This window comes from Dickeya fangzhongdai (assembly GCF_002812485.1).
Taxonomy (GTDB): Bacteria; Pseudomonadota; Gammaproteobacteria; order Enterobacterales; family Enterobacteriaceae; genus Dickeya; species Dickeya fangzhongdai.
The window spans coordinates 1,381,205-1,438,471 of sequence record NZ_CP025003.1 but is presented as its reverse complement, the minus strand read 5'-3'; the positions used below and the strand labels follow the sequence as shown (position 1 = coordinate 1,438,471).

Here is a 57,267-nt window from a genome sequence, read left to right as displayed (position 1 = left end):
ACGTCAGGATATTCGCCGTATTTTGCTGACTCGTCCGGCGGTGGAAGCCGGTGAAAAACTGGGCTTCCTGCCGGGCGACCTGAGCCAGAAGGTAGACCCGTACCTGCGCCCGCTGTATGACGCGCTGTTTGAAATGCTGGGTTTCGAGCGGGTGGAAAAGCTTATCGAGCGTAACGTGATTGAAGTCGCGCCGCTGGCCTACATGCGCGGCCGCACGCTGAACGACGCCTTCATCATTCTGGATGAAAGCCAGAACACCACCATCGAGCAGATGAAGATGTTCCTGACTCGTATCGGGTTTAACTCGAAGGCGGTCATCACCGGCGACGTCACCCAGATCGACCTGCCGCGCAATCAAAAATCCGGTTTGCGTCATGCCATCGAGGTGCTGTCGGAAGTCGAGGAAATCAGTTTCAACTTCTTCCACAGCGAAGACGTGGTACGTCACCCGGTGGTCGCCCGCATCGTCAACGCTTATGAGGCATGGGAAACCGCCGATCAGAAACGCCGGGACGAACTGGCGGAGCAACGCAAACGCGAAGCGCAGGCCGCCGCGCAGGAGCAGAAATGAGTCAGGTTATTCTCGATTTGCAAATCGCCAGCGAAAATATCAACGGGCTGCCGTCGGAAGCCGACTTTCAGCGCTGGCTGGAAGCGGTGTTGCCGCAATTTCAGGAGGTGGCGGAAGTCACCATCCGGGTGGTGGACGAAGAGGAAAGCCATCACCTGAACCTGACTTATCGCGGCAAAGACAAACCGACCAACGTGCTGTCGTTCCCGTTCGAAGCGCCGCCGGAAGTGGAGCTGCCGCTGCTGGGCGACCTCATCATCTGCCGGCAGGTGGTCGAGCAGGAGGCGGTCGAACAGGGGAAAAGCGCGGATGAACATTGGGCGCACATGGTTGTCCATGGCAGCCTGCATCTGTTAGGTTATGATCATATCGAAGACAGTGAAGCCGAAGAAATGGAAGCACTGGAAACGGAAATCATGCAAAGTATGGGTTATGCCGACCCGTATCTGGCAGAAAAAGAAGATTTTACTGACAAGCCTTAAATCCGATATTTTAAGGATCAGACGCCAGCGGCGATACGCCACCGACGACATTCACCGCTGGTCATCATTTCTTAACAAGAGTGATATTAACTGACGCCATGAGCGACGACCATTCTCCCAATAGCGATACCCCCAGTCCCAAAAAGGGATTTTTCTCTCTTTTTCTCAATCAGATTTTCCACGGCGAATCCAAAGATCACGATGATCTGTTGGCATTAATCCGTGATTCGGAACAAATTGATCCGGAAATCCGCGACATGCTGGAAGGGGTGATGGATATCGCCGAACAGCGGGTGCGCGACATCATGATCCCGCGTTCGCAGATGATTACCCTCAAGCATAACCAGACGCTGGAAGAGTGCCTGGACGTGATCATCGAATCGGCCCACTCCCGCTTCCCGGTCATCAGCGAAGACAAGGACCATATCGAAGGCATCCTGATGGCCAAGGACCTGCTGCCGTTCATGCGCAGCAACTCCGAACCGTTCAGCATGGATAAAGTGCTGCGGCCTGCCGTCGTGGTGCCGGAAAGCAAGCGGGTGGACCGCATGCTCAACGAATTCCGTTCCCTGCGCTACCACATGGCGATCGTCATCGATGAATTTGGCGGCGTCTCCGGGCTGGTGACGATTGAAGACATTCTGGAACTGATCGTCGGCGAAATCGAAGACGAATACGATGACGAAGAAGACCGCGACATCCGCCAACTGAATCGCCAGACTTACACCGTGCGCGCGCTTACGCCGATCGAAGACTTCAACGAGACATTCTCCACCCGATTCAGCGACGAGGAAGTGGATACCATCGGCGGTCTGGTGATGCAATCGTTCGGTCACCTGCCAGCACGCGGGGAAACCATCGACATCGACGGTTACCTGTTCAAAGTTGCCATGGCCGACAGCCGCCGTATTATTCAGGTTCATGTCAGAATTCCTGACGACGTTCCGCAACCGCAACTGGAAGATTAATTCATTCATGGCAGTCGCTTCATTATTGCAACGCCAGCAGGTTCGCCTCCTGCTGGCGCTTTTATTCGGTGCCTGCGGCACACTGGCGTTCTCTCCTTATGATTTCTGGCCAGCCGCCATTATTTCGTTGATGGGGCTACAGGGTCTGACGCTGAACCGCCGGGCTCGTCAGGCGGCGGCGATCGGTTTCAGTTGGGGATTCGGTCTGTTCGGCATCGGCATCCATTGGGTCTACTACAGCATCGCCGATTTTGGCGGCATGCCCGGTCCGGTGAATGTCGGTCTGGTGGTGCTGCTGGCGCTCTATCTGTCGCTCTATCCGATGCTGTTCGCCGGGCTGCTTGCACGCCTGTGGCCGCAGACGAGCGTATGGCGCGTAGCACTGGCGGCGCCGGCGCTGTGGCAGGTCACCGAACTGCTGCGCGGTTGGGTGCTGACCGGCTTTCCCTGGCTGCAGTTCGGCTACAGCCAGCTTGATGGCCCGTTGAAAGGTATTGCGCCGATCGCAGGGGTCGATACCCTCACCTTCCTGTTGATGATTATCAGCGGGCTGCTGGTACTGGGGCTGACGCTGCGACGCTGGCAGCCAGCGCTGGTTGCCGCTGCGCTGTTGGTGTTGCCGTGGCCGTTGCGCTCGCTTGAGTGGTACAAACTGCAGCCGGAGCGCGCGGTCAACGTGGCGATGGTACAAGGCAACATTCCTCAGGCCTTGAAGTGGGACCCGAACGAACTGCTCAACACGCTGAGAGTCTATTTCGATAACACGTTGCCGGCGATGGACAAGGCGCCACTGGTGATTTGGCCGGAATCCGCCATTCCGGATATCGAAATCCGCCAGCAGGACTATCTGACGCAACTGGACGCCATCCTGCGCGAGCATCACAGCAGCCTGATCACCGGCATTGTCGATGCGCGCCGGGAAAACAATCGTACCGATTTCTACAACAGCATCATCGTGCTGGGCGATCAGCAGCCCTATCGTTACCCGACCACCAACCGCTACAACAAACATCATCTGGTGCCGTTTGGCGAGTTCGTGCCGCTGGAAACCCTGCTGCGCCCGCTGGCGCCGTTCTTCGATCTGCCGATGTCTGCGTTCAGCCGCGGCGGCTACCTGCAGCCGCAGCTGGTCGTTAACGGCTACCGCCTCACCGCCACCATCTGTTATGAGGTCATTCTGGGGCAACAAGTGCGCGACAATTTCCGCGCCGACACCGATATGCTGCTGACCATTTCCAACGATGCCTGGTTCGGCAACTCCATTGGTCCCTGGCAGCATTTCCAGATGGCCCGGATGCGAGCGCTGGAACTGGGCCGCCCGCTGCTGCGTTCCACCAACAACGGCGTAACGGCCGTCATCGCGCCCGACGGCAGCGTCAGCGCCAGTCTTCCGCAGTTCACCCGCGACGTACTGGAAACCCGCGTAACGCCGGCAACCGGCATCACGCCTTACGCCCGCTTCGGCTCCTGGCCGTTGTGGCTGCTGGAAGCCTTGCTGGGTCTTGCCGCGCTGGTTTATCGCTTCCGTTCCCGCTGATTTCCCTATTCGCCTTCTCACAACAAGACATGTCCGGACATGTCTTGTTTCATTTCTGGCACACAACTTGCTACTCATTGATATGAAACGTCTGACGTTGCACGTTTGCGGGCCATCCTGCTCTGCGATAGCACAATACCAGGGCACGATCTGCACCAAATTAGTGCCATAAGTTTTTTATTGCAGCACTTTGGTGCGGAGCGCCTCGCAAAAAGCAAACATTCTCGTTTCATTATGTTTACAATCCGCTATTTTTAAACATGACAGCGTTTTATTCGCTCTTTAGCGGTGCACAACATGTGGCCGGTAATAGCCCAGCAGAATTTGCACCACCACAACAGCAAAGGAGTTAGAGCATGCAATTGCGTAAACTGGCACTGTCGTTAATGCTGATCAGCACAACAGCAACTATGGCTTATGCAGAAGAACAGCCGGCTTCGGCCCAAAAAGAAAACGCACCAATCCCCACGCTGAAAAAAGTCAAAGACAGTGGTGTTATCGTTATTGGTCACCGCGAATCTTCCGTGCCGTTTTCCTACTACGACAACCAGCAAAAAGTCGTAGGCTATTCACAGGCTTACTCCGACAAGATTGTTGAAGCCGTCAAAAAGGCGATCGATGCGCCCAATCTGCAGGTGAAGCTGCTACCCATCACCTCCCAGAACCGTATTCCGCTGCTGCAGAACGGTACTTTCGACCTGGAGTGCGGCTCCACCACCAACAACCTGGAACGCCAGCAGCAGGCTGCCTTCTCCAATACCATTTTCGTGATCGGTACGCGTCTGCTGACCAAAAAAGACTCCGGCATCAAGGATTTCACCGATCTGAGCGGTAAAGCGGTGGTCGTTACTTCCGGCACTACATCTGAAGTGCTGCTGAACAAAATGAATGAAGAGAAGAAACTGAACCTGCGCATCATCAGCGCCAAGGATCACGGTGACTCCTTCCGCACCTTGGAGAGCGGCCGCGCGGTGGCCTTCATGATGGACGACGCGCTGCTGGCAGGCGAACGCGCCAAAGCCAAAAATCCGGACGAATGGGTCATTGTCGGTACGCCGCAGTCTCACGAAGCCTACGGTTGCATGCTGCGTAAGAACGACCCTGAATTCAAAAAACTGGTGGACGCCACCATTGCTCAGGTACAAACCTCCGGCGAAGCCGCCAAATGGTACGAGCACTGGTTCACCCAACCGATCCCGCCCAAAAATCTTAACCTGAACTATGTCCTGTCCGACGACATGAAGGCACTGTTTAAGGCACCGAACGATAAGGCGTTGTAACCGTATTAATAATGACAATAAAGGGCAGTAATTCTGCCTTTCGATTGCTGATTCGTGGCAAGACAGACAGGCGCAGGGCGGTCGTTCCCCATCCTGCGAATCCACAAGCCACTCATCAATCTTCGGGGTAGCGAACGCTACCCTTTTTTTACCGGAGTTTGTTATGTCAATAGATTGGAACTGGGGCATTTTCCTGCAATCCGCTCCGTTCGGAAATACGACCTATTTGGGGTGGATTATTTCCGGCCTGCAGGTCACCGTATCGCTTTCTTTGTGCGCCTGGGTCATCGCCTTCCTGCTGGGCTCACTACTGGGTATTCTGCGGACCGTTCCCAACCGTCTGCTGGCCGGTATCGGCACCTGTTATGTGGAGCTGTTTCGCAACGTGCCGCTGATTGTCCAGTTCTTCAGTTGGTATCTGGTTGTGCCGGAGTTACTGCCAGCCAAAATCGGCATGTGGTTTAAGGCCGAATTGGACCCCAATATCCAGTTCTTCCTGTCCTCCATGTTTTGTCTGGGCATGTTCACCGCCGCCCGCGTGTGCGAACAGGTGCGGGCAGGCATTCAGTCGCTGCCGCGTGGTCAGAAGGCCGCCGGTCTGGCGATCGGCCTGACGCTCCCCCAGACCTACCGTTATGTCTTGCTGCCCAACGCCTACCGGGTGGTAGTGCCGCCGCTGACCTCGGAAATGCTCAATCTGGTGAAAAACTCCGCCATCGCCTCCACCATCGGTCTGGTGGACATGGCGGCGCAGGCCGGCAAGCTGCTGGATTACTCCGCTCACGCCTATGAGTCCTTCAGCGCGATCACGCTGGCCTATATCGGCATCAACGCCATCATCATGCTGATCATGCAGATTGTGGAGCGCAAAACCCGTCTGCCGGGCAATCTGGGGAGCAAATAAATGTACAACTTTGACTGGAGTTCGATTCCGCCCAGCCTGCCTTATCTGATCAAGGGGATGGGCGTCACGCTGGAAATCACCCTGACCGCGGTCGTGGTGGGGATTGTCTGGGGTACCGTGCTGGCGGTGATGCGCCTGTCGCCCATCAAGCCCATCAGTTGGTTTGCGAAACTGTACGTCAACCTGTTCCGCTCGGTACCGCTGGTGATGGTGCTGCTGTGGTTCTACCTGATCGTGCCGAGCTTATTACAAAATGTGCTTGGCCTTTCTCCGAAAACCGATATTCGGCTGGTATCAGCTATGGTAGCCTTCTCGCTGTTTGAGGCGGCCTATTATTCCGAGATTATCCGCGCCGGCATCCAGAGTATTTCCCGCGGGCAGGCCTCCGCCGCGCTGGCGCTGGGGATGACCCACTGGCAATCCATGCGGCTGGTGATTCTGCCTCAGGCGTTCCGGGCCATGATTCCCTTGCTGCTGACTCAAGGTATCGTGCTGTTTCAGGATACCTCGCTGGTGTATGTGCTCAGTCTGGCGGACTTCTTCCGTACCGCATCCACCATCGGCGAACGTGACGGTACTCAGGTGGAAATGATCCTGTTCGCCGGGTTTGTGTACTTTGTTATCAGCCTCTCGGCGTCGATACTGGTCAATTATTTGAAGAGAAGGACGGTTTGATGATTTTCCTGAAAAATGTTTCTAAATGGTATGGTCAATTTCAGGTGCTGACCGACTGCTCCACCGAAGTGAAAAAAGGTGAAGTAGTGGTGGTTTGCGGACCTTCCGGCTCCGGGAAATCGACCTTAATCAAAACCGTTAACGGCCTGGAGCCGATCCAGCAAGGTCAGATCGAAGTTAACGGCACCACTGTCAATGACAAACGCACCAATCTGGCGCAATTGCGCTCCAAAGTCGGCATGGTGTTCCAGCATTTTGAGCTGTTCCCCCACTTGTCCATCGTCGACAACCTGACGCTGGCGCAGGTCAAGGTACTCAAGCGCGACAAAGAAGCCGCCCGCGAGAAAGGACTGAAGCTGCTGGCGCGCGTCGGCCTGTCGGCGCATGCCAACAAGTTCCCCGGGCAGTTATCCGGTGGTCAGCAACAGCGTGTGGCTATCGCCCGCGCCCTGTGTATGGACCCGGTGGCGATGCTGTTCGACGAACCGACCTCGGCGCTCGACCCGGAAATGATCAATGAAGTGCTGGACGTAATGGTGGAGCTGGCGCAAGAAGGCATGACCATGATGGTGGTGACCCACGAGATGGGGTTCGCCCGCAAGGTGGCGCACCGCGTCATCTTCATGGATGAAGGCAAGATCATTGAAGATACCCGCAAAGAGGACTTCTTCAGTAATCCGCAGTCTGACCGCGCTAAAGACTTTCTGGCGAAAATCCTGCATTAATCCGCAGCCTGTCGCCATATCGCAAGGGTGCTTCGGCACCCTTGTTTTTTTGTCTATAGAAAACCCCCAGCTAGGCTGGGGGTTCCGTAAAGCTTCCAGCTTTGAGCCAGTTATCAAAACCCCTTTTGATTTGTTAAAACACCTTGCGGTCTGGCAACTGCAAAAGTTCAACAAGAAATCAAAAGGGGGTCCCAATGGGGGACGAAAAGAGCTTAGCGCACACCCGATGGAACTGTAAATATCACATAGTTTTTGCGCCAAAATACCGAAGACAGGCGTTCTACGGAGAGAAACGCCTGGCGATAGGCAGCATTTTAAGAAAGCTGTGTGAGTGGAAAAACGTACGTATTCTGGAAGCGGAATGCTGCGCAGATCATATCCATATGCTTGTGGAAATCCCGCCCAAAATGAGCGTATCCGGCTTTATGGGATATCTGAAAGGGAAAAGCAGTCTGATGCTTTATGAGCAGTTTGGAGATCTGAAATTCAAATACAGGAACAGGGAGTTCTGGTGCCGGGGATATTACGTAGATACGGTAGGGAAGAACACGGCGAAGATACAGGAATACATAAAGCACCAGCTTGAAGAGGATAAAATGGGAGAGCAGTTGTCGATCCCTTATCCGGGTAGCCCGTTTACGGGCCGTAAGTAACGAAGTTTGATGCAAATGTCAGATCGTATGCGCCTGTTAGGGCGCGGCTGGTAACAGAGCCTTATAGGCGCATCTGAAAAACCTCCGGCTATGCCGGAGGATATTTATTTCCACACGCTCCCGGTCAGGGCGAAAACGGCTGGCGATGGAACTGGTCATGCCCGCATTTCGGGCACAGCGGCAAGACTTCCGGGGTATAAAAAGCAATGTGGTGATGGCACTGTTCGCACACCAGATTGCCCAGCCCTACCACCTCGCCGCTATGATATACGCCGTGGTGGCTGACATCCTTGAACACTTCGCGCCATTCCAGTTGCGTCTTGTCGGTGATATCCGCCAGGTTCTGCCACAGGCTTTCACGAATCACGCGCACGAATACACTGTCGGCAAAGGCATTCTGGCTCTCCTCGTAACTGAGGGAGAAGGCTTCCAGATCACGCTGGAGCGCCAGTATTACCTGTTCAATCTCCTTTTGCGTCAGTTCATTGGTTTCCTGTAACTGGCGCCGGGCATCCGACATCAGCTTATCCATGTCCCGCTCGCCGCGGCTTAACCACTCGGTAACGGCGGACATCAACTCCCGGTAATACTGAACCACTTTGCTCATCGTGACTCCTTAGCGTGAAAGCGCTTATCGACGGGCCTGCACAGCCTAGTGTAGATGATTTTTCCGACACTACCGGGAGCCGCTTCCCAATCCGCGGGTTTAACCTCCGTCTTCGCTACCGGCGCCGCATAAATCGGCCCCGGACCGCCTCAAGCGGTTGTTGAGCCAGTCGCTTATCAGCTATGCTATGCGGATCTTTTGAAATGAAACAGAACATGCTACCGAGGTAGCGATTTTCACTAAGGACCACTGGCAGCCATGCAAGAGCAATACCGCCCAGAAGATATCGAAGCGCACGTCCAGCTTCACTGGCAAGAGAAACAGACTTTCAAAGTGACCGAAGAACCCGGCAAGGAAAAATACTATTGCCTTTCCATGCTGCCTTATCCTTCTGGCCGTCTACACATGGGTCATGTCCGCAACTACACCATCGGCGACGTGATCTCCCGCTATCAGCGTATGCTGGGCAAAAACGTTCTGCAGCCGATCGGCTGGGACGCCTTTGGCCTGCCGGCGGAAGGCGCGGCGGTGAAAAACAATACCGCGCCGGCGCCCTGGACCTACGCCAATATCGAATACATGAAAAACCAGCTGAAATTGCTGGGCTTCGGTTACGACTGGGATCGCGAAGTGGCGACCTGCAAACCGGATTACTACCGCTGGGAACAGTGGTTCTTCACCAAACTGTATGAGAAAGGCCTGGTTTACAAAAAAACCTCAGCGGTGAACTGGTGCCCGAACGACCTGACCGTGCTGGCCAACGAGCAGGTGATCGACGGATGCTGCTGGCGTTGCGACACCAAGGTGGAACGCAAGGAAATCCCGCAGTGGTTCATCAAAATCACCGCTTACGCCGACGAACTGCTCAACGATCTGGATACGCTGGAAAGCTGGCCTGAGCAGGTCAAAACCATGCAGCGCAACTGGATCGGCCGTTCCGAAGGGGTAGAAATCACCTTCCGGATCGCTGACGGCGACGACACCCTGACCGTTTACACTACCCGCCCGGACACCTTCATGGGCGTGACCTATGTCGCCGTGGCGGCTGGTCACCCACTGGCGCTGAAAGCGGCGGAAAACAACCCGGCGCTGCAGGACTTTATCGCCGAATGCCGCAACACCAAAGTGGCGGAAGCCGACATGGCGACCATGGAGAAAAAAGGCGTCGCTACCGGTCTGTTCGCCATCCACCCGCTGACCGGCGAAAACGTGCCGGTGTGGGCCGCCAACTTCGTGCTGATGGAATACGGCACCGGCGCCGTCATGGCGGTACCGGGCCACGACCAGCGCGACTGGGAATTCGCCCACAAATATAGCCTGCCGGTGAAACCGGTTATTCTGATGGCAGACGGCAGCGAGCCGGATCTGTCCGCTCAGGCGCAAACTGAAAAAGGCCGCCTGTTCAACTCCGGCGAATTCGACGGACTGGACTTTGACGCCGCCTTTAACGCCATTGCCGACAAACTGGTGTCGCAGGGCGTCGGTCAGCGTAAAGTCAATTACCGTCTGCGCGATTGGGGTGTGTCCCGTCAGCGCTACTGGGGCGCGCCGATCCCGATGGTGACGCTGGAAGACGGCACCGTAATCCCAACGCCGGAAGACCAACTGCCGGTAGTGCTGCCGGAAGACGTGGTAATGGACGGCATCACCAGCCCGATCAAGGCCGATCCCGAGTGGGCCAAAACCACGGTCAACGGCCAGCCGGCGCTGCGTGAAACCGATACCTTCGATACCTTCATGGAGTCGTCCTGGTATTACGCGCGTTACACCTGCCCGCAGTACGATCAGGGCATGCTGGATCCGGCTGCCGCCAACTACTGGCTGCCGGTAGACCAGTATGTCGGCGGTATAGAACACGCCATCATGCACCTGATGTACTTCCGTTTCTTCCACAAACTGATGCGCGACGCCGGTCTGGTGAACTCCAACGAACCGGCTAAACGTCTGCTGTGTCAGGGCATGGTTCTGGCCGACGCCTTCTACTATGTCGGCAACAACGGCGAGCGTATCTGGGTATCGCCGAGCGACGCGACGCTGGAGCGCGACGACAAAGGGCGCATCACCAAAGCGTTCGATAAAGAAGGCCGCGAGCTGGTTTACGCCGGCATGAGCAAAATGTCGAAATCGAAAAACAACGGTATCGACCCGCAGGTCATGGTGGAACGCTACGGCGCCGACACCGTACGTCTGTTCATGATGTTCGCCTCCCCGGCGGAAATGACGCTGGAGTGGCAGGAATCCGGCGTGGAAGGGGCTAACCGCTTCCTGAAACGCGTGTGGAAACAGGTTTACGACCACACCGGGAAAGGCGCTACTCAACAGTTGGATGTGGCTGCGTTGACGGAAGACCACAAAGCGCTGCGCCGCGACCTGCACAAAACCATCGCCAAAGTGACGGATGATATTGGCCGTCGTCAGACCTTCAACACCGCCATCGCGGCGATCATGGAGCTGATGAACAAGCTGGCCAAAGCGCCGCAGGAGTCGGAACAGGACCGCGCGCTGACGCAGGAAACGCTGCTGGCGGTAGTGCGGATGCTCTACCCATTCACTCCGCACGCCTGCTTCGTACTGTGGCGCGAGCTGAAAGGCGAAGGCGACATCGATCAGGCGCCGTGGCCGGTAGCGGACGAACAGGCGATGGTGGAAGACTCTCGTCTGGTCGTGGTACAGGTCAACGGTAAAGTTCGCGGCAAAATCACCGTAGCGGCCGATGCCACCGAGCAACAGGTTCGCGATCGGGCGGCACAGGAGCCGCTGGTAGCCAAATATCTGGATGGCGTGACCGTTCGCAAGGTGATTTTCGTTCCAGGCAAACTGCTTAACCTGGTTGTGGGTTAAGGCAAGGAGGTACTGTGCGACACCCGTTTTTAACGCTGGTGCTGGGGCTGGTGGTCTTGATGACCGCCGGCTGCGGCTTTCATCTGCGCGGCACCACTCAGATGCCGGAGCAGTTGCATAATCTGATTCTGGACAGTGGCGATCCCTACGGCCCGATGACACGGGCCATCCGTGAACAGTTGCGTCTCAACAACGTCAACATCATGGAAAATACCGAACGTAAGGATCTGCCGTCCTTCCGTTTTATGGGAGACCATCTGACCCGCAACACCGTATCTATTTTCCAGGATGGGAAAACAGCAGAGTACCAGCTGGTTCTGGAAGTAAAAACACAGGTGCTGATCCCGGGTGATGACATCTATCCGCTCAACGTGACGATTTTCCGCTCCTTCTTCGATAACCCGCTTGCTGCGCTGGCCAAAGACGCAGAGCAGGATATCGTACTGCGTGAAATGCGTGAGCAGGCGGCCCAACAGTTGGTACGAAAACTACTGACGATCAAAGGAAGCCAGAACGCGAAAATCAATCAGAAGGCGCAGGCCGCTACATCCGCACCGGCGCACCCATGATTCGGATCTATCCCGAACAACTGACCGCGCAGCTCCATGAGGGGCTGCGCGGCTGTTATCTGCTGTTCGGCAACGAACCCCTATTGCTGCAGGAGAGTCAGGATCAAATCCGGACCATCGCCCGTCAGCAAGATTTTCTGGAACACTTCAGTTTCACACTGGATAACAACACCGACTGGGACGCTATTTTTTCCACCTGTCAGGCGCTCAGCCTGTTTGCATCCCGCCAGACCCTGCTGCTGATTTTGCCCGACGCCGGTCCCGGCGCCCCCATCAGCGAGCAACTGGTCAAGCTTTCCACCCTGTTGCATCCCGACATTCTGTTGATGGTACGGGGCAGCAAGCTCACCAAAGCGCAGGAAAACAGCGCCTGGTTCAAAGCGTTGTCGCAACAGGGCGTGTATGTCCCTTGCATGACGCCTGAACAGGAACAACTCCCCCGCTGGGTGGCGCATCGCGCTAAAAACATGAAGCTGGAACTGGATGACGCCGCCAGCCAGTTGATTTGCTATTGCTATGAAGGAAATCTGCTGGCGTTGGTGCAAGCGCTGGAGCGACTGTCGCTGCTGTATCCGGACGGTAAGCTGACGCTGCCGCGGGTCGAACAGGCGGTCAACGATGCCGCGCATTTCACGCCGTTCCACTGGCTGGATGCGCTGCTGGGCGGCAAAAGCAAACGCGCGTGGCACATTTTGCAGCAGTTACGGCTGGAAGAGTGTGAGCCGGTTATCCTGCTGCGCACCGTGCAGCGGGAATTGCTGTTGCTGCTACAGTTAAAACGACGCATGGCGACCACGCCGCTGCGCACGCTGCTTGATCAGCACAAGGTGTGGCAAAACCGACGTCCGCTGTTGACGCAGGCATTGCAACGTCTGTCGCTGACGCAATTACAGCAGGCGATTACCCTGCTGAGCAGGCTGGAGATCACCCTGAAACAGAATTACGGGCAACCGGTCTGGGCGGAACTGGAAACGCTGTCGATGATTCTGTGCGGTAAAGCGCTGCCCGACGGCCTGCTTGAGGTATAGCAATTTGTCGACATTCCCGGTCACCCAGCCCCTGACCGCCTACTTTGGCGGTACGTTTGACCCGATTCACTATGGGCATTTGCGCCCGGTCGCCGCGCTGGCGCAGGAAATTGGTCTGCAACGCGTTATTCTGTTGCCCAACAACGTCCCGCCGCACCGCGAGCAGCCGGAAGCCAACGCCGGCCAGCGCAAGAGCATGGTTGAGCTAGCGGTACGCGATAACCCGCTGTTTCAGATCGACGATCGTGAACTGCAGCGCGCCACGCCGTCCTATACCATTGAGACGCTGGAAGCATTACGCGCCGAGAAAGGCGCCGGCGCGCCGCTGGCGTTCATTATCGGGCAAGACTCGCTGTTGACGCTGCATCGCTGGCATCGCTGGCAGGAAATTCTGGATTATTGTCATCTGCTGGTCTGCGCCCGCCCCGGTTACCGCCAGCAGTTGGATACCGCCGAGCTGGAAGCTTGGCTGGGCGCGCACCAGACTTACGATGTCGACCAGTTGCACCGCCGCTGTCACGGGCTGATTTACCTCGCCCATACCCCGCTTCTGCCGATTTCCGCCACCGACATCCGTCATCGCCGACAACAAGGCCTCGACTGCCATGATCTGCTGCCCGAAAGTGTGCTGAAGTATATTGACACACACGGACTCTATCGATAGTCATGCGTTGATACCACTCATTATAAGGCCGTGATATACTCCGCCGCTGGTTTCGGCTACAGGAAAACCACCTGCCGTCGCGGTGAAACGGCTATTTCACTGACGCCAGGCCAGCCCGCATAACCGGCAGATTAACCACTCATTAAAGGGGGAACCTTTGCAAGGCCAAGCACTCCAAGATTTCGTTATTGATAAACTTGACGATTTGAAAGGTCAGGATATTGTTGCCCTCAATGTAAAAGGGAAATCCAGTATCACTGACTGCATGATTATTTGTACCGGCACCTCCAGCCGTCATGTCACCTCCATCGCCGATCACGTTGTGCAGGAATCCCGCGCCGCCGGGCTGATGCCGCTAGGCGTTGAAGGGGAAAACGACGCCGACTGGGTCGTGGTCGATCTCGGCGACGTGATCGTCCATGTGATGCAGGAAGAGAGCCGCCACCTGTACGAACTGGAAAAACTCTGGGGCTGATATGAAGCTGCAACTGGTCGCCGTTGGCACCAAAATGCCCGACTGGGTGCAGACCGGCTTTACCGATTACCTCCGCCGTTTTCCCAAAGACATGCCGTTTGAACTGGTGGAGATTCCGGCGGGTAAGCGCGGCAAGAACGCCGATATCAAACGGATTCTGGAACGGGAAGGCGAACTGATGCTGGGCGCCGTAGGCAAAGGCAACCGCATCGTAACGCTGGATATTCCCGGTTCGCGTTGGGAAACGCCGCAGCTGGCGCAGCAACTGGAGCGCTGGAAACAGGACGGTCGCGATATCAGCCTGCTGATTGGCGGCCCTGAAGGGCTGGCGCCGCAGTGCAAAGCCGCGGCGGAGCAAAGCTGGTCGCTGTCGCCGCTGACGCTGCCGCATCCGCTGGTGCGCGTGCTGGTGGCGGAGAGTCTGTACCGGGCCTGGAGTATTACCACCAATCATCCTTACCATCGGGAGTAAGGCGAACGATGAACCCTGTGAAGTAGCAATCGCTGGATGAATATAGAACGTAAACCCTTTCGTGACTATACGGCTGAGGCAGCCCTGTTCGTACGCCGGGCGCTGGTCGCGTTCCTGGGCATTTTGCTGCTGAGCGGTATTCTGGTCGCCAATCTATACCACCTGCAGGTTTTACGTTTTGACGATTATCGTACCCGTTCGAATGAAAACCGCATCAAGCTGGTGCCGATTGCCCCGAGCCGCGGCATCATCTATGACCGCAACGGCACCCCGCTGGCGCTCAACCGCACGATTTACCAGCTGGAGCTGATTCCCGAAAAGGTCAACAATCTGGAAGAGACGCTGCAGGCGCTCAAATCGATCATTGACCTGACCGATGAAGACATCGATAACTTCAGAAAAGAGCGTAAACGTTCGCGTCGCTTCACGTCCATACCGGTCAAAACCGGATTGAATGAAGTGCAGGTAGCGAGCTTCGCCGTCAATCAGTACCGTTTTCCCGGCGTAGAAGTCAAAGGCTACCAGCGCCGCTACTACCCGTACGGTGCCGCGCTGACCCACGTCATTGGCTACGTCTCTAAAATCAACGATAAAGATCTGGAAAGACTGGACCAGGAAGGCAAGCTGGCGGACTACGCGGCGACCCATGATATCGGCAAGCTCGGTATTGAACGCTATTACGAAGATGTGCTGCACGGCAAACCGGGCTACGAGGAAGTGGAAGTCAATAACCGCGGCCGCGTGATTCGCCAGTTGCACGAACAACCGCCGCAAGCCGGCAAAGATATCTACCTGACGCTGGACCTTAATCTCCAGCTCTATATTGAGAAACTGCTGACCGGCAGCCGCGCCGCCGTGGTAGTCACCGATCCACGGGATGCGGGTATTCTGGCCATGGTATCCAATCCCAGTTACGACCCGAACCCATTCGTCGACGGCATTTCAGGCAAAGCCTATCGGGAACTACTCAACGATCAGAATCGGCCGCTGATTAACCGCGCGACACAAGGCGTATACCCACCCGCCTCTACTGTCAAACCCTACATCGCGGTATCCGCGCTGAGTGCTGGAGTTATCACTCCTTATACCTCGCTGTTTGACCCCGGCTGGTGGCAGTTGCCCGGCTCGGAAAAACGCTTCCGCGACTGGAAAAAATGGGGACACGGCCGCCTGAATCTCACCAAATCGCTGGAAGAATCCGCCGATACCTTCTTCTATCAGGTCGCCTATGACATGGGTATCGACCGCCTGTCTGAGTGGATGGGCAAATTCGGTTACGGTCATCTCACCGGTGTCGATCTGTCTGAAGAACGGGCCGGGATCATGCCGACCCGAGACTGGAAGATGAAACGCTACAAGAAACCCTGGTATCAGGGGGATACTATCCCGGTCGGCATCGGCCAGGGCTACTGGACCGCCACGCCGATCCAGATGATCAAAGCGCTGACCACGCTGATTAACGACGGCCAGGTCAAAACGCCACATCTGCTTAGCAGTACGCAGGAAAACAATACTCAGGTGCCTTACCGCCAGCCGGAGCACCAGCAGATCGGCGATATCCGCTCCGGTTACTGGGAAATAGCCAAAGACGGCATGTACGGCGTCGCCAACCGCCAGAACGGCACCGCCCACAAATTCTTTGCCGACGCGCCGTATAAGATTGCGGCCAAGTCAGGGACGGCACAGGTATTCGGCCTGAAGGAAAACGAAACCTATAACGCCAACCGGATTGCCGAACGGCTGCGCGACCACAAACTGATGGTTGCTTTCGCCCCTTACAGCAACCCGAAAGTCGCCATGTCCATCATTCTGGAAAACGGCGGCGCCGGGCCAGCCGTCGGGACTATCGTGCGTCAAATCCTCGACCATATTATGTTGGGCGACAACAATACCAACCTGCCGGACGCGCCGCCGTCGCCGCCGGGCAGTGAAACCGAGTAGAGGCACCATGACAGACAGTCAACAAAAAGGCTCAATCTGGACCAAAATGCACATTGATCTGCCTTTCCTTCTGTGTGTAATGGCGTTACTGGGCTATAGCATGTTCGTCATGTGGAGCGCCAGCGGGCAGGACACAGGCATGATGGAGCGCAAAATTGCCCAATGCGTGCTGGGGTTAGTCGTCATGATCGGCATGGCGCAAATCCCGCCGCGGGTCTATGAGGGTTGGGCCCCGTATCTGTACATTTTCTGTTTTATCCTGCTGGTCATGGTGGATGTATTCGGCCAGATCAGTAAAGGCGCGCAACGCTGGCTCGATTTAGGCGTGGTGCGCTTCCAGCCGTCGGAAATCGCCAAAATCGCGGTGCCGCTGATGGTGGCCCGCTATATCAACCGCGATATGTGCCCGCCGTCGTTGAAAAATACCGCCATCGCGCTGGCGCTGACGTTCGCCCCCACCCTGCTGGTGGCCGCCCAGCCAGACCTTGGCACCGCCATCCTGATTTGCGCTTCCGGCCTGTTCGTGCTGTTCCTCGCCGGCATGAGCTGGCGGCTGATCGCTATTGCCGCCATTTTGCTGGCGGCGTTCATTCCCGTACTGTGGTTTTTCCTGATGCATGATTACCAGCGCGACAGGGTAATGATGCTGCTGGACCCGGAAACCGATCCGCTCGGCGCCGGTTATCATATTATCCAGTCGAAAATCGCCATCGGTTCCGGCGGACTGGCCGGCAAAGGCTGGCTGCAGGGTACCCAGTCTCAGTTGGAGTTCCTGCCGGAACGCCATACCGACTTCATCTTCGCGGTGCTGGCCGAAGAGCTGGGACTGATCGGCGTGCTGATCCTGCTGGGGTTGTACCTGTTCCTGATCATGCGCGGCCTGGTGATCGCCGCCAATGCGCAAACCTCGTTCGGCCGGGTGATGGTCGGTGGCTTGATGCTAATCTTTTTCGTGTATGTGTTTGTTAACATCGGCATGGTGAGTGGTATCCTGCCGGTGGTCGGGGTGCCGCTGCCGTTGGTCAGCTATGGCGGCTCGGCTCTGGTCGTCTTGATGGCGGGATTCGGTATCGTCATGTCGATACACACTCACCGCAAAATGTTATCCAAGAATTTATAGGGGTGAGCAATGCGTAAGGATTGGGTTTGGATTGGCGCGATCAGCCTGGCTCTGGCAGGCTGCGCGGTGACGGAACAGCCTCAGTCTCCCTCACCGCAGGCCACGGCGTACAATGGCCCGGTGGAAGAAATCGGCGGCGCGGAGCCGCGCTACGAACCGTACAAACCCGCCAACATGCAGGATTACAGCATGAACGGCAAAACCTACCGTATTGTCAAAAATCCGGAGAATTTCAGTGAAAGCGGGTTTGCCGCCTGGCACGATCGGGAATCGGTCGGTAACCGCACGGCGACCGGCGAAGAATTCGACGTCAACGCCATGGCCGCCGCTCACCCCACGCTGCCGATTCCGAGCTATGTGCGCGTCACCAACCTCAGCAACGGCCGTCGTCTGGTGGTGCGCGTCAACGATCGCGGGCCTTATACGCCGGGTAGAATCATCGATCTGACCAAAGGCGCGGCCGACCGCCTTAATCTGTCCAACAATACCAAGGTGAAGGTAGATTTCATCAGCGTGGCGCCGGACGGCTCGCTCTCCGGCCCCGGCACCATCGGCACCCGTGTCGCCAAACAGAGTTTTGCCCTGCCGTCACGCCCGACGCTGGGCTCCAGCGGTCTGGGAACGCCGGTCATGGAAAGCGCGCCGGCGACTGCCGCTGCGGTGCGGCCGATCAGCAACGCCACCTTGACGCCGACAACAGGTAATAGCGGCAGCAATATCGTTAGCGGCAGCCCGGCTATCAACAATACCGGCGCCTCAAGCGGAGGCAGTTTCCTCGGCGCACCCAAACCGCTACCCAGCGGGGTGCTGGAAAGCCCGGAGCCAACGCCTGCCGCTACCCCAGTCAGAGCAACGGCGGTCGCGACAGCGCCGGTCGCCGTTCAGCCGTCACGCACGCTGTCGCAACCGGCTGTGCCTGCCGGTTCCGGCAACATCGTGGTGCAGGTCGGCGCACTGAGCGATCAGCAGCGGGCGCAAACCTGGCTGAAAAGCCTGAACGAGCGCTTCCGCGTGCCTGGCAAAGTCACCCTGAATAACGGTTTATACCGCATCCAGTTGGGGCCGTTCCAGAGCCGTCAGCAAGCTGCCGACCTGCAACAGCGCCTGTCCAGCGAAGCGCAACAGCCGTCATTTATCACCACAGTGTCTGGCGCGCAGTAACCTATTTCCGGTCGAAAGAGGGATAAATTCCCTCTTTCTTTATCTGTACGAGCGATAACGATATCGCCCCCGGCGATCGGCAAAATCGCGTAACGTATTGTCTGGTGCCGCCCCGATTTTCATCTGTTATAGTGTGGCTCGTTTTTTAACTTATACCCACGGATGTTGTTGTTCCAATCATGAAAACAGTAATCACGTCTTGTTTTACCAAACGTATTGCGCTCGGCACGTTGCTCGCCATCGGTGCATCCACTTTCGCCTACGCAGACGACATTAATCTGAAAACCATGATTCCTGCCGTCCCGGACATTGATGCCGAAGCGTACATCCTGATTGATTACAACTCGGGTAAAGTGCTGGCGGAAAAGAACGCCGACACCCGTCGCAACCCCGCCAGCCTGACCAAAATGATGACCAGCTACGTCATCGGCCAGGCGATTAAGGCCGGGAAGATCAGCCCGAACGATGTCGTGACTATTGGCAAAGACGCCTGGGCTACCGGCAACTCCGAGTTTCAGGGATCGTCGCTGATGTTCCTCAAACCGGGCGATCGCGTGCCGGTTTATTTGCTGAACAAAGGGATTATCCTGCAGTCCGGCAACGATGCCTGCGTAGCGATGGCTGACTACGTGGCGGGCAGCCAGGATTCGTTCGTCAACCTGATGAACGGTTACGTCAAGGCGCTGGGGTTGCAGAACACCAACTTCAAAACGGTTCATGGCCTGGATGCTGAAGGCCAGTACAGCTCAGCCCGCGATATGGCGCTGATTGGTCAGGCGTTGATCCGCGACGTACCGGATGAGTACGCGACCTATAAAGAGAAAGAGTTTACCTTCAACAATATCCGCCAGACGAACCGTAACGGCCTGTTGTGGGACAGCAGCCTGGCCGTTGACGGCATCAAAACCGGCCATACCTCCTCCGCCGGCTACAATCTGGTGGCCTCTGCGACCGAAGGTCAGATGCGCCTGATCTCCGCCGTACTGGGTGGACGGACCTTCAAAGGCCGTGAAACAGAAAGCAAGAAACTGCTGACCTGGGGCTTCCGCTTCTTTGAAACGGTGGCACCGCTGAAAACCGGCAAAGAATTCGCCTCCGAACCGGTGTGGTTCGGCGACAACGACCGGGTATCGCTGGGCGTGGATAAAGATGCCTACATCACCATTCCGCGCGGCCGCATGAAAGATTTGAAAGCCAGCTATGTGCTGACCAATACGGAACTGCACGCGCCGCTGGCCAAAAACCAGGTGGTGGGTACCATCAACTTCCAGTTGGACGGCAAAGTGATCGAACAGCGCCCGCTGGTAGTGATGAACGAAGTCAAAGAAGGCGGTATTTTCGGACGTCTGTTCGACTACATCAAACTGATGTTCCACCGCTGGTTCAGTTGATCCCCCTTGAATCCTGAGCAACCGCCCTCATGTTGCTCACTTAAGGATCGAACAACAGGATTTCGGTCATACTTAACACTCCCGCTTCGGCGGGAGTGATAATTTTGTACTAATGAATGACTCTGGAGTCGCCATGAAAACCAAACTCAACGAATTGCTTGAATTTCCATGCTCATTTACCTACAAGGTCATGGGGCTGGCAAAACCGGAGCTGGTGGATCGGGTTGTGGAAGTGGTTCAGCGCCATGCTCCCGGCGACTATAACCCGCAAATCAAGCCCAGCACCAAAGGCAACTACCATTCGGTGTCGATTACTATCATCGCCACCCATATCGAGCAGGTAGAAACGCTGTACGAAGAACTGGGTAACATCGATATTGTACGTGTGGTGCTGTAAGCCCGCCGCTCTCTGACCTTGTCTCCTTAATACGGAGACAAGCGAGGAAACCGCTATTCGCTGTAGCATCACCCCGCTATAATTGCGCTCATTCTTTCTTCACCCGACGATGACACTCTTGCAACAGGATACGATCACAGTACGTGACACGATGATAGTACGTGATGCGATGATAGTACGTGACGCGATCATGGTCAGTGACACGATCATAGTGCGCCAGTTGGGCGTACAGCCTTACGAGCCGGTATCACAGGCCATGCATACCTTTACCGAACAACGGGACAGCCACAGTTTTGACGAATTGTGGCTGGTGCAGCATCCGCCGGTCTTTACCCAGGGACAGGCGGGCAAAGCCGAACATGTTCTGATGCCCGGCGACATCCCGGTGATTCAAAGCGATCGCGGCGGTCAGGTGACCTACCACGGCCCCGGTCAGCAGGTGATGTATGTGCTGATCGATATCAAACGTCGCAAAGTTGGCGTACGTCAGTTGGTAACCGCTATCGAAAATACCGTCGTCAATACGCTGGCGCATTACGCCGTTGACGCACACGCCCGCCCCGACGCCCCCGGCGTCTACGTCGGCGAACGGAAAATCTGCTCACTGGGCCTGCGCATCCGTCACGGCTGCTCGTTTCACGGGCTGGCGCTGAACATTGCGATGGATCTGTCCCCTTTCCTGCGCATCAACCCTTGCGGCTATGCCGGTATGGCGATGACTCAACTTAGCGAACAGGTTCCCGGCGCAACGGTAGCCGAAACCGCGCCAGTGATGGTGAACGCGTTTATGGAACTGCTGGATTACCGGCAGCAGGAATGGCTGGAGTGGAACTGGTCGCAGCAAGGGGCCCCACATCCGCTGAGCGCGCCAGACGCATCCTGACGCCGTTAAATTACATTTTATTTACATAATTTCTGTATTTTGTCCCTCAATGGCTGCTCGTCGGCGGACAAAGATGATATAATTTTGTGAGCTTTTTAAAAAAAAGTTTAACAACTCACGTAATCCAATGAATTTTATATAAATTCATAACAGCGATTCAGAACTGGAAATTACGCAAACATGAGTAAACCGATTCAGATCGAACGTGGCGTCAAATACCGCGATGCAGACAAAATGGCCCTGATCCCGGTACGTACCGTCGTCACCGAGCGTCAGGAGATGCTCCGCAAGCCGGAATGGATGAAAATCAAATTACCTGCGGACTCCAGCCGAATTCAGGGCATCAAGGACGCCATGCGCCGTAATGGTCTGCACTCGGTTTGCGAAGAGGCATCCTGCCCTAACCTGGCGGAGTGCTTCAATCACGGCACCGCCACGTTCATGATCCTCGGCGCCATCTGTACCCGCCGTTGCCCGTTCTGCGATGTCGCCCACGGCCGCCCGCTGACCCCGGATGCCAACGAGCCGGAAAAACTGGCTCAGACCATTCACGATATGGGGCTGCGTTATGTGGTGATCACCTCGGTTGACCGCGATGACCTGCGTGACGGCGGCGCCCAGCATTTTGCCGACTGCATCAGCGCCATTCGTCGTAAAAACCCGAGCATCAGAATCGAAACGCTGGTGCCGGATTTCCGTGGCCGTATGGATCGGGCGCTGGATATTCTGACCGTCACGCCGCCGGACGTATTTAACCACAACCTGGAAAACGTGCCGCGTCTCTACCGCCAGGTACGTCCTGGCGCCAACTATGAATGGTCGTTGCAGCTGCTGGAAAAATTCAAAGCCGCGCATCCCAATATCCCGACCAAGTCCGGTCTGATGGTCGGTCTGGGCGAGACCAATGATGAAATTCTGGATGTAATGCGCGATCTGCGTCGCCACGGCGTGACCATGCTGACGCTGGGCCAGTACCTGCAGCCGAGCCGCCACCACCTGCCGGTACAACGTTATGTGCCGCCGGAAGAATTTGAGGAAATGAAGGCGGAAGCGCTGGCGATGGGCTTTACCCACGCCGCCTGCGGTCCGTTCGTTCGTTCGTCCTACCACGCCGACTTGCAGGCCAAAGGGATTGAGGTGAAATAACGGGCTACAGCCTGCAACATCCCCTTACAAAATGACACGAGCAACACAAAAAGCGGATGGCAAAGCCCTCCGCTTTTTTATTTTGATGCCTGTCAGCGCTGATAATTATTCTTTAGGACGATTTTCGCTGATAGCGGCTGGATGTTCATCCTGAGCGGAAGATTTTGCCGCCGGCGCCGGCTGCTCATCACTCATGGATTTCTTGAAGCCTTTGATAGCGGCACCCAGATCGCTGCCCAGACTGCGCAGTTTATTGGTGCCGAACAGCAGAACAATCAAGGCGCCAATCACTAAGAGCTTGGCAATACTGATACCTTCCATACATACCTACCTGATGATGTGAGCTGGAAAAGCCAGCGCGCTTTACATCGCTCTTTTTTAAATCGATACACCGAATAAGGCAATGGTCATCTGTAACAAAGTAAGACGCCCATCGCCAGTCGCTGTTTTTATCCGGCATGTGATGCCTTGCTGTTATCGTAGTACAGGCGGCTTAAAACGGTTGTGATGCAGCACAGGTAACTGGCGACGAACAGCTTGAATACGCTCCAGCTTCAGTTCCGCCAGCAGCAATTCAGGCTGTTCGGCAGCCTGGGCGATAACCACGCCCATCGGGTCCACCACCATGCTATTGCCGATATTCCTGTCGCTACACTCCCCTGTCGCCACCAGATAACAGGTGTTCTCCAGCGCCCGGGTCCGGGCCAGCAATTCCCAGTGCGCTTCCTTCTGCGGGCCTTTCACCCAGGCCGCCGGCACTACCAGCACATCGGCGCCGTTGACCGCCAGTTGGCGCGCCATCTCGGCGAAACGGATGTCGTAGCACACCATCAGCCCGACACGCATTCCCGCCACCTCCACCACCGGCGGCAGGGCCGTTCCCGGCGTCACCCGTCGAGACTCCTGCACCGTAAAAGCGTCATACAAATGCAGCTTGTGGTAATGAACCAACACTTCGCCTCGCCGGATAACCAACAGCGTATTGTGCACACGCCCATCCGCCGCCGGAGTATGCAGGGTAAACACCACGCTGATATCCAGCGACTGGCTGGCGGTCAGCAACTGGCTGACAAACGGGCCGGTGATCGGCTGGGCGCAACCGACGCCCCATTCCGGGTCCGTGTTGTCTCGCGCCAGCACCGCCTCCGGCAGCACCAGCAGATCAGCCCCGGCGGACGCCGCCTGAGCCATTAATGTTATGCAAGTCTGGGCGTTATCCTGCCATAGACGTTGCACGGCAAACTGGCCGAGCGCCACTTTCATATCTGGCTCCTTCATACATAACAGGCGGATACATTTGGTAAAACTACCACGGCTATAAAAAACATCGGCATGCGGGTAAACTTTAATAGCCAGTAACGGAGATGACATTCCTCCATAACCGCCTTCGGCTGATGATGTCTACGAGTCCCTCAATCGGGCGTGCCCTTTCGAGATTAGCCCAACTTACCCTTGAATGAAAAGGTGACTATGTATAGTACGTTACTTGCTGTTTTTATTGGCGGCGGGATTGGCAGCGTCGCGCGCTGGCAACTCAGCGTGCGCTTTAATAACCTGTTTCCCCAGATTCCCGCCGGCACACTGCTGGCCAACCTGATCGGCGCCTTCATTATCGGCGCGGCCATGAGCTATTTCATGCGCCAGCCCGACCTTCCGCCACACTGGAAACTGTTGCTCACAACCGGTTTTTGCGGCGGGCTGACAACGTTCTCGACTTTTTCCTACGAAATGATTGCCCTGCTGCAGAGCGGCGAATGGGCCGCAGCGCTGTTCAATTTGCTGCTCAATCTGCTCGGTTCACTGATCATGACGGCGCTGGCGTTTGCGCTGGTAGGCTGGCTGAGCGCCCACTGAGAGATGGGATAAAGAAGATACAAAATAAAAACCCGCCATCAGGCGGGTTTTTCAGGAAATCGGTATAATTAAATAGCGATAACGTTAGCAGCAGAAGGTCCTTTAGCGCCGCTGGTGATTTCAAACTCTACGCGCTGACCTTCAGCCAGGGTTTTGAAACCGTTGCTCTGGATAGCAGAGAAGTGAACGAATACGTCCTTGCTGCCATCTTCCGGAGTAATGAAACCGAATCCTTTGGACTCATTAAACCACTTAACGCTACCTTTAATCTTAGACATCAAACTTACCTTTACATGAATGAACGACACAAAATCTGTGTCAAATACAGTACAGCAAGTAGCGGCGCATTTGTCCAGCCGAACATCACCAAAAAGTGATAAAACATGATAAAAAAGCGAACTGACTCCATTCACTCCGCATATTTATAAGCCACAACCGCATTATTTGGTATCTTACACGCAGTTAGCCACTTTTTTTGGTCATCCCAAACAACTATGCAGAAAATGCTGGGGTTACTTGGCGGTATGAGCTGGGAGTCGACCCTGCCTTATTACCGTATCATCAATCAATATGTGAAAGAGACATTAGGTGGGCTGCATTCCGCCCGGTTGCTGCTGCATAGCGTTGATTTTTATGATATCGAAAAAATGCAGTCTTCCGGCGACTGGGAGGCCGCGGCCGATTACTTGTCACAGGCCGCCATCGGGCTGAAGCAGGCTGGCGCAGATGCCATTGTCATCTGTACCAACACCATGCATAAAGTCGCCGACCAGGTCGAACAGCGTTGTCAGTTGCCAATAATCCATATCGCTGACGCCGCCGCGGCCGAAATACAGCGGCAACAACTCGCCACCGTCGCGCTGCTGGGCACCCGCTATACCATGGAACAGAGCTTCTATCGCGGCCGCCTGACTGAGCGTTTCGGCATCCGGGTGCTGATACCCGACCCGCTACAACGTGATGAAATCAATCGCATCATTTTCGATGAACTCTGCCTTGGGCAGATTCGCGATGAATCTCGTCAGGTTCTCTGCCGCATCATTGCCGATCTGCAGCAAAACGGCGCGCAGGGCGTGATATTAGGGTGTACTGAATTACCGCTATTGATCCGCCCGGATGATGTGATGATTCCGCAGTTGGATACCACGCAACTGCACGCGCTGGCAGCGGCACGCTTTGCTTTGGGTCAATGAGTCACGTTCGCACAGACAGGCAAAGGCAAATAATAGCCTCTTTTATTTACTCAGGCTTCCTCATTTAGCCAGCGTCATCCCCGGCAGCAGATCGAAAAACATGAGCGAAAAATTGAGAGATTCGTCACAAAAATGAGAAGAAAAAAACGGGGTAAAACGCGGGAGTTTATGAATAACACACTCACCTTAAGCGAAAATTAATTTTTAAAAATCAGCCTATTAAAACCAGTTTTTATCACATAAAAAAAGCAGCAACCCGTGGATTGCTGCTTTGGTGATACTCAATTAGGGACCTGGTGACTAATGACAGTAAATGAAATTGTACTAGTCTAAATACATCAGCAATTACTTACGCAGCATTGCGTCGATGAAGCTTTTCCAGTTGTTGAGTTCGACTTCGATCATGATGGTAGCTCCTTAGAGATTTGTTGTCTTACGGGGTTATTATACGCTTCTTTTTTGACCAAGATAAAGACTTTGGGGCGCAAAAATGTGCTCTCTTTCGCATTTCCGCAACATAGCCAACCAACTCAACCCCATGATTTCTTAAGATAATTTTAATACTCTGCCGTATCCGGCGTTTATGTTGTATGCTTTTTTTCCCTTATGACATGAAAAATAACGGATTTTAAACATATGGCCATCATCCTGTACGGCATTAAGAATTGCGACACCATAAAAAAGGCCCGTCGCTGGCTGGAAGACCATCAGATTGACTACCGTTTTCATGACTATCGGGTCGACGGGCTGGAAGAGGAACGCCTGCAATCCTTTATCGATCGCACAGGCTGGCAACCGCTGCTGAATACCCGGGGCACCACCTGGCGTAAACTGGAAGAAGCGTACCGTAACACCATCGACAATGAAGCGGCGGCAAAAGCTGTTATGCTGGAGCAACCCGCGTCGATCAAACGCCCGCTGCTGGAGACTGATGACGGAAAAACCCTGCTCGGTTTCAGCGACGACAGCTATCAGCACTTTTTTACGGAGAACAGCTCACATGTCTTGCCCGGTAATTGAACTGGCCCAGCAGCTCATCAAACGCCCGTCTCTTAGTCCGGATGACGCCGGCTGCCAGGCGCTCATAATTGAACGCCTGCAGGCCATCGGCTTCATCGTCGAAAAGCTGGATTTCGGCGATACCCAAAATTTCTGGGCCTGGCGCGGTCAGGGAAAAACGCTGGCGTTCGCCGGTCATACCGACGTAGTGCCTGTCGGTGATAACAACCAGTGGCAGACGCCGCCGTTTGAACCCGCTATTCGTGACGGCATGTTGTACGGTCGCGGCGCGGCGGACATGAAAGGCTCGCTGGCGGCAATGGTAGTGGCGGCGGAGCGTTTTGTCGCTGCGCACCCCAATCATCAGGGTCGACTGGCGTTTCTTATTACTTCCGACGAGGAAGCCAGCGCCGTCAACGGCACCGTCAAGGTCGTGGAAACGCTGATGGCGCGTCAGGAGCGGCTGGACTACTGCCTGGTCGGCGAACCGTCCAGTACCGATCGGGTCGGCGATGTGGTGAAAAACGGCCGGCGCGGCTCTATCACCGCCAATCTGCGGATTCACGGCGTTCAGGGTCATGTCGCTTATCCGCATCTGGCGGACAATCCGGTGCATCGGGCCATGCCGGCGCTGAATGAACTGGTGGCGACCGTCTGGGACCAGGGCAACGAATTCTTCCCGCCTACCAGCATGCAGATAGCCAACATTAACGCCGGCACCGGCAGCAATAACGTCATTCCCGGCGAGCTATACGTGCAATTCAATTTCCGCTTTAGCACTGAGCTGACCGATGAGCTAATTAAACAGCAGGTCAAAGCTCTGCTTGATCGTCACCAGCTTAACTACACGCTGGAATGGCAACTGTCCGGTCATCCGTTCCTGACCGGCCGCGGCGAACTGGTGGATGCGGTGGTCAACGCCGTTGAACACTACAGTGAAATCACCCCACAGCTCCTGACTACCGGCGGCACCTCGGATGGTCGCTTTATTGCCCGCATGGGCGCACAGGTGGTGGAGCTGGGGCCGGTCAACGCCACGATTCATAAAGTGAACGAGTGCGTCAGCGCCGCCGACCTGCAACTACTGAGCCGCATGTATCAACGCGTTATGGAGCAATTGATCGCATGATGTCTTCCGCCTGTCTGACCGGCAAAAGCGCCCATCATCTGGTGACGTTAAGCGGGTCGCATCGCCTGCAACCTGAAGCGGTCGCGGCGTTTACGGCCATGCAGCAGGCGGCGCGGCAAGATGGATTCAACCTGCAACCCGCCAGTACGTTTCGGGATTTCGAGCGTCAGCGGCAAATCTGGAACGGCAAGTTTACCGGTCAGCGCCCGTTGCTGGATCAACACAGCCAGCCGCTAGACGCCCTCGCGCTGGACGAAGGCGCGCGTTGCGAGGCGATCCTGCGCTGGTCGGCGCTGCCGGGCGGCAGCCGTCACCACTGGGGCAGCGACCTGGATATTTATGACCCCGACCGCTTGCCCGCCGACCAAAAACTGCAGCTGGAACCATGGGAATATCAGCCGGGCGGTTATTTTGCCGAACTCAGCGACTGGCTGACGCAACACATGGCCGCATTCGGCTTTTACCGGCCGTTCGCGCAGGACAGCGGCGGCATCGCCATTGAGCCCTGGCATCTCAGCTATGCGCCGCTGGCCCGCCTCGCCATGGCTCAGTTAACGCCAGAACACATTCTGCAAGCCTGGCAAGGCGAAGACATTGCCGGCCGGAGCTGGCTGGAGCCGAATCTGCCGATGTTGTTCCAGCGCTTTATACTGTCTGTTGAGGCACAATAACCCCGTTAACACGGGATATCTGTATATGAGGAACAACCATGGGATGGCTGGCTGATTACTGGTGGGTAATACTGCTGGTGTTGCTGGGAATGCTGGTCAACGGCATCAAGGAGCTGAGCCGCCTTGATCATAAACGTTTTCTGCATGATAAACCGCCGTTGCCGCCGCACCGCGACAATAATGCGCAGTGGGACGACGAAGACGACTGGCCGCAGAAAAAGCCCTGACCCTGCACGCTGAAAACCACAAGGCCGGGCCACCCGATGGCGACCCGGCCTTCTTATTTTATAGCGACCTTCTGACTTATTACGATAAGCGCACTGTCAGTTGGTTAACAAAGTATCCGTCGGTTAACAAAATGTCCATCGGTTAACGACATGCCCGCCGGTTAGCGAAATGCCACCAGTTCGCCGCGCGCGCCCATCACCGCCTCATCCCAGAAGCGTTTCGGGATGTAATGATGCAGCCGGTCCAGCGCGTTATCCATCATGCGGCCGTCAATGGCATGCCCCAGTTGCGGCACCAGATCCAACGTGAAATCCGACCCCTGGGCACGCAGACTCTGTGCGGCCTGGCGAGCGTGATCCGCCGTAATCACCGGGTCCTCCTCGCCATGAATCAGGTGAACCACGACATCATACAACGGCTGCTCCGGCAACGCGGCAAAGCGGCCGCTAAACGCCACGGCCCGCCCGGCCAGATTTTTCTCCGCTTTCAATGCCTCAAGGATCATGATTGACCCTTGAGAAAAACCGATCAACGCAGTGTGGGAATAATCGATTCCCGTAGTTTCCTGCCAGTAGCGAACGGTTTCGATAAACCGCGGCATAATGGCGTTGACGCGACGAGCGCGATTATCCTCGGTGACGCCCTGTACCGAAAACCACTGGCGCCCTTCGCCCAGACCAATCGCTTCCGGACCGCCAACGCTGATAACCTGCGCCATAGGGAACGCCTCGGCAAAATAACGGCCGATCTGACCCATGGAAACCGGATTGTCGCCCACGCCATGAAATAGCAAAAACAACTGCTTAGGTGAAGGTGGATTTTGCACCACAAAATAGTCATGCTTCATATCGCCTCTCCTGCGGTTACCTTCAGGGGAAACCGTCTGTTCAAAAAATTTCAGTTGTCACTATACGCCCCTCGATAGCGGGTCAATATTGAGGTTTATTGAACAAGTCATTCCATTATCCTGTATCAGGATCAGTGTATATGAACGCAGGAAACCGGCAGGCCGAATCACAGTTCAAGTTACAAAATTGTGATCGCTACCACTTGAAATGAATTTGGAAAAGGAAACCACTTCTTTCGCTATGACACCATTCTCGTTATAAAGCTATTCTCTCTATAAAACCATTCTCGCCACAAAACAGTTGTCGCGATAAAACAGTTTTATTTATAAAACAATATCATGCCAACGTTGCCACTCAGCTTCGTCCAGTTGGCGCAGCGCCTGAGTCGCCTCCGCCCGCCAGCGCTGAACCAGCGCCTTTCTCCCCGCCAGTTGAAGCTGATGAACGCACTCCGCCGCGCTTCGCCCTTGCTCAAGCCATAGCCTCAAGGCGATTAATGCCATCGGCGATCGCATCATCAGGCGTGACAGCGCCCCCTGACAGGCCTCTGGCGGACGGTGGGCCATAGCAAATCCCACCAGATTGCGCCAATCATCCGCCGTGATCGTCTGATCCTCCACCAGCGGCAAATTCAGCGCCAATGGGATATCACGCCGCAGCCAGAACCAGTCCCGGATCAGTTCACGGTATGCTGACGCTGCCAACGCGCTGCCCGCTTCGCTGAGCGGAAACAACGCCATTGCGCTGTAACACCCGCTGCTGGCGTCAATATGGCTGCCGATACGCGCCAGTTGAAACCCGCAACGCTGCCAGAACCGCCACAATGCCGGCTGAAAACCGAAGCTGACCGACAGAAAATCCAGCTGTTCCTGCTGCGCCCGTTGCTGCTGCTCCCGGACCAGCGCCTGCCCGATCCCTTGACCACGCTGCGCCGCCAGCACCGCAATCCGGCTGATGCGGCGCGACCGTAATACCGGCGCCCACCACTGATTGCCGTGCGCCGCCAGCGACTGCGCCACCAGATTTCCTCTCGGCCGACGTCGCCCGGCCCAGACGTCCTGCGCCAGCGCCTCCGGCAACCCGCCCTCATCCACCAGCCAGATAACGCCGCCAACCTGCTCGTCGACACAGGCGCTGGCGATATGCATGCCGGGTGCATCCAGCAGGCGGCGTAAATCCAGCGGCGAAGTACGGTAGTGGGCGCTGCAGAGCAATCCATAGCACCCGGCAAGGCGTTCAGGTCGACTCAGCCAGTCGTCGCGCCGCTCCAGCCGAATCGCCGGTGACCCCGGCAACCGTTCCGGCACCTGTTTTTCGGCGTCAAACAGCATCACCCGATCGACGATATTCTCCAGCGGATCCTGCTCTGCCCAGCGTAGCGGCGCCGTCAGTTCAATCGCCTGCCAGTCCGGCAGTGACGCGCAGAATTTCAGCAGAAAACCGCGCCCCGTCCCTTCATACCCTTGTACCGTGGTCGTCATCACCACCCGACGGAAAAACGGCAACAACGCCTGCAATAACGGGGCAGGAATCGCCGCCGCCTCATCGATCAACAACCACTCCACCGGCGGTGCGCCATGTTGCTGACAGAACGCCAATAGCGCATCCGGCGCCCAGAACGTTGCCGCATCGCCAGCCTGACGCAGCAGGATTTCGCCGGCGGCGCGCGACGGCGCGCTCACCCAGCAGGCCCCCTGACACTGACGCGCCAGCATGCCGGCCAGCGTCGACTTGCCACGTCCGCGCGGCGCGGTGATCACGGACACCGAGCAAGAGGTGCGCAGCAATTGCTGCAATACAGCCTGCTGACAGGAGGTCGCTTCGCCAGTGGCCGGCTGCCAGTCTGAACGGCGATGGGGAAGCGCTATCACCGGCTCGGCGTCCTGCTGGCGCCACAGCACAACCTCGTCATCGCGCAACAGCTGGTGCTGCGCATGTCGGATAAATCGGGGGGTGGCTATCGGCTCCGGTTGCTCGCTCCAGCGCAGGCTGTCCGTATCCGGACAATCGGGCCAGCGCTCCCACTCCGGAACCAGCAGGAGCAGCCAACTGCCGGCCCGGAGCGCGCCGGCCAGCATCGCCAGCGCCTCCGCATCCAGCCCGTCGCGGGCATCGAACACCGCATGCAGAAACTCCCGGCCCAGTACGCCACGCACGTTCCGCGGCGCTATCGCCGCCGTCCTCTCCGGCGCCGACGCGCTGACCCACAGCCAGTCGCCGGGCAACAAGGCGCTCAGGCGCTGTGCCTGAGCGCAGCACCAGTCGGACCGGCCGCTCAGTACCAACAGACGGCGAATGCCGTAACGCTGCTGATATTGCTGGCTGACAACAAAAGACTCCACGACACGCCCCGAAGAAAACTTAGCCTTTGCCGATCAGCAACGACAGCAACCCTGCCGCAATCAGCGGCCCCACCGGCACGCCGCGGAACAACGCCACGCCCATCACGGTACCGACCAGCAGGCCGGCCACCACCGACGGCTGATTGCTCATCAGCGTCACCCCGCGCCCGCCCAGCCAGGATACGGCTACGCCGATCGCCACGGCCAGCAGCGATTTCCAGTGCAAAAAAGAGTAGAACACGTCGCCGGCGGAAATCTTGCCGCTGGCAATCGGCGCCATCACCCCGATGGTCAGCACCAGCACCCCAAACGACAGACCATATTTTTCCACCCACGGAAAATAGTGATTCAGCGGCGTAATACGCACCACTACCAGAAACAGAATAGCCAGCGTAACGGTCATGTTCTGGCTGATAATGCCGAGAGCGGCCAGCGCCAGTAAAATAAGCAGAGTCGGGTCAAAAAAGGCCATGAAACATCCTTGCCGGAATCAGTCAATGCGTAGGCGGGAGATAATAACACTCATTGGACAGGGACAGCATAGCGACTGCAACGCTGCCAGGGATAAACCGGCGGCGGATTCGGGGGAAATGTATAGTCTGCCATCATCAGACGACAGACTCGTTCTGGCAACCGGAAACGAAGGCCGCCTGCCAGAACGTAAACGATTGCGCTGTTAGTCTAATTTAACGCCCAGACGGTGTGCGACTTCCTCGTAGGCTTCAATCAGGCCGCCCAGGCTCTGACGGAAACGGTCTTTATCCATCTTGTTCAGGGTTTCTTTGTCCCACAGACGGCTGCCATCCGGCGAGAACTCATCACCCAGCACCACTTCGCCCTTGAACAGACCGAACTCCAGCTTGAAGTCCACCAGAATCAGACCAGCGTCGCCAAACAGCTTGCTCAGTACCTCGTTGGCTTTGTAGCTGAGTTCTTTCATCCGCGCCAGATTCTCTTCGCTTACCCAGCCGAAGGTCTTGCAGTAGGACTCATTCACCATCGGGTCGTGCATGGCGTCGTTTTTCAGGAACAAATCGAACAACGGCGGATTGAGGATTTCACCTTCCGTGATGCCCAGACGTTTCACCAGCGAACCTGCCGCACGGTTACGCACCACGCACTCGACCGGCACCATCTCCAGCTTCTTCACCAGCACTTCGGTGTCAGACAGCAGGCTCACCATCTGGGTCGGGATCCCGGCCTCTTCCAGCTTGGTCATGATGAAGTGGTTGAACTTGTTGTTCACCATCCCTTTACGATCAAACTGCTCAATGCGAGCGCCATCCCCTGCTGACGTATCATTGCGGAACTCCAGCACCAGCAGATCCGGATCTTCCGTGGTGTAGACCGTTTTCGCTTTTCCGCGATACAACTCAGCTAGCTTTTGCATCTTTCATTACTCCACACAAGTAAGGGCCACCCGCACCGGGCCCGTTAATTGAACGTGTTGATAAATCCATCACGTTGATGACAAATGAAGAAGGGCCGGAGAACCCGACCCTTATACGTTATTGCGTTTTACGACTTGCTGAACGCGGCCTGGAACACGGCGACCAGCGCATCATTTTGCGACTGGCTTAGCGTATGCCCTTTCGAATCGATGAATTGCAGCGTGCTGCGGTTACCCAAATCGCCGACCTGCAGTTTGTAATCCCCGTTCGGCAATTCCGGGTCGTGCGCGCCCAGTTCATTCCAGGTGCCGCTGCCCGGCGCCTTATAGCTGACAGACACCGAACCTTGCGGACGGCTGCGATCGTTGACGGTCATACCGACCTTCTCCAGCGCCTTCGGCAGACGGTCCCATACCTGATTGTAGGAACCGCGCACCACCAGCAACGGCAGGCCGGAATCATCGGCGCCGCTCTGGACATTCAACTGCTGGCTGTTACGACTGGCCTGCGCGCTGTCGTTATCGTTCAGACGTTTGTCCAGTTCGTCGGACAGCGTATTGAGCATCAGCGCGGTATAACGCTGAATTTCGCTGCGATCCGTCACCGGGCTGGTATTCTGCTGCAGATCCAGCAGTTTCACGGTCAGCGCCAGCTGATACCCCTGCGTCTGCAGGCTTATCTGATAACGCGCCTGATGCGCTACATCCTCGTCTTCACGCTTCCAGTTGACCCAATCGGTCGTCAGCGTCCGGCTGGCGTCCTGACGGCTGGCGATCGTATAGCCTTTTGACTGGAGAACCTGCGTCAGCACCGTCCACAGGCTGCTGTTGCGCGCATTGTTTTCCAGCAATAACGTGGCGCTATTGCCGGAAACCTGACCGCGGGAACCATTCAACAAAGCCAATGGCTGCATCGGCGGACGAATATCCAGCGCCTTGCCTACCAGCCCATTCTGGTTGACCGGAGGAACCTCGTAATCCCCATTCTGCACCGGCAGAATCAGACCGGACGGCACATTCAGCGCCCGGTGCTCGGGGGTTTTCAGATAGGATTCATCGCCGTTGACCTGACGCTTGTAGCGTTGATCGCTGGTACAGGCGGCCAGCAACATGATCAGCGAAACACCGACAACTTTTGCCACCATCGACTTTTGCAATGAAGAACTCATCAAATCTCCCTAACGGTTACAGCAGACCCGCCTGCTTCATGGCCTGCTCCATCACGTCGCGACCGGCATCGGTCAGCGGCGTCATCGGCAGACGAAGCGTGTCGGTCGCCATCAATCCCAATGCCTTACAGGCCCATTTCACCGGAATCGGATTGGGTTCAACAAACAGTTTCTGATGCAGCGGCATCAGACGCTGATTCAGACGGCGGGCTTCAACGAAATTCCCTTGCGCCGCCAGCTCGCACAACGCCGCCATTTCGCGGGCTGCGATGTTGGCTGTCACGGAAATCACGCCGTCGCCACCCAGTTGCATGAAGTCCAGCGAGCTGGCGTCATCGCCGCTCAGCAGAATGAAATCTTCATGAACCAGCTCTTGGATCTGACTGACCCGGCTTAAGTTCCCGGTCGCTTCCTTGATCGCGACAATATTTTTGACTTCCGACAGACGGGCGACGGTTTCCGGCAACATGTCACAACCGGTACGGGACGGCACGTTGTAGAGGATCTGCGGCAGGTCGGTGTGCTCGGCAATCGCCTTAAAGTGCAGGAACAAGCCGTTCTGAGTCGGCTTGTTGTAATACGGCGTCACGGTCAGGCACCCGGCCACGCCCGTGTCGTTGAAACGCTGGGTGAGGGAAATCGCCTCAGCGGTCGAATTGGCGCCGGTGCCGGCAATAACCGGGATACGGCCATCGCTCAGTTCCAGCGTCAGCATCACCACGTCGCCATGCTCATCGTGACTCAAGGTGGCGGACTCGCCGGTGGTTCCCACCGACACAATCGCGGAAGTTCCGCTAGCGACATGATAATCAATCAGTTTTTTCAGGCTTGCACGATCAACGGCACCTTTGTCGTCCATCGGCGTAACCAGAGCAACAATACTACCCGTAAACATTGGCCATCCCCTCCACAAACAAGTGCTTCATGGTACTTTTGACTTCTATGCAAAAGCAAGCTTGCAACCGCGGTTGTCAGCGCTTGGCAGGTGGTTTTTTTTATGTTTACCATGTTACTCCCAACATTTTGTACAGGAAGCACTATTTTGCCGCGCCCACAAGAACACTATCTGGTCATTACCGCGTTGGGGACCGACCGTCCCGGTATCGTCAATACGATTACCCGCCACGTCAGCAGTTGTGGCTGCAACATCGAAGATAGCCGACTTGCGATGCTGGGCACGGAGTTCACCTTTATCATGCTGCTGTCCGGCAGTTGGAACGCGATTACGCTTATCGAATCCACCCTGCCGCTCAAGGGCGCCGAGCTGGATTTGCTGATCGTGATGAAACGCACCGAATCGCAGTCCCGCCCGCCGATGCCGGCCACCGTGTGGGTCAAGGTGGATGTCGCTGACTCACCACACATCATTGAACGCTTTACCGATCTGTTCGATTCCCATCAAATGAACATTGCCGAGCTGGTGTCCAAAACCCGCCCCGCCGACGGCGATACGCCGCCGCAACTGTACATCCAGATTACGGCGCACAGCCCGGCCATGCAGGCAGGTTCAATTATTGAGCCGGCCTTTCATCAGCTATGTACAGAACTGCACGCGCAAGGCAGTATTAGCGTTGTGAACTATCCACAGCACGAAGAGAAAGATGGAGAGTAGTGATGACCACACTGAAAGCCGGTGATATCGCACCGAAATTTAGCTTGCCCGACCAGGATGGCGAACAAGTTAATTTGGCCGACTTCCAGGGACAGCGGGTGTTGGTGTATTTCTATCCCAAGGCCATGACACCAGGTTGCACCGTGCAAGCCTGTGGGCTTCGCGATAACATGGACGAACTGAAAACGCTCGGCGTTGAGGTTCTTGGCATCAGCACCGATAAACCGGAAAAATTGTCCCGCTTTACTGAAAAAGAGCTGCTGAATTTTACCCTGCTGGCCGATGAGGATCACCAGGTGGCGGCACAGTTCGGCGTCTGGGGTGAAAAAACCTTCATGGGGAAAACCTACGACGGTATTCACCGGGTCAGTTTCCTGATCAACGCCGAAGGCAACATCGAAAAAGTGTTCGATGATTTCAAAACCAGTAACCACCACGACATCGTGCTGAATTACCTGAAAGGCGCCTGAGTCCTTTCCTTCCCGATTATTGCCGGCGCAGCGTCTGATGCGCCGGCAAACTGGTTTTCGCGCCGCATTTTCCGTTTTTTACGTCGTCTTTTTCCCCCACCCGTGTTTCATTGTGTGCCGCCGCTGGCTAAGATGATGGCAATTCTTTCAGGCTGTTCAGAAGGTTGTATCCGTTATGTCCTATCGGCTCAAACAGACGGTCATCGCCATGCTGGCAGGTGTGTTGCTGAGCGCAAGCCCGCAGGGTTTCCCGGCCGGCACACAGGAAAATCTGCCGGATATCGGCACCACCGCCGGCGGAACGCTCAGCATCAATCAGGAACTGGTGATGGGGGATTTCTATCTGCGCCAGTTGCGTGCCGGCGCGCCGCTGATTAACGACCCACTGCTGCTGCAGTACATCAACCAACTGGGCGGGCGACTGGTCAAGTCGGCCGATTCCGTGCGTACTCCGTTCCATTTCTTTTTGGTCAATAACGACGAAATCAACGCCTTTGCCTTTTTTGGCGGCAATGTGGTGCTGCACTCCGGGCTGTTCCGCTACGTAGAGAATGAAAGCGAGTTGGCCTCGGTGCTGGCGCACGAAATCTCCCACGTGACCCAGCGCCATCTGGCGCGCGCTATGGAAGCCCAGAAAGCCAACGCGCCGCTGGCCTGGGCCGGCGCTTTCGGCTCGCTGTTGCTGGCGATGGCGAATCCGCAGGCCGGATTCGCCGCGCTGAGCGGCACGCTGGCCGGCGCGCAGCAAAGCGTCATCAGCTTTACCCAGTCCAACGAACAGGAAGCGGACCGCATCGGGATTCAGGTGCTGCAACGCGCCGGATTCGACCCGCAGGCGATGCCCAATTTCCTGCAACGGCTGGCGGAGAGCTCCCGCTACGCCACCAAGCCGCCGGAAATGCTGCTGACGCACCCGCTGCCGGAAAGCCGGCTGTCGGACGCCCGTAACCGCGCCAACCAGATGAAATCAATCCCGGTGCATTCCTCGCAGGATTTTCTGTTCGCCAAGGCTCGCGTGCTGGGCATGTACGGCTCGCAGGACAACCCGTATGGCGCCGCGTTGCTGGACAACTGGGCCAAAGGCAACGCGCGCGAGCAACAGGCCGCCCAATATGGCCGCGCGATCCGCGCCTATCAGGCCAAGAAATACGATGACGCGCGCGCCACGCTGCAACCGCTGCTGGACAAGTCGCCGTCAAACCCCTGGTTTCTTGATCTGATGACCGATATTGATATCGGCCAACAGCGCGCCGATCAGGCGGTCGCCCGCCTGCAGAAAGTGCCGGACGCGCAAGACAACCCGGTGCTGCAGCTCAACCTGGCCAACGCGATGGTGGAAAGCCGCAAATCTGCCGACGCCATCCGCATTCTGCGCAAATACACTTACGCCCACCCGGACGATCCGAACGGCTGGGACTTACTGGCGCAGGCTTCCGCCGCGCAAAACATGCGCAGCGAAGAACTGGCGTCCCGGGCGGAGAGTCTGTCGCTAAACGGCAAGCTGGATCAGGCTATCCGCCTGTTAAGCAACGCCAGCTCACAAAGCAAACTCGGCAGCATGGATCAGGCGCGTTACGACGCCCGCATCGATCAACTGCGGGCGTTGCAGCAACGTTTCCGCCCTTATGAGAAATCCTGAAAAAAGGTGAGTTGAATGACTAAACCGGTGACCATTTATCATAATCCCCGCTGCTCCAAGAGCCGCGAAACCCTGGCGTTGCTGCAGCAACAAGGCATCGAACCGGAAGTGGTGCTGTATCTGGACACGCCGCCGGATGCCGCCGCACTCGGTAAGCTGCTCAAACAACTGGGATTCGCCAGCGCACGCGCACTGATGCGCCGTAAAGAAGATCTGTACCGTGAGTTAAATCTGGCCGACGACAGCCTGACGGAAGCGCAACTGATTCAGGCGCTGGCGGACCACCCCAAACTGATTGAACGTCCGATCGTGGTCGCCAACGACAAGGCTAAGCTCGGCCGACCGCCGGAGCAGGTGCTGGATATTCTGTGACGGAAAGCGTCACAGTCCGAGAATCTCTTTGACGAAAGGAATCGTCAGCTTACGCTGGGCGGTAATGGAAGCATGATCCAGTTGATCCAGCGTCATGAACAGCGTGCGCATCTCCCGATCCAGTCGTTTAAGCAGAAAACGGCTGACGTCTTCCGGCAGTTCAAAACCGCGCAGCCGGGCGCGCAACTGCAGCGCCTCGCCTTTCTCTTCATCCGACAGCGGCTGCAAGCGGTAGATCTGCCCCCAGTCGAGACGGGACGCCAGATCCGCCAGTTGCAGATTGATCTGGCGCGGCGGACGATCGCCGGTAATCAACAGCCGGGTGCGCCCGCCTTCCTGAATGCGGTTATACAGATTGAACATCGCCATTTCCCACGCCTCGTCGCCGGCAATCGACTCGATATTGTCGATGCAGACCAGCGCCAGTTGCTCCATTCCTTCCAGCACGTCCGGAACAAAATAGGCGCGTTTATCCAGCGGCACATAGCCGACCGCACGACCGAGGCGGGATAATTCCGCGCAAGCGGCATGCAACAGGTGGCTACGCCCGCCGCCTTCGCGCGACCAGAAATAGATATAGCTGCCATGTTCCTGATCCAGCGTCGTGTGGATAGCGGCCAGCAGAGACGTGTTTTCTCCCGGATAGAAACTGGCAAAAGTTTCGTCATCGGGTAAATAGAGTGGCAATGATAACTGTGCCGGAGTGTTCAGAAGCACCTCAAACCAAACAGGCAGGAAAACGGGTCAAGTTTAGCATAGAAACCTTTTGCGATTGAACCGTCAACCGGCCGCTTCGCCGCATAGCCCGCCAGCGCACCGGCGGGCCACGAGATTACTGTGCGGAAGCCTTGTCGTCCGTCTCGTCAATCACCTCTTCTTCCTTACGGAACACGCTGATGACGCGAAACAACAGGCTCAGGAACACGCCCACCACGGTTGCCAGCGCCATGCCTTTCAGCTCTACGGCGCCCAGATGGATTTTCGCGCCGCTGACGCCGATGATCAGGATCACCGAGGTCAGAATCAGATTCTGCGCCTTGTTGTAATCCACCTTGGATTCGATCAGCACCCGGATACCGGACGCGCCGATAACGCCGTACAGCAGCAGCGACACGCCGCCCATCACCGGCACCGGCACCGCCTGAATCGCGGCGGCCAGTTTACCCACGCAGGAAAGCAGAATCGCGAGCACCGCCGCACCGCCAATGACCCAGGTGCTGTAAACCTTGGTGATCGCCAGCACGCCGATGTTCTCGCCATAGGTGGTATTCGGTGTGGAGCCAAAGAAACCGGACAGTATGGTGGACACGCCGTTGGCAAACAGAGAGCGGTGCAGACCCGGGTCGCGCACCAGATCTTTTTTCACGATATTGGCGGTCACCACCAGATGACCAATGTGCTCGGCAATCACCACCAGCGCGGCAGGCAGCACCGTCAGCATCGCCACCCACTCAAAACGCGGCGTGTAGAATGTCGGCAGCGCGAACCAGTGAGCCTGGGCGATCGGCGTCAGATCCACCACCCCCATGACGAAGGAGAGCGCATACCCCACCAATACGCCGATCAGGATCGGGATGATAGCCAGAAAACCGCGAAACAGCACGGATCCCAGTATGGTTACTCCCAGCGTCACCAGCGAAATGGTGACGGTTTTACTGTCCACGTCCGTGCCGGCGGCCGGCGACAACCCAGCCATGTTCGCCGCCACGCCCGCCAGCTCCAGACCGATCACCGCGACAATCGCGCCCATCGCCGCCGGCGGGAAAATCACATTCAGCCAGCCGGTCCCGGCTTTTTTCACCAGCAACGCCACCAGACAAAACAGCACGCCGCACAGAATAAAGCCGCCCAGCGCCACTTCATAGCCCAGCGGCAACAACAGCAATACCGGAGAAATAAAGGCAAAGCTGGAACCGAGATAGGCCGGAATCTTGCCTCTACAGATAAACAGATAAAGCAGCGTGCCGATGCCGTTGAACAACAACACGGTCGCCGGGTTGACCTTGAACAGAATCGGCACCAGCACGGTGGCGCCAAACATGGCGAACAGATGCTGGAAACTCAGCGGTATGGTTTGCAACAGCGGGGGGCGTTCACTGACGCCGATGGCGCGACGAGTCATCTTGTTTTCCTCTGTGTCTCAGACTGAAAAATACCGGGGGACCCGGCAGAAAGTTCAGCGCCGGCACACACCGGCGCAGAAAAAATGTCGCCATCCGTGGTATGCGCAAGAACACCCCGTCACGTCAGGAGCGGGCCGTAGCGTACGCAAAAAAAAGCCGACTCTGCAGTCGGCTGAATATCATTTGGTACCAAACAGTTTGTCGCCCGCATCGCCCAGGCCCGGCATGATGTAGCCGTGTTCGTTTAGGCCCTTGTCAATCGAGGCGGTGTACAGCTCCACATCCGGGTGCGCTTTCTCCAGCGCGGCGATCCCTTCCGGCGCCGCTACCAGCACCAGCACCTTGATGCTGCGGCAGCCGGCTTTTTTCAGCAGATCGATAGTGGCGATCATCGAGCCGCCGGTCGCCAGCATCGGGTCCACTACCAGCGCCATGCGCTCATCGATATTGGAAGCCAGTTTCTGAAAATAAGGCACCGGTTCCAGCGTCTGTTCGTCGCGGTACATCCCCACCACGCTGATGCGCGCGCTGGGCACGTTTTCCAGCACCCCTTCCATCATGCCGAGACCGGCGCGCAGAATGGGCACTACGGTAATTTTCTTACCTTTAATTTGGTCGACTTCGACCGGGCCGCACCAGCCTTCGATGGTCACCTTTTCCGTCGCCAGATCGGCGGTGGCTTCGTAGGTCAGCAAACTGCCGACTTCAGACGCCAGTTCACGGAAACGCTTGGTACTGACATCGTGCTCGCGCATCAGACCCAGTTTATGTTTGACGAGCGGGTGTTTCACCTCGACGATTTTCATTACTCTTTCTCCCCATCGGCAGTGGACGGCCAAAAAAATCGCGGGATTATACCGCTTTTTCGAATGTACGCCATAGATTCAAGTCTGATCCAAATCAAGCCGAAACGGAAATTACCGCCAGCCGATCCGCACACCCGCCGACGGTAGTCTTCATACCGGCCTGCCGAAACCGTCACGCCGCAAAGACACTACTCGCAAACGTTTGCTTACGCTGTTAGAATTAGCGCGCTCCATTTTTTAAACCAATCGTAACCTCCGTGGGGACTTCCGCAGTGACCGATAAAACCTCTCTCAGCTATAAAGACGCAGGCGTGGATATTGATGCTGGCAATGCATTGGTAGACCGTATCAAAGGTGTAGTGAAACAGACCCGTCGCCCGGAAGTCATGGGTGGATTGGGCGGTTTCGGTGCCCTGTGCGCCTTACCGCAAAAATACCGCGAACCGGTGCTGGTTTCCGGTACGGACGGTGTCGGCACCAAGCTGCGTCTGGCGATGGACCTGCAGCGTCACGATACGATTGGTATCGACCTGGTGGCGATGTGCGTCAACGATCTGGTGGTACAGGGCGCCGAGCCGCTGTTCTTCCTTGACTATTACGCCACCGGCAAGCTGGACGTGGACACCGCGGCCCGTGTTATCACCGGTATCGCCGAAGGCTGCAAACAGTCTGGTTGCGCGCTGGTTGGCGGTGAAACCGCCGAAATGCCCGGCATGTACCACGGCGACGACTATGATGTGGCCGGCTTCTGCGTCGGCGTAGTGGAAAAAGCCGATATCATCGACGGCAGCAAAGTACGTGAAGGCGACGCGCTGATCGCACTGGCGTCCAGCGGCCCGCACTCCAACGGCTACTCGCTGATCCGCAAGATCCTCGAAGTGAGCGGCGCCAACCCGGAACAGGTTCAGTTGGACGGCAAACCGCTGGCCGACCATCTGCTGGCCCCGACCAAAATCTACGTCAAATCGGTGCTGTCGTTGATCGAAAACGTAGACGTACACGCCATCTCCCACCTGACCGGCGGCGGCTTCTGGGAAAACATCCCGCGCGTGCTGCCGGAAGGCATGCAGGCGACCATCGACGAATCCAGCTGGCAGTGGCCGGCAGTATTCGAATGGCTGCAGCAGAGCGGCAACGTCAGCCGTCATGAAATGTACCGCACCTTTAACTGCGGCGTCGGCATGATTATCGCCCTGCCGGCGGATCAGGCGGAGCAGGCCATCGCCCACCTCAACGCCAACGGCGAAACCGCCTGGAGCATCGGCGTGATTACCCGTACCAATGGCGGAGAGACAGTGGTTATTCAGTGATGAAAAACATCGTTGTCCTGATTTCAGGTCAGGGAAGCAATCTGCAGGCGTTGATCGACGCCTGTCAGAGCGGCCGCATCACAGGGCGAATCACCGCAGTATTCAGTAACAATCCAGAGGCTTTCGGTCTGGAACGAGCGCGTGACGCCGGCATCGCCGCCCACGCGCTGTTGCCGGGCGATTACGCCAGCCGCGCCGATTTCGATGACGCGCTGGCAGCCGAAATCGAGAAATATCAGCCGGACGTAGTGGTGCTGGCCGGATACATGCGTATCCTCAGCGCCGGATTCGTGGCGCGTTTCCTCGGCAAAATGCTGAATATCCATCCGTCGCTGCTGCCGAAATACCCCGGTCTGCACACCCATCGTAAAGCGCTGGAAAACGGCGACGGCGAGCACGGCACCTCGGTGCATTTCGTGACCGAAGAGCTGGACGGCGGCCCGGTGATCCTGCAGGCCAGAGTACCGGTTTTCCCGGGCGATACCGAGCAGGACGTGCAGGAACGGGTACAAACGCAGGAACACAGCATCTACCCGTTGGTGGTGGGCTGGTTTCTGGCCGGACGGCTGGCGTTGCGCGACAATCAGGCCTGGCTGGACGGCGACGTGATTCCGGCCAGCGGTTACGCCGCCGAGTAAGCCGACGCCTTCCTTACTCGCCCTGGCGCTTTGCCGGGGCGTTTTTCTAAGTGATACTCTCCGGCGAGCGTCGCCACGCCCGGCCGCCGTCTTTTCTCCCGGATAATGACCTTCGTCACAAAGGTTACAGAATTGTATGTAACCGCTTTCATCACTGTGACCTGACTCACGCAGTCTCTCCATAACGCCTGACAGAATATGCCCGGACAGCTTGAGTGTCGGGGTCGCCCTCATGAACTTTTTCCTCTGTGGTGAGTATTGATGATTACCATCCGTGATGTCGCGCGCCAGGCGGGCGTTTCCATCGCCACCGTTTCCCGCGTGCTCAATAACAGCAGCGCGGTCACCCAACAGACGCGCGATCTGGTCCTGCAGACGGTCGAGCAGTTGGGCTACCGCCCCAACGCCAATGCGCAGGCGTTGGCTTCACAGGTCAGCGACACCATCGGCGTAGTGGTGATGGACGTGTCGGACCCGTTCTTCGGTGCCATGGTCAAGGCGGTGGACACCGTGGCGCAGCGCCTGCAAAAACATGTACTGATTAACAACTCCTATCATCAGGAAGAAAAGGAACGGCACGCCATCGAAGTGCTAATCCGTCAGCGCTGCAACGCGCTGATCGTGCATGCCAAAGCTTTATCCGACGAGGAACTGGCGGAATTCATGGAGCAGGTGCCCGGTATGGTGCTGATCAACCGGCTGCTGCCGGACTACCCGCACCGCTGCGTCTGTCTCGACAACGTCAGCGGCGCGATGATGGCGACCCGCATGTTGTTGCAGCAGGGGCATCAGCGCATCGGTTATCTTCGCTCCAGCCACCCGATAGAGGACGTGACGGAACGCCTTACCGGCTGGCGACAGGCGCTGCAGGAACAGGGCATCGAGCCGCCCGATGAGTGGATCGCCAGCGGCGAGCCGGACCTGCAGGGCGGCGAAGCGGCCATGGTGGAACTGCTGGGACGCAACCAGCAACTGACGGCGGTGTTCGCCTACAACGACGGCATGGCGGCCGGCGCGCTGATGGCGCTGAAAGATAACGGCATCCCGGTGCCGGAGCGGTTTTCGGTGGTCGGTTTCGATGATATCCCGATTTCCCGCTATACCGACCCGCGCCTGACGACCATCCGCTACCCTATTGTTTCTATGGCGAAAATCGCCACAGAACTGGCGCTAAAAGGCGCGGCCGGGCTGCTGGACCCCACCGCCCGGCACTGTTTCATGCCGACGCTGGTACGGCGGCATTCGGTGGCTCCCCGGTAAAATGTGGAGACGGTCACTAATTCATTCAAATCATCCATGTAACCGCTTTCAATCTGTGAGTAAATTCACAGTTAATTAACATTACGCTCTCTATGATGAGGGCGTACTGCGGAGAACAGGCGCCTTGTAACACGGCCATCCTGTCTGTTGAACCGTTAACCGCCACAATGACGGAAACGTTCACACTGTTGTTTAAGAATACATCGGTTTCAGGACGCATCGGTTTCAGGACGCATTGCCAGACGGTCGCCAGCCAACAGAGTCGGTACCATCTGAAAACAGGGAAGTCAGGCTTTAAGCGGGCCATGCCCGCAAAACCGTCAGCCCGGCATGACCATGCTACGCCGACGCTTACTAACTGACAGCCGCGCTACGTCTACCCCGAGTCGTGCGGCCGGACTGAGAACTACCCTGCATAAACCCGGAGATATCATGAATAAGAAGGTTTTCACTCTCACCGCCCTGGTTGCCAGCATGATGTTCGGAGCCTCCGCCCACGCCGCGGATACCCGTATCGGCGTCACCATCTACAAATACGATGACAACTTCATGTCGATGGTGCGCAAGGACATTGAAAAAGAAGCCAAAGCCATCGGCGGCGTCGACCTGCTGATGAACGACTCGCAGAACGACCAGTCCAAACAGAACGATCAGGTGGACGTGCTGCTGGCCAAAGGCGTCAAAGCGCTGGCTATCAACCTGGTAGACCCGGCCGCTGCTGCGATTGTGGTGCAGAAAGCGAAGGCCGCCGACGTGCCGGTAGTGTTCTTTAACAAAGAACCGAACGCCAAAGTACTGGCCAGCTATGACAAAGCCTACTACGTCGGCACCGACTCCAAAGAGTCCGGTATCATTCAGGGTCAGTTGATCGCCAAACACTGGAAAGCCAACCCGTCATGGGATCTGAACAAAGACGGCACTATCCAGTACGCCCTGTTGAAAGGCGAACCGGGCCACCCGGATGCGGAAGCCCGCACCAAGTATGTGGTAGACACCCTGACCAAAGAAGGGCTGAAAGTCCAGCAGTTGCAGATGGATACCGCAATGTGGGATACCGCAATGGCCAAAGACAAGGTTGACGCCTGGATGTCTGGTCCCAACGCCAACAAAATTGAAGTACTCATCGCTAACAATGACGCCATGGCGATGGGCGCGGTAGAAGCGCTGAAAGCCCATAACAAGAGCAGCATTCCGGTATTCGGCGTTGACGCCCTGCCGGAAGCCCTGTCGCTGATCAAATCCGGCGCACTGGCCGGCACCGTGCTGAATGATGCGGAAAACCAGGCTAAAGCCACGCTGGATCTGGCGAAAAACCTGGCGCTGGGTAAACCGGCTGGCGAAGGCACCAACTTCAAGATTGAAAACAAAGTGGTACGCGTACCGTACGTGCCGGTTGATAAAGACAACCTGGCGCAGTTCATGAAGTAATCTCGTCGGGGCGCAGCAACCGTTGCGCCCCTACTGTTTGGACGAATGATTTTCTCAGCCAGGCAGCCATGTTCAGCCCGGCAACGTTTCAGCCAGGTAATTATTTCGACCAGGTAAAATATGACCAGTGACACTCTAACCACTCAGCGCGAATTCCTGCTGGAGATGACCAATATCAGTAAGTCGTTTCCCGGTGTAAAGGCATTGGATAATGTCAACCTGAAGGTGCGCCCCCACTCCATCCACGCCCTGATGGGCGAAAACGGCGCAGGGAAATCGACTCTACTGAAATGTCTGTTCGGCATTTATCAGAAAGATTCAGGCAGCATTCAATTCCAGGGACAGGAAGTCGATTTCAAAAGCGCCAAAGAAGCGCTGGAGAATGGTGTATCCATGGTGCACCAGGAATTGAACCTGGTTTTACAACGTTCGGTCATGGACAACATGTGGCTTGGCCGCTATCCGAAAAAAGGGTTGTTCGTCGATCAGGAAAAAATGTATCGCGATACCAAAGCGATTTTCGATGAACTGGATATCGATATCGATCCGCGCGACAAAGTGGCCTCGCTGTCGGTCTCGCAAATGCAGATGATCGAAATCGCCAAGGCCTTCTCCTATAACGCTAAAATCGTCATCATGGACGAACCCACCTCGTCGCTGACGGAAAAAGAGGTGAACCACCTGTTCACCATCATCCGCAAGCTGAAAGACCGGGGCTGCGGCATCGTCTATATCTCCCACAAAATGGAAGAGATCTTCCAGCTGTGCGATGAAATCACCATACTGCGCGACGGTCAGTGGGTCGCCACTCAGCCGCTGGACGGCCTGAACATGGACCAGATCATCGCCATGATGGTCGGCCGCTCCCTCAATCAGCGGTTTCCGGACAAAACCAACACCCCTGGCGACGTCATGCTGGAAGTACGCGGCCTGACCTCCATGCGCCAGCCGTCGATCCGCGATGTGTCGTTCGATCTGCGTCAGGGCGAAATTTTAGGGATTGCCGGTCTGGTCGGCGCCAAACGTACCGACATCGTCGAAACGCTGTTCGGTATCCGCGAAAAACTCAGCGGTACCATCAAACTGCACGGCAAAGACATTAACAACCATACCGCTAACGAGGCCATCAACAACGGTTTCGCACTGGTCACCGAAGAACGCCGCTCTACCGGTATCTACGCCTATCTGGATGTCGGTTTTAACTCGCTGATCTCCAACATCCATAAATACAAAAACAGCCTCGGCCTGCTGGACAACAAGCGCATGAAAAGCGATGTGCAGTGGGTAATTGATTCGATGCGGGTAAAAACTCCCGGCCACCATACCGCCATCGGCTCGCTGTCCGGCGGTAACCAGCAGAAGGTGATCATTGGCCGCTGGCTGCTGACTCAACCGGAAATCCTGATGCTGGACGAACCGACCCGCGGCATCGACGTGGGCGCCAAATTCGAGATTTATCAGCTTATTTCCGAGCTGGCGAAAAAGGGCAAGGGAATCATCATCATTTCATCAGAAATGCCGGAATTGCTGGGCGTCACCGACCGCATTCTGGTGATGAGTAATGGCCTCGTCGCAGGCATTGTCGAAACCAAGAACACCACGCAGAACGAAATCCTCCGTTTAGCGTCGTTACACCTTTAATGATGCAAGGGCTGTTACCATGAAAGCTACTACTAAAAAAAGTGCGCTCACCTGGCTGAAAGACAGCGGCATTTATGCCGTGTTGCTGGTATTGCTGGTGATTATTATTATCCAGGACCCCACCTTCCTCAGTCTCACCAACCTGAGTAACATTCTTACCCAGTCTTCGGTGCGCGTGATCATCGCGCTCGGCGTGGCCGGGCTTATCGTTACCCAGGGCACCGACCTGTCGGCCGGTCGTCAGGTCGGCCTTGCTGCCGTCGTTGCGGCCACGCTGTTACAGGCGATGGATAACAGCAACAAGGTATTCCCAAATCTGGAAACCATGCCGATCCCGCTGGTTATCCTGATCGTTTGCGCGATTGGCGCGGTAATCGGTCTGGTCAACGGTCTTATCATCGCCTACCTGAAAGTGACGCCGTTCATCACGACATTGGGCACGATGATCATCGTCTACGGTATCAACTCGCTGTACTACGACATCGTCGGCGCGTCCCCCATCGCCGGCTTTGACGACCGCTTCTCTACTTTTGCACAGGGATTTATCCGCTTCGGCGACTTCAAGCTGTCCTATATCACCTTCTATGCGGTGATTGCGGCGGTGTTCGTGTGGATCCTGTGGAACAAGACCCGCTTCGGCAAAAATATCTTCGCCATCGGCGGCAACCCGGAAGCGGCTAAAGTCTCCGGCGTGAACGTCTCGTTGAACCTGATTCTGGTGTACATGCTGTCCGGCATCTTCTACGCCTTCGGCGGTATGCTGGAAGCCGGCCGTATCGGCAGCGCCACCAACAACTTAGGTTTCATGTACGAGCTCGACGCCATCGCGGCATGCGTGGTCGGCGGCGTATCCTTTGCCGGTGGCGTGGGTACGGTCGCCGGCGTGGTGACCGGGGTTATCATCTTCACCCTCATCAACTACGGCCTGACCTACATCGGCGTCAGCCCTTACTGGCAGTACATCATCAAAGGCGGCATCATCATCTTCGCCGTGGCGTTGGACTCCCTGAAATACGCCCGTAAAAAATAACGCGCGCCGGACATCACACCGTCAAACCTGCCACCCCGGTGGCAGGTTTCTTTTTTTTATATGGTGCCTTTTATGTGGTGCCTTTTATGTGGTGCCTTTTATGTAACGCCGCCGTCATCGATGCTTATTCCCCGCCCCTCGACCGCCTGACGAAGACCTTATTTTGCACACGCCCGCGGCTGCTATAAGATAGGGCCTTTGTGATTTCCACCGACGGGACGCGGCAAGCAGCCCCGCGTTGCCCGTTGTGACGCTAGTTTGTAGGGAAAATGGATGAAAAAACTTCTCGCACTGATGGCGCTCGGTCTGAGCGCCTGCTTCATGCTCAGCGCCGCACAGGCCGGCAGCACGCTGGATCGGGTGAAACAGACCGGCGTAGTCCGCAACGTGCTGTTCAACGACTATCCGCCATTTAGCTATCTCGACGATAAGAATCAACTGGTTGGCTTCGATGTGGACGTCGCCAACGCAGTGGCGCAGAAACTGGGCGCCAAACTGGAACTGGCGACGCCGGGCTGGGAAACCATCGTCGGCGGCAAGTGGCAAGGCCGTTGGGATATGTGCATCTGCTCCATGACCCCGAATGCCGAACGCGCCAAAATGCTGGACTTCGCCACCCCTTACTACAGTACCTTCGCCGTGCTGATCGTCCATAAGGATGAGAAAAACATCCAATCCGCCGCCGATCTGAGCAACAAGAAAGTCGGGCTGGGACTGGGCTCCAGCTACGAGAACTACCTGAACAAAAGTCTGGTGATCCCAGGCGGCAAACCGATCGCCTTCCCGTTTGGCCATGTGCAGGCGGTACCCACCGATGAAGAAATGGCGTTCCGCAATCTGGCGCTGGGCCCGGGTAAACGGCTGGACGCGGTGATTTCCGATCGCATCACCGCCAAACCGCGCATCGAGAAACTGCCGCAACTGCGTATCCTGCAGGAACTGTATGCCGAGCCAAACTGGATTGCCGTCGACAAAGGCGACCCGGAATGGAGTAAAACGCTGGCCGATGCCATCGCCGCGCTGCGCGCCGACGGCACGCTGAAAGCCATCTCCATGAAGTGGTTTGGTGAAGACATCACCGGGGTCAACCCGTAATGTCGCGTTCGTCCGCTGAAACCCCGTCTCACATGCCGCCGGCGCCTGAACGCGCCGGATTTGGTTTTCGTCTGCGCGCCGGCCTGACCTGGCTGGTGCTGCTCAGCCTGCTGCTGTGGCTGTTTTCGTTTATGGATCTGGACACCGGCCTGATCAAGCAGAAACTGCCCTCCATGCTGGGGATGCATCTGTCGCCGGACGGTTTCATCCAGGGGGCGGTGCTGAGCGTCGTCATAACCATCATTTCAATGCTGTTCTGTATCCTGCTGGCGGTGCTCACCGCCGCTGGCCGGCTTTCTTCCAGCGCGATCGCTTTCGGCTGCGCCACGTTTTACGTCTCGCTGTTTCGCGGCACGCCGCTGCTGGTACAAGTGCTGATCATCTACCTCGCGCTGCCGCAGGTCGGCATCGTAATGAGCGCCTTTACCTCCGGCATCATCGCGCTGTCGCTAAACTATGGCGCCTATCTGGCGGAAACCATCCGCAGCGGCGTACTCGCGGTTCCTCGCGGTCAGAAGGAAGCCGCCATGGCGCTGGGGCTGTCGCGCTGGGTGATCACCACCCACGTAGTGGCGCCGCAGGCGCTGCGCATCATCATTCCGCCCGCCGGTTCCCAGTTCATTTCGATGATCAAAGACTCCTCGCTGGTGTCGCTGATGGGCCTGTGGGAGCTGAACTTTCTGGCGCAGTCTTACGGCCGCAGCACCTACCACTACATGGAGATGCTCACTACCGCCGCCGTCATTTACTGGCTGCTGTCCATCGGGCTGGAATTGCTGCAAGGCCGGCTGGAACGTCACTTTGGCCGCGGCTACGAACACCACGACGGTAAAAAGCCGTCCTGATACCCGCCGCTCCCCACTCGCCGCCCTGTCGCGGCGACTTTAATTATTTACATAACCTCTGCCAGCCCTGTGAAATATCAGGGCTTTTTCTTTTTTAACCCTGTTTCCGTTTTGTTTCCATTGCAAATAAAAATAATTATTATTATTTTTTTTCTGCCTCATTTTTACGAGAAAAGAACATGCGCATCGTTTTTCTCTTCCTCACCGTACTCTGGTTCAGCCCGCTGACGCAGGCCAAAACCGTCACCGACATTACCGGTCGTCAGGTGGTGGTGCCGGATAACCCGCAACGCATTGTGCTGGGCGAAAGTCGCATGCTTTATACGCTGGCCTTGCTGGAACCGGGTAACCCGGCGCAGCGCGTGGTGGGCTGGCCGGGCGACATGGCGCGTTATGACGCCCAAAGCTGGGGCCGCTATACCACGAAATTTCCCGACATAGCCCGCATCTCGCAGTTGGGTAACGGCAATCTCAACAGCGTCAACGCGGAAGCCCTGCTGCCGCTGAAACCGGATCTGGTGATCCTGCCGCGGCTGGCTAAAGGCGCCGACAACGAGCAGAGCATCCAGCAGGCGCTGGCTCAGGCGGGTATCCCGTATATCTACGTCGACCTGCGCATCGATCTGCTGAAAAACACCGTGCCCAGCCTGCGCCTGCTCGGCGACGTGCTCAACCAGTCGTCGCGCGCCGACGCGTTCATCGCTTTCTACCAGCAGCACATGGACACCGTAAAAGCGCGACTGGCGCAGTATCAGGGCCGCAAAACCACGGTGATGCTGCATCTGCATCTTGGACGCCGCGACACCTGCTGCACCACGGCGGTTAACGGCAATCTCGGCGAACTGCTGGCCTTCGCCGGCGGCGACAACATCGCCGCCGGCAAAGTAAAAGGCGTATACGGCGAACTCAGCCCGGAACAGGCGCTGGCCGCCAGACCGGATGTCTACATCGCCACCGGCATGGCCGGACCGGACGGCAAACGCCTTTCCGACCTGATGCTCGGCCCGGACGTCGCGCCCCGGCAGGCCGCCGACAGTTTCCGCACCCTGCTGATGCAGGAACCGCTGCTTTCACACCTGAGCGCCGTCGGCGCCGGCCGCGCCTGGAGCATGTGGCACAACTTTTATCTCAGCCCGTATCACGTGGTGATGGTGGAAATGTTCGCCAAAGCCCTCTATCCGACGCTGTTTGGCGATATCGACCCGCAGCGCACCTTACAACAACTCTATCAGCAGTTTTTACCGATTGATTTTTCAGGGACCTATTGGAGTCAGTTGACACATGAATAACCTTCACTGGCAAAAAGGCTGGCCGTTGCTGGCCCTGCTGCCCTTCAGTCTTCAGGCCGCCACCACACAGGCCGATAGCGACACCGCCGCAAAAAACACGAAAAAGCAGGAAGACACGATGGTGGTGACCGCCAGCACGCCTGCAAGCGGCGCACGGGAAACCGGCTACCAGCCGCACAACGCCGTCACCGGCACCCGTACCGAGAGCCGCCTGCTGGACATACCGCAAGCCGTCAATGTGGTGCCGCAGCAGGTACTGGAGGATCAGGCGGCCAGAAGTCTTGATGAAGCGTTATACAACGTCAGCGGCATCACCCAGGCCAACACCCTCGGCGGGACGCAGGACGCGGTGATGAAGCGCGGTTTCGGCGATAACCGCGATGGTTCCATCCTGCGCGACGGCATGCGTTCAATTCAGGCGCGCAACGTCACCCCGACCACCGAGCGGGTGGAAGTGCTGAAAGGACCGGCATCCATGCTGTACGGCTGGGGCGAGCCCGGCGGCATGATCAACATCATCAGTAAAAAACCGGAGTTGGTGCAGAAAACCCATATCGAAGGCTGGAACAGCAGTTTCAACGGCGGCGGCGGTCAGTTGGATGTCACCGGCCCGCTCGGCACCTCCGGTCTGGCTTATCGCATGATTGTCGATCACGATGAAACCGACTACTGGCGCAACTTCGGCCGCAACCGCCAGACCACCATTGCGCCGTCGCTGATGTGGTACGGCGAAAACACCACCGTGCGGGTGTCCTACGAGCATATGGAATACCTGACGCCGTTCGATCGCGGCACCGTGATCGACAGCCGTACCGGCAAACCGGTCAATACCCCGCGCGAACGCCGGTTTGACGAAACCTACAACGCCACCCGCGGCGATCAGGACACGCTGACCTTCCAGATGGAAAGCGCCATTAGCGATCGCTGGAAAACCAAGCTGAATTACGCCTACAGCCGTAATACCTACAACGATAATCAGGCGCGCGCCACCAGCTATAACGCCACTACCGGTATCCTGACTCGTCAGGCTGATGCCACCGCCGACGCCCGTAGCCAGTCGCAGAATGTGCAGTTGACGCTGAATGGCGATATCGACTGGGGCAGCATCAACCACCAGTTGCTGTTTGGCGTGGACCACGAAGCCGACCGCACTTATCGTGGCGATATGCTGCGCAGCACCAGACGCTATAGTTTCAACGTCTATAACCCGGTCTACGGTTTGCAGCCGGCCTCCACCACCGTCAGCGCGGCGGACAGCGACCAGCGCGAAAACGTCGACAGTACCGGCGTCTTCATGCAGGATGCCATTCGTTTCAACGAACACTGGATGCTGCTGGGCGGCGTGCGTTACGACCATTTTGATGTGATGTCTGGCAAAGGACGTCCGTTCGTTACCAATACCGACGGTTCCGACAGTCGACTGGTCCCGCGCGCCGGGGTGGTCTACAACCTGAACGCCTGGTCATCGCTGTACGCCAGTTACAGTGAATCGTTCAAACCCAATACCTCGATCGCCACCCAGATTGGCTCAATGGCGCCGGAAACCGGCAAGTCTTATGAGGTGGGCGCCAAGCTGGATCTGCCCAACCGCGTTACCGCCAATCTGGCGCTGTTTGATATCCAGAAGCGTAACGTAATGGTGAGTGAGTTGGTGAACGGAGAAACCGTCACCCGCACCGCCGGCAAGGTCCGTTCGCAAGGGGTGGAAATGGATGTGGCCGGCAAACTGACCGACAGCCTGAGTCTGATTGGTTCCTACGCCTTTACCGATGCCCGCGTTACCTCTGACCCGGACAATCAGGGCAACGAAATGACCAACGTGGCGCGCCACACCGCCTCGCTGTTCCTGACCAACGACTTCGGCAATCTGGGCCTGCACGCCGGCGACGATCTGCGCGCCGGCATCGGCGCCCGCTACGTCGGCCGTCGCCCCGGCGACGCCGCCAACAGCTTCTTCCTTGACGACTACACCGTGGCTGACGCCTTTGTGACTTACAGCGTGCCGATCAACGGTTACAAGGTGAAGTGGCAGCTCAACGTCAAGAACCTGTTCGACAAAACCTACTACCCGTCGAGCGGCAACAACCTGCGCGTGGCGATTGGCGACCCGCGTGAAGTGGTGTTGCGCGCCAGCGTCGACTTCTAATCATCGGAACCACTCATCCGAACCGCGCAGCCTGCATCAGGGCTGCGCATCTTTCCGCCCTTTTCTTCCGCTCTTTTCTTCCGCACTTTCGCCGCCAACCGATTGACCCACTCCGGCAAGCTGGTTAACGTCACGCCATAGCCCACAATCCGGATACCTTATGCCAGACATCCATGAGCCCAACATCCATGAACCAAACATCGATGAAGTCGTGCGCCTGCGGCCGCTGGAGCGCGACGATCTCAGCTTCGTCCATCAGTTGGACAACAATGCCAGCGTCATGCGCTACTGGTTCGAAGAGCCTTACGAAGCGTTTGTCGAACTGAGCGACCTGTACGACAAGCACATTCACGACCAGAGCGAACGCCGCTTTATCATTGAGCACGACGCCATCAAGGTCGGGCTGGTGGAACTGGTGGACATCAACCATATCCACCGCCGGGCTGAATTTCAGATCATCATCGACCCGGCGCATCAGGGGCGAGGCTATGCCAGCGCCGCCGCCCGGCTGGCGATGGACTACGGCTTTTCGATTCTGAATCTCTACAAGCTGTACCTGATTGTGGACAAAGAGAACCAGAAGGCGATCCACATCTACACCAAGCTTGGGTTTGAGGTGGAAGGCGAGTTGATCCACGAATTCTTCATCAACGGCGAATACCGCAACACTATCCGTATGTGTATTTTCCAGCATCAGTATCTGGCGAAATACAAAAACCCCGGCGGCAAAAACGGTGAAGGCACCATACCCCGCTAACCACGACCCCGCTTGGCCGCGTGACGGTAAAAAACGCCCGAGGTTAACCTCAGGCGTGATAACGCCTAAACAACGCATTGCCGCGCAGCAACCGCAGCCCCAGCCAGCCGCCGTACAGCGACAGCAACAGCGCCGCCAATACCGGCAATCCGCCCCACAGCCACATATTCGGCTGCCACGGAAAATCGAACACTTTGCGCTGCAACAGCCATAACGCCGCTTCCGCACCCAGCGCCGCCGCCATGCCGGCGGACAGCCCCAATACCGCAAACTCCCACCACAGCGTGGCGCGCAACAAACGCCGGCCGGCACCCAGCGTGCGATACACGATCAGTTCCTGACGCCGCTGACGCATGCCGACCTGAATCTGCGCCAGCAACAACAGCGCGCCGCAGAACAGCACCAGCACCACCATCACCTCCAGCGCCAGACCGACCTGCTGCAACACGGTGCCGATCTGCTTCAGAATGGCGCCGACATCCAGCACCGTCAGCGTCGGGAACTGACGGTTCAGTTGGGTGATCAGCGTATCGCCGCCTTCATAGCGGAAACTGGTCAGCCACGACTGCGGCTGGCTATCCAGCGAGCCGGGCGGAAAAATGAAGAAGAAGTTCGGCCGCAGACTTTCCCAGTCCACCTGCCTCAGGCTGCTGATCGTGGCCTGAAACGGCTGGGTATCGCCGGTGAAGGTCAGCGTATCGCCTATCTTCACCCCAAGACGTTGCGCTACCCCTTGCTCGATCGACACCTCGCCCGCTTTCGGCGGCCACTGCCCCGCCACCAGCGGATTACGGTCCGGCAATTGGCTCAGCCAGGTCAGGTTCAGTTCCCGGTTGACGGTTTCCCCACCGGGATCATCCTCATGCACCAGATCGGTGGCCCGCAGCCCGTTGATTTCCGTCAGACGGGCGCGAATGATCGGGTAGAACGTTTCCGGTTTCACCTGATGTTGCGCCAGAAAATCCGTTACCGGCGACACCTGATCGGCGCTGATATTCAGCACGAAGTAATTGGGGCTGCCGGGCGGCAACTGCTGCTGCCAGCGGTCCAGCAAATCGCCGCGCAACAGCAACAACAGCGCCAGCAGCATGAAAGACAGCGAAAACGCCGCCAACTGGCCCAGCGTCACCCACGGCTGACGCAACAGGCGATTAATGGCGAGACGCAGCGACAGCGTTTTCAACGTCAGCCGGCGCAGCAGCAACAGGCTGCCCCAGCCAATGCCGCCCAACAGCAGCGACAGCACCAGCATACCACCCAGCAACGACCACAACAGCGCGCCGCCGCCGGACAGCAGCACCAGCAAGCCGATCACCACCGCCGCCACCACCGGCAGGTAATAGCGCAGCGGCCAGACGTTCGCCACCACATCCTGACGCAAAACCCGCAGCGGTTGGGTCGCCAGCAGTTGCCGGTAAGGACGAATCCCCACCAACAGCGAAATCAACACCAGCGTACCCAGCGCCCAGCCCCACGGCCACAGCCCGGCAGCCGGTAATTCGCCGGGCAGCACCGGTGAAAGCGCGCGTATCAGCAGCGCCTCAAACCCTATTCCCAGCAGGCTGCCGCACAATGCCGACAACGCCAGCACCGATACCCACTGCCCGACGATCAACCGGCGCAGCGCCTGCCGCCCGGCGCCCAGCGTTTTAAGCACCGCCACCAGATCGTAACGGCTACGGCAGTAATGCCCCATCGACACCGCCACCGCCGCCACCGACAGCAGCAGGGTCAACAACGCCGACAACAACAGGAACTGCTGGGAGCGTTGCAGGGATTTGCCCAGCGCGCTCTGCGAATCTTCCATGCCGTACCAGCGCTGATCCGGCTTCAGCTGCGGTTTGATAACGTCGCTGAAACGGGCGATTTGCGACGGCGTGCCGGCAAACATGTAGCGCCAGGTAATGCGCCCGCCCGGCTGAATAGCGCCGGTTTTTTCCACGTCCGCCAGATTCATCAGCACCCGCGGCGCCGTCTCGAACGGGTTAAAGCCGGCATCCGGTTCCTGCACCAGTTCCCCGGCGATGGTCAATGTGGTATCCCCGACATCCAGCCGGTCGCCCACCTTCAACCCCAGCAAGGCCAGCAGACGCGGCGCGGCCAGCACCGTACCCGGCGCCACCCGTAGCCCGGCCGGCTGGGTTTTCAGCTCGCCATACAGCGGATAACGCTCGTCAGTGGCTTTAACCTGCGCCAGTTGCGCATTGTCGCCCGCGTAGGTCATGGTCATGAACGACACCTGCCGGCTCTGCGTCAGCCCCTGCTGCTGCGCCTGTTGCAGCCAGCTTTCATCCACCGGTCGGGACGCCCGCAGCACCCGGTCGCCGGCCAGGAAATCACGGCTCTGCTGGCTCAGCCCTTTCTCCATGCGATCGCTGATGGAACCGAGCGCCAGCACGCAGGCCACCGACAGCGTCAACGCCAGCCATACAATCAGCAACGACGGCGAGCGCCACTCCCGCCAAAACCAACGCCAGATCATGCATCCTCCCA

General features: G+C 57.1%; 59 protein-coding genes and 1 riboswitch (2 of these 60 only partly in view). Of the genes, 43 read left to right on the top strand and 16 right to left on the bottom strand.

Features of this window, described 5'->3' with window-relative positions; genetic code table 11:
* The 9 genes from CVE23_RS06650 to tnpA form a co-directional block, all read left to right on the top strand.
* On the top strand, positions 1-571 hold the 3' portion of the coding sequence (locus CVE23_RS06650; RefSeq protein ID WP_038918284.1) for a PhoH family protein. 482 nt of this gene lie to the left of the window's left edge; only the last 571 of its 1,053 coding nucleotides appear in the window; the start codon falls outside the window, past its left edge; it ends in the stop codon at positions 569-571.
* Positions 568-1,053, top strand: coding sequence for an rRNA maturation RNase YbeY (gene ybeY, locus CVE23_RS06645; protein ID WP_038918283.1), 486 nt, complete (start codon positions 568-570; stop codon positions 1,051-1,053). Before CVE23_RS06650 ends, ybeY begins: the two co-directional genes overlap by 4 nt.
* A 98-nt stretch (positions 1,054-1,151) precedes the next feature.
* Complete coding sequence (gene corC / locus CVE23_RS06640) at positions 1,152-2,021, top strand: CNNM family magnesium/cobalt transport protein CorC (protein WP_038918281.1); 870 nt, start codon at positions 1,152-1,154, stop codon at positions 2,019-2,021.
* A 7-nt stretch (positions 2,022-2,028) separates the two neighbouring features.
* Positions 2,029-3,558 (top strand): apolipoprotein N-acyltransferase, encoded by a 1,530-nt coding sequence (gene lnt, locus CVE23_RS06635; protein WP_100849147.1) that lies wholly within the window; start codon positions 2,029-2,031, stop codon positions 3,556-3,558.
* Between the two features lie 356 nt (positions 3,559-3,914).
* Positions 3,915-4,838 carry a glutamate/aspartate ABC transporter substrate-binding protein gene (locus CVE23_RS06630; protein WP_038918278.1) on the top strand — a complete coding sequence of 308 codons (924 nt, stop codon included), beginning with the start codon at positions 3,915-3,917 and terminating at the stop codon, positions 4,836-4,838.
* 163 nt (positions 4,839-5,001) lie between these two features.
* Positions 5,002-5,742: an amino acid ABC transporter permease gene (locus CVE23_RS06625; RefSeq protein ID WP_038660924.1), complete on the top strand. Its 741-nt coding sequence runs from the start codon at positions 5,002-5,004 to the stop codon at positions 5,740-5,742.
* Positions 5,743-6,417 (top strand): glutamate/aspartate ABC transporter permease GltK, encoded by a 675-nt coding sequence (gene gltK, locus CVE23_RS06620; protein ID WP_038918277.1) that lies wholly within the window; start codon positions 5,743-5,745, stop codon positions 6,415-6,417.
* Complete coding sequence (locus CVE23_RS06615; protein WP_038660930.1) at positions 6,417-7,142, top strand: amino acid ABC transporter ATP-binding protein; 726 nt, start codon at positions 6,417-6,419, stop codon at positions 7,140-7,142. Before gltK ends, CVE23_RS06615 begins: the two co-directional genes overlap by 1 nt.
* Positions 7,143-7,336: 194 nt before the next feature.
* Entirely contained in the window at positions 7,337-7,795 is a 459-nt protein-coding gene (gene tnpA, locus CVE23_RS06605; RefSeq protein ID WP_038918153.1) for an IS200/IS605 family transposase, read from the top strand.
* Positions 7,796-7,919: 124 nt separating this feature from the next.
* Here the strand turns inward: tnpA and CVE23_RS06595 are convergent, their stop codons facing one another.
* Complete coding sequence (locus tag CVE23_RS06595; RefSeq protein WP_013316973.1) at positions 7,920-8,402, bottom strand: zinc ribbon-containing protein; 483 nt, start codon at positions 8,400-8,402, stop codon at positions 7,920-7,922.
* A gap of 258 nt (positions 8,403-8,660) precedes the next feature.
* Here CVE23_RS06595 and leuS point away from each other — a divergent pair, with 258 nt between their 5' ends.
* The 13 genes from leuS to lipA all read left to right on the top strand — a co-directional run bounded on the left by leuS (position 8,661) and on the right by lipA (position 22,490).
* Positions 8,661-11,243 (top strand): leucine--tRNA ligase, encoded by a 2,583-nt coding sequence (leuS, locus tag CVE23_RS06590; protein ID WP_100849146.1) that lies wholly within the window; start codon positions 8,661-8,663, stop codon positions 11,241-11,243.
* Between the two features lie 14 nt (positions 11,244-11,257).
* The gene (gene lptE, locus CVE23_RS06585) at positions 11,258-11,812 is read left to right on the top strand and encodes an LPS assembly lipoprotein LptE (RefSeq protein WP_038918275.1); all 555 of its coding nucleotides are present in this window, start codon (positions 11,258-11,260) and stop codon (positions 11,810-11,812) included.
* Positions 11,809-12,840: a DNA polymerase III subunit delta gene (gene holA / locus CVE23_RS06580; protein WP_049854200.1), complete on the top strand. Its 1,032-nt coding sequence runs from the start codon at positions 11,809-11,811 to the stop codon at positions 12,838-12,840. The genes lptE and holA overlap by 4 nt, the downstream gene beginning before the upstream one ends.
* The gene (gene nadD, locus CVE23_RS06575) at positions 12,830-13,504 is read left to right on the top strand and encodes a nicotinate-nucleotide adenylyltransferase (protein WP_100849145.1); all 675 of its coding nucleotides are present in this window, start codon (positions 12,830-12,832) and stop codon (positions 13,502-13,504) included. The genes holA and nadD overlap by 11 nt, the downstream gene beginning before the upstream one ends.
* A gap of 157 nt (positions 13,505-13,661) precedes the next feature.
* The gene (gene rsfS, locus CVE23_RS06570) at positions 13,662-13,979 is read left to right on the top strand and encodes a ribosome silencing factor (protein ID WP_013316968.1); all 318 of its coding nucleotides are present in this window, start codon (positions 13,662-13,664) and stop codon (positions 13,977-13,979) included.
* A 1-nt stretch (position 13,980) separates the two neighbouring features.
* Positions 13,981-14,451 carry a 23S rRNA (pseudouridine(1915)-N(3))-methyltransferase RlmH gene (gene rlmH, locus CVE23_RS06565; protein ID WP_038918272.1) on the top strand — a complete coding sequence of 157 codons (471 nt, stop codon included), beginning with the start codon at positions 13,981-13,983 and terminating at the stop codon, positions 14,449-14,451.
* 36 nt (positions 14,452-14,487) lie between these two features.
* Entirely contained in the window at positions 14,488-16,392 is a 1,905-nt protein-coding gene (gene mrdA, locus CVE23_RS06560; RefSeq protein ID WP_038918271.1) for a peptidoglycan DD-transpeptidase MrdA, read from the top strand.
* A gap of 7 nt (positions 16,393-16,399) precedes the next feature.
* Positions 16,400-17,512, top strand: a complete 1,113-nt coding sequence (gene mrdB, locus CVE23_RS06555; RefSeq protein ID WP_038660958.1) for a peptidoglycan glycosyltransferase MrdB — start codon at positions 16,400-16,402, stop codon at positions 17,510-17,512.
* A 9-nt stretch (positions 17,513-17,521) separates the two neighbouring features.
* Positions 17,522-18,673, top strand: a complete 1,152-nt coding sequence (gene rlpA, locus CVE23_RS06550; RefSeq protein WP_049854198.1) for an endolytic peptidoglycan transglycosylase RlpA — start codon at positions 17,522-17,524, stop codon at positions 18,671-18,673.
* A 179-nt stretch (positions 18,674-18,852) separates the two neighbouring features.
* Positions 18,853-20,064 carry a D-alanyl-D-alanine carboxypeptidase DacA gene (dacA, locus tag CVE23_RS06545; protein ID WP_038918269.1) on the top strand — a complete coding sequence of 404 codons (1,212 nt, stop codon included), beginning with the start codon at positions 18,853-18,855 and terminating at the stop codon, positions 20,062-20,064.
* A gap of 133 nt (positions 20,065-20,197) precedes the next feature.
* On the top strand, positions 20,198-20,461 hold the full coding sequence (ybeD, locus tag CVE23_RS06540) for a DUF493 family protein YbeD (RefSeq protein ID WP_013316963.1): 264 nt from the start codon (positions 20,198-20,200) through the stop codon (positions 20,459-20,461).
* Positions 20,462-20,651: 190 nt separating this feature from the next.
* Complete coding sequence (lipB, locus tag CVE23_RS06535; protein ID WP_038920848.1) at positions 20,652-21,344, top strand: lipoyl(octanoyl) transferase LipB; 693 nt, start codon at positions 20,652-20,654, stop codon at positions 21,342-21,344.
* 180 nt (positions 21,345-21,524) lie between these two features.
* Positions 21,525-22,490, top strand: coding sequence for a lipoyl synthase (gene lipA / locus CVE23_RS06530; RefSeq protein ID WP_038918268.1), 966 nt, complete (start codon positions 21,525-21,527; stop codon positions 22,488-22,490).
* A gap of 105 nt (positions 22,491-22,595) precedes the next feature.
* Here the strand turns inward: lipA and tatA are convergent, their stop codons facing one another.
* Both tatA and CVE23_RS06520 read right to left on the bottom strand, forming a co-directional pair.
* Positions 22,596-22,811 (bottom strand): Sec-independent protein translocase subunit TatA, encoded by a 216-nt coding sequence (tatA, locus tag CVE23_RS06525; RefSeq protein ID WP_038660971.1) that lies wholly within the window; start codon positions 22,809-22,811, stop codon positions 22,596-22,598.
* Between the two features lie 153 nt (positions 22,812-22,964).
* Positions 22,965-23,753, bottom strand: a complete 789-nt coding sequence (locus tag CVE23_RS06520; RefSeq protein WP_049854197.1) for a deaminated glutathione amidase — start codon at positions 23,751-23,753, stop codon at positions 22,965-22,967.
* An 88-nt stretch (positions 23,754-23,841) separates the two neighbouring features.
* A riboswitch (Fluoride riboswitch) is annotated at positions 23,842-23,901 on the top strand.
* Positions 23,902-23,960: 59 nt separating this feature from the next.
* On the opposite strand from CVE23_RS06520, the gene crcB reads away from it, so the two are divergent.
* Complete coding sequence (crcB, locus tag CVE23_RS06515) at positions 23,961-24,344, top strand: fluoride efflux transporter CrcB (protein WP_038918265.1); 384 nt, start codon at positions 23,961-23,963, stop codon at positions 24,342-24,344.
* Positions 24,345-24,412: 68 nt separating this feature from the next.
* Here crcB and cspE read toward each other — a convergent pair whose 3' ends face one another.
* The gene (cspE, locus tag CVE23_RS06510) at positions 24,413-24,622 is read right to left on the bottom strand and encodes a transcription antiterminator/RNA stability regulator CspE (RefSeq protein ID WP_009113827.1); all 210 of its coding nucleotides are present in this window, start codon (positions 24,620-24,622) and stop codon (positions 24,413-24,415) included.
* A 216-nt stretch (positions 24,623-24,838) separates the two neighbouring features.
* Between cspE and CVE23_RS06505 the strand changes: the two genes are divergently transcribed.
* A complete protein-coding gene (locus CVE23_RS06505; protein WP_038918264.1) occupies positions 24,839-25,537 on the top strand; it encodes an aspartate/glutamate racemase family protein in 699 nt (232 codons plus the stop codon).
* Positions 25,538-25,882: 345 nt separating this feature from the next.
* Here CVE23_RS06505 and ypfM read toward each other — a convergent pair whose 3' ends face one another.
* Entirely contained in the window at positions 25,883-25,942 is a 60-nt protein-coding gene (gene ypfM, locus CVE23_RS23245) for a protein YpfM (protein ID WP_139348332.1), read from the bottom strand.
* A 231-nt stretch (positions 25,943-26,173) separates the two neighbouring features.
* On the opposite strand from ypfM, the gene CVE23_RS06500 reads away from it, so the two are divergent.
* The 4 genes from CVE23_RS06500 to CVE23_RS06485 are packed head-to-tail and all read left to right on the top strand — an operon-like array spanning position 26,174 to position 28,563.
* Positions 26,174-26,557 (top strand): ArsC family reductase, encoded by a 384-nt coding sequence (locus CVE23_RS06500; RefSeq protein WP_100849144.1) that lies wholly within the window; start codon positions 26,174-26,176, stop codon positions 26,555-26,557.
* Complete coding sequence (gene dapE, locus CVE23_RS06495; protein ID WP_049854195.1) at positions 26,538-27,665, top strand: succinyl-diaminopimelate desuccinylase; 1,128 nt, start codon at positions 26,538-26,540, stop codon at positions 27,663-27,665. Before CVE23_RS06500 ends, dapE begins: the two co-directional genes overlap by 20 nt.
* The gene (locus CVE23_RS06490; protein ID WP_100849143.1) at positions 27,662-28,336 is read left to right on the top strand and encodes a M15 family metallopeptidase; all 675 of its coding nucleotides are present in this window, start codon (positions 27,662-27,664) and stop codon (positions 28,334-28,336) included. The genes dapE and CVE23_RS06490 overlap by 4 nt, the downstream gene beginning before the upstream one ends.
* A gap of 38 nt (positions 28,337-28,374) precedes the next feature.
* Positions 28,375-28,563, top strand: a complete 189-nt coding sequence (locus tag CVE23_RS06485; protein ID WP_022632647.1) for a YpfN family protein — start codon at positions 28,375-28,377, stop codon at positions 28,561-28,563.
* Positions 28,564-28,724: 161 nt separating this feature from the next.
* Here CVE23_RS06485 and ypfH read toward each other — a convergent pair whose 3' ends face one another.
* The 6 genes from ypfH to dapA form a co-directional block, all read right to left on the bottom strand.
* A complete protein-coding gene (ypfH, locus tag CVE23_RS06480; protein ID WP_100849142.1) occupies positions 28,725-29,411 on the bottom strand; it encodes an esterase in 687 nt (228 codons plus the stop codon).
* Positions 29,412-29,735: 324 nt separating this feature from the next.
* Positions 29,736-31,754 (bottom strand): tRNA(Met) cytidine acetyltransferase TmcA, encoded by a 2,019-nt coding sequence (locus tag CVE23_RS06475; RefSeq protein ID WP_100849141.1) that lies wholly within the window; start codon positions 31,752-31,754, stop codon positions 29,736-29,738.
* 19 nt (positions 31,755-31,773) lie between these two features.
* Positions 31,774-32,226 carry a DUF441 domain-containing protein gene (locus CVE23_RS06470; RefSeq protein ID WP_038918258.1) on the bottom strand — a complete coding sequence of 151 codons (453 nt, stop codon included), beginning with the start codon at positions 32,224-32,226 and terminating at the stop codon, positions 31,774-31,776.
* 204 nt (positions 32,227-32,430) lie between these two features.
* A complete protein-coding gene (purC, locus tag CVE23_RS06465) occupies positions 32,431-33,144 on the bottom strand; it encodes a phosphoribosylaminoimidazolesuccinocarboxamide synthase (RefSeq protein WP_022632643.1) in 714 nt (237 codons plus the stop codon).
* A 128-nt stretch (positions 33,145-33,272) separates the two neighbouring features.
* Positions 33,273-34,313, bottom strand: a complete 1,041-nt coding sequence (gene bamC, locus CVE23_RS06460; protein WP_038918256.1) for an outer membrane protein assembly factor BamC — start codon at positions 34,311-34,313, stop codon at positions 33,273-33,275.
* Positions 34,314-34,329: 16 nt separating this feature from the next.
* Positions 34,330-35,208, bottom strand: a complete 879-nt coding sequence (gene dapA, locus CVE23_RS06455; RefSeq protein WP_038661016.1) for a 4-hydroxy-tetrahydrodipicolinate synthase — start codon at positions 35,206-35,208, stop codon at positions 34,330-34,332.
* 147 nt (positions 35,209-35,355) lie between these two features.
* On the opposite strand from dapA, the gene CVE23_RS06450 reads away from it, so the two are divergent.
* The 4 genes from CVE23_RS06450 to arsC all read left to right on the top strand — a co-directional run bounded on the left by CVE23_RS06450 (position 35,356) and on the right by arsC (position 38,406).
* On the top strand, positions 35,356-35,925 hold the full coding sequence (locus CVE23_RS06450; protein WP_038918254.1) for a glycine cleavage system transcriptional repressor: 570 nt from the start codon (positions 35,356-35,358) through the stop codon (positions 35,923-35,925).
* A 2-nt stretch (positions 35,926-35,927) separates the two neighbouring features.
* Positions 35,928-36,395 carry a thioredoxin-dependent thiol peroxidase gene (gene bcp, locus CVE23_RS06445; RefSeq protein ID WP_038918253.1) on the top strand — a complete coding sequence of 156 codons (468 nt, stop codon included), beginning with the start codon at positions 35,928-35,930 and terminating at the stop codon, positions 36,393-36,395.
* Between the two features lie 175 nt (positions 36,396-36,570).
* On the top strand, positions 36,571-38,034 hold the full coding sequence (gene bepA, locus CVE23_RS06440; protein ID WP_038918251.1) for a beta-barrel assembly-enhancing protease: 1,464 nt from the start codon (positions 36,571-36,573) through the stop codon (positions 38,032-38,034).
* A 15-nt stretch (positions 38,035-38,049) separates the two neighbouring features.
* Positions 38,050-38,406, top strand: a complete 357-nt coding sequence (arsC, locus tag CVE23_RS06435; RefSeq protein ID WP_100849140.1) for an arsenate reductase (glutaredoxin) — start codon at positions 38,050-38,052, stop codon at positions 38,404-38,406.
* Between the two features lie 9 nt (positions 38,407-38,415).
* Here arsC and hda read toward each other — a convergent pair whose 3' ends face one another.
* The 3 genes from hda to upp all read right to left on the bottom strand — a co-directional run bounded on the left by hda (position 38,416) and on the right by upp (position 41,335).
* Positions 38,416-39,123: a DnaA inactivator Hda gene (hda, locus tag CVE23_RS06430; RefSeq protein ID WP_038918249.1), complete on the bottom strand. Its 708-nt coding sequence runs from the start codon at positions 39,121-39,123 to the stop codon at positions 38,416-38,418.
* A 115-nt stretch (positions 39,124-39,238) separates the two neighbouring features.
* Entirely contained in the window at positions 39,239-40,528 is a 1,290-nt protein-coding gene (gene uraA / locus CVE23_RS06425; RefSeq protein WP_038918248.1) for a uracil permease, read from the bottom strand.
* 180 nt (positions 40,529-40,708) lie between these two features.
* The gene (gene upp, locus CVE23_RS06420) at positions 40,709-41,335 is read right to left on the bottom strand and encodes a uracil phosphoribosyltransferase (RefSeq protein WP_013316936.1); all 627 of its coding nucleotides are present in this window, start codon (positions 41,333-41,335) and stop codon (positions 40,709-40,711) included.
* A gap of 272 nt (positions 41,336-41,607) precedes the next feature.
* Here upp and purM point away from each other — a divergent pair, with 272 nt between their 5' ends.
* The 11 genes from purM (at position 41,608) to speG (ending at position 54,774) form a co-directional block, all read left to right on the top strand.
* Complete coding sequence (gene purM / locus CVE23_RS06415) at positions 41,608-42,645, top strand: phosphoribosylformylglycinamidine cyclo-ligase (protein ID WP_038918247.1); 1,038 nt, start codon at positions 41,608-41,610, stop codon at positions 42,643-42,645.
* On the top strand, positions 42,645-43,283 hold the full coding sequence (purN, locus tag CVE23_RS06410; protein ID WP_038918246.1) for a phosphoribosylglycinamide formyltransferase: 639 nt from the start codon (positions 42,645-42,647) through the stop codon (positions 43,281-43,283). Before purM ends, purN begins: the two co-directional genes overlap by 1 nt.
* Before the next feature lie 261 nt (positions 43,284-43,544).
* Complete coding sequence (galS, locus tag CVE23_RS06400; protein WP_038661043.1) at positions 43,545-44,543, top strand: HTH-type transcriptional regulator GalS; 999 nt, start codon at positions 43,545-43,547, stop codon at positions 44,541-44,543.
* Between the two features lie 432 nt (positions 44,544-44,975).
* On the top strand, positions 44,976-45,971 hold the full coding sequence (mglB, locus tag CVE23_RS06390) for a galactose/glucose ABC transporter substrate-binding protein MglB (protein ID WP_038918244.1): 996 nt from the start codon (positions 44,976-44,978) through the stop codon (positions 45,969-45,971).
* A 120-nt stretch (positions 45,972-46,091) separates the two neighbouring features.
* Positions 46,092-47,612, top strand: a complete 1,521-nt coding sequence (mglA, locus tag CVE23_RS06385) for a galactose/methyl galactoside ABC transporter ATP-binding protein MglA (protein ID WP_038661050.1) — start codon at positions 46,092-46,094, stop codon at positions 47,610-47,612.
* 19 nt (positions 47,613-47,631) lie between these two features.
* On the top strand, positions 47,632-48,642 hold the full coding sequence (gene mglC, locus CVE23_RS06380; protein WP_100849139.1) for a galactose/methyl galactoside ABC transporter permease MglC: 1,011 nt from the start codon (positions 47,632-47,634) through the stop codon (positions 48,640-48,642).
* Positions 48,643-48,915: 273 nt separating this feature from the next.
* A complete protein-coding gene (locus CVE23_RS06375) occupies positions 48,916-49,737 on the top strand; it encodes an ABC transporter substrate-binding protein (protein ID WP_100849138.1) in 822 nt (273 codons plus the stop codon).
* Complete coding sequence (locus tag CVE23_RS06370) at positions 49,737-50,582, top strand: amino acid ABC transporter permease (RefSeq protein WP_100849137.1); 846 nt, start codon at positions 49,737-49,739, stop codon at positions 50,580-50,582. Before CVE23_RS06375 ends, CVE23_RS06370 begins: the two co-directional genes overlap by 1 nt.
* Positions 50,583-50,761: 179 nt before the next feature.
* Complete coding sequence (locus tag CVE23_RS06365) at positions 50,762-51,871, top strand: ABC transporter substrate-binding protein (protein WP_100849136.1); 1,110 nt, start codon at positions 50,762-50,764, stop codon at positions 51,869-51,871.
* Positions 51,864-54,017 (top strand): TonB-dependent siderophore receptor, encoded by a 2,154-nt coding sequence (locus tag CVE23_RS06360; protein WP_100849135.1) that lies wholly within the window; start codon positions 51,864-51,866, stop codon positions 54,015-54,017. Before CVE23_RS06365 ends, CVE23_RS06360 begins: the two co-directional genes overlap by 8 nt.
* 160 nt (positions 54,018-54,177) lie before the next feature.
* Entirely contained in the window at positions 54,178-54,774 is a 597-nt protein-coding gene (gene speG, locus CVE23_RS06355) for a spermidine N1-acetyltransferase (protein ID WP_049842519.1), read from the top strand.
* Positions 54,775-54,823: 49 nt separating this feature from the next.
* On the opposite strand, the gene ybbP is transcribed toward speG, so the two are convergent.
* Complete coding sequence (ybbP, locus tag CVE23_RS06350) at positions 54,824-57,256, bottom strand: putative ABC transporter permease subunit YbbP (RefSeq protein ID WP_100849134.1); 2,433 nt, start codon at positions 57,254-57,256, stop codon at positions 54,824-54,826.
* Positions 57,253-57,267 carry the end of a putative ABC transporter ATP-binding protein YbbA gene (gene ybbA, locus CVE23_RS06345; protein ID WP_033570141.1) on the bottom strand. The gene runs 672 nt beyond the window's last position, so the window shows 15 of its 687 coding nt (coding positions 673-687); the start codon falls outside the window, past its right edge; it ends in the stop codon at positions 57,253-57,255. The genes ybbP and ybbA overlap by 4 nt, the downstream gene beginning before the upstream one ends.

Coding starts and splice junctions, on each gene's coding strand:
- bepA (WP_038918251.1), top strand. CDS start 36,571: ATGTCCTATCGGCTCAAACAGACGGTCATCGCCATGCTGGCAGGTGTG.
- lipB (WP_038920848.1), top strand. CDS start 20,652: ATGGTCAGTGACACGATCATAGTGCGCCAGTTGGGCGTACAGCCTTAC.
- CVE23_RS06370 (WP_100849137.1), top strand. CDS start 49,737: ATGTCGCGTTCGTCCGCTGAAACCCCGTCTCACATGCCGCCGGCGCCT.
- mrdA (WP_038918271.1), top strand. CDS start 14,488: ATGAATATAGAACGTAAACCCTTTCGTGACTATACGGCTGAGGCAGCC.
- dacA (WP_038918269.1), top strand. CDS start 18,853: ATGAAAACAGTAATCACGTCTTGTTTTACCAAACGTATTGCGCTCGGC.
- dapE (WP_049854195.1), top strand. CDS start 26,538: ATGTCTTGCCCGGTAATTGAACTGGCCCAGCAGCTCATCAAACGCCCG.
- ypfH (WP_100849142.1), bottom strand. CDS start 29,411: ATGAAGCATGACTATTTTGTGGTGCAAAATCCACCTTCACCTAAGCAG.
- upp (WP_013316936.1), bottom strand. CDS start 41,335: ATGAAAATCGTCGAGGTGAAACACCCGCTCGTCAAACATAAACTGGGT.
- purC (WP_022632643.1), bottom strand. CDS start 33,144: ATGCAAAAGCTAGCTGAGTTGTATCGCGGAAAAGCGAAAACGGTCTAC.
- speG (WP_049842519.1), top strand. CDS start 54,178: ATGCCAGACATCCATGAGCCCAACATCCATGAACCAAACATCGATGAA.
- CVE23_RS06520 (WP_049854197.1), bottom strand. CDS start 23,753: ATGAAAGTGGCGCTCGGCCAGTTTGCCGTGCAACGTCTATGGCAGGAT.
- tatA (WP_038660971.1), bottom strand. CDS start 22,811: ATGGAAGGTATCAGTATTGCCAAGCTCTTAGTGATTGGCGCCTTGATT.
- arsC (WP_100849140.1), top strand. CDS start 38,050: ATGACTAAACCGGTGACCATTTATCATAATCCCCGCTGCTCCAAGAGC.
- ybbP (WP_100849134.1), bottom strand. CDS start 57,256: ATGATCTGGCGTTGGTTTTGGCGGGAGTGGCGCTCGCCGTCGTTGCTG.
- rlmH (WP_038918272.1), top strand. CDS start 13,981: ATGAAGCTGCAACTGGTCGCCGTTGGCACCAAAATGCCCGACTGGGTG.
- CVE23_RS06470 (WP_038918258.1), bottom strand. CDS start 32,226: ATGGCCTTTTTTGACCCGACTCTGCTTATTTTACTGGCGCTGGCCGCT.
- cspE (WP_009113827.1), bottom strand. CDS start 24,622: ATGTCTAAGATTAAAGGTAGCGTTAAGTGGTTTAATGAGTCCAAAGGA.
- CVE23_RS06505 (WP_038918264.1), top strand. CDS start 24,839: ATGCAGAAAATGCTGGGGTTACTTGGCGGTATGAGCTGGGAGTCGACC.
- galS (WP_038661043.1), top strand. CDS start 43,545: ATGATTACCATCCGTGATGTCGCGCGCCAGGCGGGCGTTTCCATCGCC.
- CVE23_RS06615 (WP_038660930.1), top strand. CDS start 6,417: ATGATTTTCCTGAAAAATGTTTCTAAATGGTATGGTCAATTTCAGGTG.
- holA (WP_049854200.1), top strand. CDS start 11,809: ATGATTCGGATCTATCCCGAACAACTGACCGCGCAGCTCCATGAGGGG.
- CVE23_RS06625 (WP_038660924.1), top strand. CDS start 5,002: ATGTCAATAGATTGGAACTGGGGCATTTTCCTGCAATCCGCTCCGTTC.
- gltK (WP_038918277.1), top strand. CDS start 5,743: ATGTACAACTTTGACTGGAGTTCGATTCCGCCCAGCCTGCCTTATCTG.
- purN (WP_038918246.1), top strand. CDS start 42,645: ATGAAAAACATCGTTGTCCTGATTTCAGGTCAGGGAAGCAATCTGCAG.
- CVE23_RS06595 (WP_013316973.1), bottom strand. CDS start 8,402: ATGAGCAAAGTGGTTCAGTATTACCGGGAGTTGATGTCCGCCGTTACC.
- crcB (WP_038918265.1), top strand. CDS start 23,961: ATGTATAGTACGTTACTTGCTGTTTTTATTGGCGGCGGGATTGGCAGC.
- CVE23_RS06490 (WP_100849143.1), top strand. CDS start 27,662: ATGATGTCTTCCGCCTGTCTGACCGGCAAAAGCGCCCATCATCTGGTG.
- CVE23_RS06485 (WP_022632647.1), top strand. CDS start 28,375: ATGGGATGGCTGGCTGATTACTGGTGGGTAATACTGCTGGTGTTGCTG.
- dapA (WP_038661016.1), bottom strand. CDS start 35,208: ATGTTTACGGGTAGTATTGTTGCTCTGGTTACGCCGATGGACGACAAA.
- bamC (WP_038918256.1), bottom strand. CDS start 34,313: ATGAGTTCTTCATTGCAAAAGTCGATGGTGGCAAAAGTTGTCGGTGTT.
- rlpA (WP_049854198.1), top strand. CDS start 17,522: ATGCGTAAGGATTGGGTTTGGATTGGCGCGATCAGCCTGGCTCTGGCA.
- lipA (WP_038918268.1), top strand. CDS start 21,525: ATGAGTAAACCGATTCAGATCGAACGTGGCGTCAAATACCGCGATGCA.
- tnpA (WP_038918153.1), top strand. CDS start 7,337: ATGGGGGACGAAAAGAGCTTAGCGCACACCCGATGGAACTGTAAATAT.
- bcp (WP_038918253.1), top strand. CDS start 35,928: ATGACCACACTGAAAGCCGGTGATATCGCACCGAAATTTAGCTTGCCC.
- leuS (WP_100849146.1), top strand. CDS start 8,661: ATGCAAGAGCAATACCGCCCAGAAGATATCGAAGCGCACGTCCAGCTT.
- ybeY (WP_038918283.1), top strand. CDS start 568: ATGAGTCAGGTTATTCTCGATTTGCAAATCGCCAGCGAAAATATCAAC.
- mglA (WP_038661050.1), top strand. CDS start 46,092: ATGACCAGTGACACTCTAACCACTCAGCGCGAATTCCTGCTGGAGATG.
- mrdB (WP_038660958.1), top strand. CDS start 16,400: ATGACAGACAGTCAACAAAAAGGCTCAATCTGGACCAAAATGCACATT.
- CVE23_RS06360 (WP_100849135.1), top strand. CDS start 51,864: ATGAATAACCTTCACTGGCAAAAAGGCTGGCCGTTGCTGGCCCTGCTG.
- CVE23_RS06500 (WP_100849144.1), top strand. CDS start 26,174: ATGGCCATCATCCTGTACGGCATTAAGAATTGCGACACCATAAAAAAG.
- ybeD (WP_013316963.1), top strand. CDS start 20,198: ATGAAAACCAAACTCAACGAATTGCTTGAATTTCCATGCTCATTTACC.
- mglB (WP_038918244.1), top strand. CDS start 44,976: ATGAATAAGAAGGTTTTCACTCTCACCGCCCTGGTTGCCAGCATGATG.
- corC (WP_038918281.1), top strand. CDS start 1,152: ATGAGCGACGACCATTCTCCCAATAGCGATACCCCCAGTCCCAAAAAG.
- CVE23_RS06365 (WP_100849136.1), top strand. CDS start 50,762: ATGCGCATCGTTTTTCTCTTCCTCACCGTACTCTGGTTCAGCCCGCTG.
- CVE23_RS06375 (WP_100849138.1), top strand. CDS start 48,916: ATGAAAAAACTTCTCGCACTGATGGCGCTCGGTCTGAGCGCCTGCTTC.
- lnt (WP_100849147.1), top strand. CDS start 2,029: ATGGCAGTCGCTTCATTATTGCAACGCCAGCAGGTTCGCCTCCTGCTG.
- mglC (WP_100849139.1), top strand. CDS start 47,632: ATGAAAGCTACTACTAAAAAAAGTGCGCTCACCTGGCTGAAAGACAGC.
- CVE23_RS06630 (WP_038918278.1), top strand. CDS start 3,915: ATGCAATTGCGTAAACTGGCACTGTCGTTAATGCTGATCAGCACAACA.
- uraA (WP_038918248.1), bottom strand. CDS start 40,528: ATGACTCGTCGCGCCATCGGCGTCAGTGAACGCCCCCCGCTGTTGCAA.